This is a genomic window from Phyllobacterium sp. CL33Tsu, assembly GCF_900113985.1.
Classification (GTDB): domain Bacteria; phylum Pseudomonadota; class Alphaproteobacteria; order Rhizobiales; family Rhizobiaceae; genus Phyllobacterium; species Phyllobacterium pellucidum.
In genome coordinates this window covers 282,933-340,603 of record NZ_FORJ01000002.1, presented here as the reverse complement: position 1 = coordinate 340,603, position 57,671 = coordinate 282,933, and the positions used below count along the sequence as shown (strand labels likewise).

Below are 57,671 nucleotides of genomic sequence, written 5' to 3'. Positions count from 1 at the left end.
TGAGGTCGGCGAAGCCCGCGGTATCGGCGTTGCTGTTGAGGGCGATCGTTTCGACCTGGCGCGACAAGCGCTCGTGAACATGGTCGATGAGCCGGCGATCGCCGAATGGCAGCATGGCCTTATCCCGGCCATTCATGCGGCGCGACTGGCCCCCGGCGAGAATGATGCCTGCAATGCGCACCGCTAAACTCCATCCGGCGATGTTCTTGCCGCGGCCGCCGCAATTTCGACTGGCTTCATACGGCCGACGATCTGCTCACGGTAGAGCGTGTAGAGTCCGCTGCCAATGACAATGAGCGACCCGACAATCATCGGGACATCGGGCAGGTCGTCAAAGAACAGGAAGCCGAGGAGGATCGCCCAGAGCAGGCTGGTATATCGAAACGGGGCGATGAACGAGATCTCGCCTTCACGCATGGCGAGGATGAGAAAATGATAGGCGACGATGACACAGCAGGCCGCAAGCGTCAGCAGCATCGTATTCATCAATGACATCGGCTTCCAGCCGCCGAGCGGCCCGATCATGGCAACGCCGGCAAGCGATACGCCGATGGATGTCAGCGCCGAAATCATGAGCACCGGGATGGTCTTCGGCACCTTGCGCGTGGCAAGGTCGCGCAGCGCCGCGAAAATGACGGTGACGACGATGAGCAGGATATAGGGGCTGACGCCTTCGCCGCCTGGACGCACAATGATCAGCACCCCACAGAAACCGACAGCGATGGCGACCCAGCGGCGCCAGCCCACCGGCTCGCCGAAGAAAATCGCCGCGCCCATGGTAACGGCAAGCGGCAGCGCCTGCAGGATTGCGGAGGTCAGCGCCAGCGGAACATGAACAAGCGCGACGAGGAAGCTCACGGTTCCAACGACTTCGCCGATCACCCTGACAATGGTCATCCTGTGCAGCGCCTCGCGGAGCGGAATGAGCATGCCCTTGTGCCATGCGAGCGCCAGGATGAGCACGGTGGCGATCGAGCCGCGCACCAGCATGACCTGGCCCATATTCATATGTTCGCCGACATATTTCACCGTCGCGTCGTTGAAGGTGAAGCTGGCCATGCCGATGGCCATGTAAATCGCGCCGCGCAGATTGGGAGATAATGCCAAGACTTCTATCCGAAATTGCAGCGATCCTCCTCCGGAATCGCAAGGATTGATATATCAGCCTATATCAATCCGCGCATTCGGAATTATCAGCCGCCGGTAACGCTCATATGGCGGGAGACAGCAGGGCGGTTGTGGCGGCGATCGATGATGAAGTCGTGACCCTTGGGCTTGCGGCCGATGGCCTCGTCGATGACATCGTCGAGAAGGCCGTTGCCTTCGGATGCCCGCAGCGGCGCACGCAAATCCGCGGCGTCTTCCTGTCCGAGGCACATATAGAGCGTGCCGGTACAGGTGAGGCGGACACGATTGCAGCTCTCGCAGAAATTGTGGGTCATCGGCGTGATGAAGCCTATGCGGCCGCCGGTTTCCTCGACCTGCGCATAGCGCGCCGGACCGCCGGTCTTGTAGGCGATGTCATGCAGCGTGAATTCTTCGGCAAGTTTCGAACGCACCAGCGACAGTGGCAGATATTGGTCCGTTCGGTCGAGATCGATCTCGCCCATAGGCATCGTCTCGATCAATGTCAGATCCATGCCGCGGCCATGGGCCCAGCGGATCATCTCAGGTATTTCGTGATCGTTGAAACCTTTGAGTGCAACCGCGTTCAGCTTGATCTTGATGCCGGCAGCCTGTGCCGCATCGATACCCTCCATGACGCGGCCCAAATCGCCCCAGCGGGTGATTTGACGAAACTTGTCCGGATGGAGTGTATCGAGCGATACGTTGATGCGCCTGACGCCGTGATCGGCGAGCTCGGCGGCAAAGCGTGCCAGCTGCGAGCCGTTCGTCGTCAGGGTTAACTCCTCCAGCGCGCCGGAGCGAAGGTGGCGCGACAATTCGCCGATCAAATGCATGATGTTCTTGCGGACAAGCGGCTCGCCGCCGGTCAGCCGCAGCTTCCTGACGCCGCGCTCGATGAAGGCCGTGCACAAGCGATCGAGTTCCTCGAGCGTCAGCAGATCCCGCTTCGGCAGGAATGTCATGTGCTCGGACATGCAATAAGTGCAGCGAAAATCGCAGCGGTCCGTCACCGAAACCCGCAAATAGCTGATCGTTCGACCGAATGGGTCGACCATTGGTGCCTGAATGCCGGGTCTTTCGAGCAGTGAAACGTGATCCACGAGCTTCCTCCTGAAGGAGAGATAAGGTGCGGCCGCTTGCTTGTCCAGTCATCGCCGCTAGCATGCTGTTTCAATGAAAACTATACGCCGACTTGCAGGCCGCCTTGCGCATGCTACACAAGGGTGGCGAATGTTGAGGATTATACACCATGACGAGTGCCTGGCCGAAAGAATTGCGTGTTGCCAAGGACCGCCGGTCGCTGACGGTCAGCTTCGACAATGGCGAGACTTACATTCTTTCCGCCGAATTTCTGCGGGTTGCTTCGCCGTCGGCCGAAGTGCAGGGGCACTCGGCTGAGCAGCGCGTTACGGTGCCCGGCAAGATCAATGTCGCGATCATGAAAATGGAGCCCGTCGGCAATTATGCCGTCCGAATCATTTTCGATGACATGCATGACACAGGTTTATTTAGCTGGGATTACCTGATTGAACTCGGGCGCAACAAGGACGACCGCTGGCAGTCCTATCTAGACGAACTTGCTGAAAAGGGCTTGAGGCGCGAGCCGGCAATTCGGCCGCACTGACACCACCATACGCCGTGTCGGCGGGTTATTTCTGCTTCGCCACCGTGAAAAATCGCCTGTGTCGAAATCGGCACACGGGGCAAAATTGTGCCGTCCAAGAATAATCAAACGATCGATGGGCATTGTTAAAAGATTCTAAATAGGATGCGATGAAACTGGCCGAACACCAAATCAGAGGCCGGCCCATGATACACCCGTGGGCAAGTACCATCCGGGCGGACATCATGAATTCCTATTCCAAAAAACGTGCGATCTTTTTGGCTGCGATGCTTTCGGCAACAACCATTCCGCTGTCGCCGGCATCTGCCGCAAACAATCTGATGGAGCTGTTGTTCGGCCAGCGCCGCGTCGAGTCGCAGCCAGTCGTCCAGCCACGCGCGCTTCGGCCGGGCGAGGCGCCAGGAGAGGCAAGGCGCCCATCCGTACCGATCAAGCGCGTGACTGTCACCGCACCGACAAATTACGATTATAAGCCGGAGCAGGTAACTCAGATCGACTTCTCTAAGGTTGATCCGCAACTGACGGCGTCCGCGGATCACGGCATTGTGTCGCCACCGCAGATGGAGCGTTTCGGGCTAAAGCTCGACCACTTCAAGGAAGCGCATGTCCTGGCGGAAAAGAACATTGCTGATGCTGTCGTCTCCTATTATTCCGCCAAGCAGCAGCCGATCTGGACCGCTTCCTATGATGTCAGCCCCAAGGCAAAGGCCGTCATGGCGCTGTTTGCCAAGGCGGGCGAAGAGGGGCTCGATCCGGCCGACTATGCCGTCAAGATGCCCTCAGACGACTATGACCGCAGCGATATCCCGGCCCGGCTGAAAGAACTCGCGGATTTCGAGCTGACGCTGTCGGCGCGCGCACTTCGCTATGCGATGGATCAGGGCGACGGCCGCATCAATCCGAACCGCCTCAGCGGCTTTCATGATTTTGCTGTGGACCGCGTGCAACCCCGCGACGTGATGAATCAGCTTGCCACCGCCAGCGATCCGGCCGTGGTGCTCGCCGGCTTTGCACCACAGAGCAAATGGTACGCCGAACTGAAACAGAGCCTCGCCGCGCTTGGCGATGCGTCGGAGCCGACCGTCCGCGTCGCACCCGGCACCAAGATCCGTCCGGGCGACGACAATCCGGAATTGCGCAATGTGGTGACGTTGATCAAGGCGAAGGCGCCGAAATCTTATCTTCTCACGCACGAGGCCGTCCTCGATGCCCACGAGAATGCCAGCGTCTACGACGAGAGCCTCGTCGAGGCCATCAAGGATTTCCAGCGTGATCAGGGACGCAAGCCGGATGGCGTGATCGGCACCAGCACGATCGGAGCGCTTCAGGCTGAATCGAACACGTCGAAGCGCGACCGCATCGTCTATTCCATGGAGAGGTTGCGCTGGCTGCCGCATGATTTCGGCCACCGTTATGTATTCGTCAATCAGCCGGCCTTTCGCGCCCAGTATTTCGATGGCGGCACCGAGAAGCTGGCGATGAATATCGTCGTCGGATCGCCGACCAACCAGACCTACTTCTTCAACGACACCATCGAAACCGTTGTTTTCAATCCTTCCTGGGGCGTGCCGCGCTCGATCATCCTCAACGAGATGATGCCGAAAATCCTCAACAATCCGTCCTATCTCGAAAGCAGCGGCTACGAGGTCTACGACAAGTCGGGACGCGTCATTCCGTCAAGTGCGGTGAACTGGTCGCAGGTTGCCGCCAACGGTGGCGGCGTCGGCATTCGCCAGAAGCCGAGCCTCGACAATGCTCTCGGCGAACTCAAGATCCTGTTCCCCAATAGCCACGATATCTACATGCACGACACGCCGGCGAAGTCCTATTTCAAGCGGGACATGCGCGCGCTCAGCCATGGCTGCATCCGTCTTGAACACCCGCGCGACATGGCTGCAGCCGTGCTTGGCATGTCGGTCGCGGACCTGACGCCGTATTTCGGCAAGAACGAGCGCAGCGTAAAGGTCGCCAACCCGCTGCCGGTCTATGTCTCGTACTTCACCGCCTGGCCGGATGCGGCAACGGGCGAAATCAAGTTTTACGACGATGTCTATGAGCGCGACGCCTATCTACAGAAGGCGATCGACAAGACGCGGGCGGTGCGTGAGTCAAGTCCGGTCACCGCGCAGACGGCGAAGCTCTGACCTAATGTCCCCTGGGCTCGATTTCGAAGGGCGGCAGGCTTTGCAGCGCAAGCTTCAAGGCCTGCGACCAGCCATCTGAAATCATTTCATAATAGGGATCGTGACGTTCCACGCGTCGTTCGAAACCAAGCCTGAAACTGTCGGCCTGGTAGAATTGCAGATCGAGCGGCAGGCCAACGGAAAGATTGGATTTCAGCGTGGAATCGAATGAAACCAAAAGCAGCTTGGTCGCTTCCTCGAAGGTCATGGCCGGATCATAGGAGCGGACGATGATCGGCTTGCCGTATTTGTGCTCGCCGATCTGGAAAAATGGCGTATCCGGCGTCGATTCGATGAAGTTTCCTTCGGGGTAGATCAGAAACAGGCGCGGATCGCCGCCCTTGATCTGGCCGCCGAGGATAATCGAGGCGCCGAACGAATCGGCGCGCTGCCCACTGGCGCCCACCTCGTCGATGACGTGGCGGATTGTATCGCCGACGAGGCGGGCGGTCTGGAACATTGACGGCATGTCGTAGATGCTGGGCGCCCGTTCGGACGGCATCTTGGTACGTTCGTTGAGAATGCTGATGACGGCCTGCGTGGTGGCAAGATTGCCGGCCGATAGCAAGGTGATGACCCGATCGCCAGTCTTGGCCCAGGTGTACATTTTCTTGAATGTCGAAATATTGTCGACACCCGCATTGGTTCTCGTGTCGGACATGAACACGAGGCCGCGGTCTAGTTTGAGCCCCACGCAATAGGTCATAATCAATCCCAGATTCTAAAAGCCAGAGCCGATTACTGCTCCACATTAACCTCGACGGCAAGTGATTCAATGCCGGGCCCCATGCGTATACCTGAAATCGGCGCCGCCTCGCGATAATCCAGCCCGCAGGCGATGCGCACATAGGTCTCATTCGGGCACAGATCGTTGGCGGCGTCGAAACCGACCCAGCCAAGCCCGTCGATATGCACCTCCGCCCAAGCGTGGCTCGCCGTCTGTTCAATCGTGTGATTGAGCATCAGGTAGCCAGAGACGTAGCGGGCGGGGATGCCGAGCAGGCGCGCCGTCGCAAGAAAGATGTGCGTATGATCCTGGCATACGCCCTTGCCGTTAAGCAGCGCCTCTTCTGCCGTCGTCGTGATCGTCGTCGAACCCGGCGTGTAGGCGACCCGTTGGTTCAGCACACCCATGAGTTGATGCATGAGAGGCAGCCGCTCGAGGCTGCTGTCGAGATCGGCGGCGAGAGCGCGGATCGCATCTCCGGCCTTGGTCAGAGCGGTATCGCGTTCGTAGAGCCAGATCGGCATGAAGTTATAGACCTTGCCGAGCACGCCAGCTTTATCTTCGGTCTCGACCTGGCCCATGGCACGGATGACGAGGCGTTCTGTATCGCGCTGCAGGCGGATCAGCATGGTGCGGTTGCCGTAACCGTCGCGGTAATTTGCCTCTTGTGTCGCTCCCTCCACTTGCACAGACCAGTCGATGACTTTCTGGCCCGGTCCGCTTTGTGGATGCATGCGCAGCCGCAGAACCGAATAATGTACGGGAGCGTCATAATGATAGCTGGAAATGTGCTGGATGTTGAGAAGCATGATCTTCAATCGAAGTTGTAGGCTTCAGCAATTTTCGTGCTCAAGCTGTTCGTTTGATAGATGAGGTCGCTCAGGAACTCGTGCAGGCCGCTGTCGAATATGGTCCGGATATCATTGTCCTGCAACAGGGTCATGATGCCTTCCGCCATGTCATGGCAGGCGTGGCGGCGGCCGTAGTCGTTGGCCAGAAATCTCAGATTGTCGACGATGTTTGAATAGCAGAAGTTGAGCGAGCGCGGCATGCGCGAGTTGAGGATCAGGTAATCGGCAATGTTCACGGGGTTGTATTCGACATCATAGACCCAGCGGTAGGAACGGTGCGCCGAGACCGAGCGCAGGATCGATTCCCACTGAAAATTGTCGAGGGTCGTGCCGACATAGGAGATCGAAGGCAGGAGCACGTAATATTTGACGTCAAGGATGCGGGCGGTGTTGTCGCCGCGCTCTATGAACGTTCCGATACGGGCGAAATTGAAGATTTCGTTGCGCAGCATCGTCCCATGAAACGCGCCGCGGATGATCGCTGTCTCGCGCTTGATCTGGTCGAGGACGCGCGGCAGGTCGGTTTCCGGTATCGGGTTGGCGAGCGTGGATTTCAGGATCATCCACGTCTCGTTGACGCTCTCCCAGGCTTCGCGCGTCAGGGCGGTGCGCACCATGCGGGCATTAAGCCGCGCCGTCTCCACGCAAGACATCACGCTCGACGGGTTGTTGAGGTCACGCAGCAGGAAGTCCGACACCTGGCCGGCATTGTATTCGGTGTACTTGCTGTCGTAGCCGATCTTGACGCCAGCGCTCATCAGTACGGAGGACCATTCTTCAGGGGCATCGGAGGTCTTGGTCAGGGCCATGCGCAAACCGGCGTCGATCAGCCGAGCCATGTTTTCCGCCCGCTCGATATAGCGGAACATCCAGTAAAGACCATTTGCGGTTCGGCCGAGCAGCATTTTCCAGTATCATCCCTCGTTCTTGTGGAACCGTCTTCGGCGGCTCTTGATCAAAATGCTAGTCGTCGAGCACCCATGTGTCTTTCGTGCCCCCGCCCTGGCTGGAGTTGACGACGAGCGAACCTTCCTTGAGCGCGACCCGTGTCAAGCCTCCGGGTGTGATCCTTATGCGGTCGGAGACCAGGACGAAGGGGCGCAAATCCACGTGGCGCGGGGCGAGGCCCTTTTCGGTCATGATCGGCGTCGTCGAAAGCGCCAGCGTCGGCTGGGCGATGTAGTTCTTCGGATTGGCGCTGAGCTTGGCGGCGAAGACCTCACGTTCCTTCTTCGTGGAAGCCGGACCGACCAGCATGCCGTAACCGCCCGAACCGTGCACTTCCTTGACGACGAGATCGGCAAGATTCTCGAGCACATATTTAAGGGTGTCGGGCTCGGAGCACCGATGCGTCGGCACGTTTTCGAGAATTGCCTTGCGGCCCGTATAAAACTCGACGATCTCCGGCATATAGGAATAGAGCGCCTTGTCGTCAGCGATCCCGGTGCCGGGCGCGTTTGCAATCGTGATGTTTCCCGAACGGTAGACATCCATGATGCCGGGCACGCCAAGCGCGGAATCCCTGCGGAAGGTGAGGGGATCGAGGAAGGAATCGTCCACCCGCCGGTAAAGCACGTCGATGGCGCGATTGCCTTCGGTGGTCCGCATGACAACCTTGCCGTCTTCCACCTTGAGATCGCTGCCTTCGACGAGTTCAACACCCATCTGATCGGCTAGGAATGCATGTTCGAAATAGGCGGAATTAAAAATACCAGGAGTGAGGACTGCGATCGTGGGCGGGCCCTTGCATCCGGGCGGCGCTACTGCGGCCAGCGATTGCCTGAGCAGCTTTGGGTAGGTTTCGACGGGGCGAACCTTGATTTGCTGGAAGAGCTCCGGGAAGAGCTGCATCATGGTTTCGCGGTTTTCCAGCATGTAGGAAACGCCGGAAGGCGTGCGGGCATTGTCTTCGAGAACGTAGAACTGGTTCTCCTGTGTCCTGACGATGTCAACGCCGATAATGTGCGTGTAGACGTTGCCAGGCGGACGAAATCCGACCATTTCCGGAAGGTAGGCATCGTTGTGCGTGAAGAGTTCGCGCGGGATGCGTCCGGCACGGATAATCTCCTGGCGATGATAAATATCGTCGAGGAAGGCGTTGAGCGCCATCACACGCTGTTCGATGCCCTGCGACAGGCGACGCCATTCATTGCCGGTGATGATGCGCGGGATGATATCGAAGGGTATGATGCGCTCGGCTGCCTCTTCGTCGCCGTAGACGGCGAATGTGATACCCGTTTTGCGGAAAACGTTTTCAGCATCAAGGGCTTTTTGCGCCAACCGCTCGGGGTTCTGGGTGTCGAGCCAGCATTTCAGTTGTTCATAGGGCGGTCGAACGTCGCCGCCTATTTTGATCATCTCGTCAAATGGCTTCACTCAAAATCCCCTTCATATAAGGGACATTCAAGCGGGTTCATCGAAAAAAGCAAGCACAATCCATCGTTTAAGGCTGTGGCCGGGCGGCCGGATTAAAAATTAGGCAACTGCATCACGGCAGAGGCAAGCGCAAGACTACTTTCGTCTAATCCATGGGCTGCAGATGGGATAACCGAAAGAAAGCCCGGGATTTTGGTCCCGGGCTCTGATGAATCACCCCGATTCCTTTGATCAGTAAGGCGAATGATCAGTAAGGCGAAACACACTGGCGGCGCGGCCCGGAATAGGGCTGAAAACTATTGTCGTAGGCGCGATATGAGCGGTAGCGGTCATAGCACCACCGCACGTGAGATCCGCCAGTCCTATAGACAGGTCCACCGTAGCGATAGACAGGCGGCGCGCTGAAAGCATTGCCTATGATCAGGCCGGTTCCAAAGGCTGCAAGCGGGAACCATGCCCCGTTATAATATCTGTAGCCCGGGCGATAGTAGTCGTAGCCGCGATAGCCGCCCCAATAGCCGCCGCCACCGCGCCAATATGGGCGTCCGCTCCAGCCGCGGTCACGATACCAACCACGGTTGCCGTTCCAGCCACCGCCGCGCCAATGGCGCCGGTACTGGACCTGATCGATGTTGGCGTTGCCGGTTTCAATCGTCACCGGCGCAAGTGGTGCAGAGTAGGCAGGAACGTTTGTGGCAGTCGCCATGCCCCCAACCATTGCCAAGGCAGAAAGTACTGAGGTCAGTTTCTTCAATTTCTCCTCCTTGCGAGACGCAGTGCCTCGCACACGTTTCATAGAAGTAAGAAATACGCAGATTTCGGCCAAAACGGCCTTTTATCTCGGAAACTTAAACGTGCCTGGTCTTCATTTGTTCCGGCAGGCTGCTTGCGTCATGCATCCACCGACCCGATCAACTCATTTGCGAGTTCCACCTTCAATTCGCGAAAATGCGAAATGATGCGGCTAGGATCATAAGCAGAAACTGGCAAGTCCGAATAGCCGAAGTCGACGGCAACGACAGGAATGCCTGCCGCCTTGGCCGTATCGATGTCGGTGCGGCTGTCGCCGATCATGACGGCGCGCTCCGGATCGCCGCCCGCCTTGCGGATGGTCTCGATAAGATGACGCGGATCAGGCTTGCGGAAGGAGAATGAATCCCCGCCGCAGATAGCGCCGAAGCGCGAGGTCTGGCCAAGCCCATCCAGAAGCTTGACCGACAACCCCTCGAACTTGTTGGTGCAGACGGCGAGGAGATAGCCGGCTTCGGCCAACTGTTCCATCGCCTGTTCGGCACCTTCATAAAGCGCGGAACGACCCGGCATGTGCATACCGTAGTGCTCGATGAAGATATCGACCAGCCGGTCGAGTTCTTCCGTGCTTAAATGCTTCTGCTGCGCCTCGAAGGCGCGCTCGATCATGACGCGGCCGCCATGGCCGACATAGCGGCGCAGCGCGACGGGATCGATTTTCTCCATATCCTTGGCTTCAAGGCAATGATTGAGGCTGTCGAGTAGATCAGGGGCCGTATCCACCAGGGTTCCGTCTAGGTCGAAAACAACGATTGGCTGAGGCATATTTTTTCCTGTGGCATTCGCGGTTCGGAGCGAAGGTTGCGATAAATTGTGTGTTCGGTGCCCTGATGCATGCATGTACGATAATCAGGCCGGGATAAATCCGGCAATGAGCCTTGACCCGATCGTCTGACGTGTTAGGGAGCCCAGTGTCAAGGCAAAGCCATATCAAGTCAAAGCTACAAGAAGGCGCACCACCGATGGATGCCAAAACATTGAAGATCAAGGCCGCGGCCGAGGCGCTGACCTATGTCGAGGACGGCATGCGGCTCGGCATCGGCACGGGCTCGACCGCGGAGGAATTCGTGCGGCTGCTCGCGGTGCGGGTCAAGGACGGTCTTGATGTCATTGGCGTGCCGACGTCGGAGCGCACGGCCGCGCTTTGCCGCGAACTTGGCGTCAGGCTCACGACGCTCGAAGAGACGCCAGAACTTGACCTGACGATAGACGGCGCGGACGAGGTTGATCCCGAGCTGACCCTCATCAAGGGCGGCGGCGGGGCCCTGCTGCGTGAGAAGATCGTTGCTGCCGCCTCCAAGCGGATGGTGGTTATTGCCGACGAAACCAAGCTTGTCGAAGCACTCGGCGCGTTTCCTCTGCCTGTCGAGGTCAATCGTTTCGGGCTAGCGGCGACGAAGATTGCCATCGAGCGCGCTGCATCCTCACTCGATCTGTCGGGGCCACTTACATTGAGGATGACGGGAGCCGAACCATTTGTTACAGACGGCGGGCATTTGATCCTGGATGCATCTTTTGGCCGCATTCCGGATACAAGAGCCTTATCACTCGCTTTGCACGCCATTCCCGGCGTGGTGGAGCATGGACTTTTTCTGGATCTGGCGCGCGTGGCCATTCTAGCTGGCGCTGACGGCATCCGCACACTGACAACGAAAACGGAGCGATAAACTCATGAACCTTGCATCTGGCTTTCGCCGCTTGATTGCACCCTTGTCTGTTGCGATCGTGCTGGGCGGTCTCTGCTCGGCACAAGCTCAGGAAATCACCCCTTCGCATCTCGCAGCTGCCCGTGCAGCGGTGGCCGCCATCAAGGCGACTGACATGTTCGACTCGATCCTTCCCGATGCCGCGCGCGGCCTCAAGGCCGAGCTTATCCAGAAAGATCCCAATCTCGAATCGGTGATCAGTTCTGCCGTCGACGAGCAGGCGATCAAGCTCGCAGCGCGCCGTGCCGACCTTGAGAACGAAGCCGCCCGTGCCTATGCGGTCTCCTTCACTGAAGAGGAACTTAACGCCATCACCGGTTTCTACACGTCCCCGGCCGGCCTCAAGCTCCTTTCGGAAGGGCCGATCGTGACGCGTGAGGTGAACAAGGCCGCCTCGATCTGGCAGCGCGGCGTCGCCCGCGACCTCGCGCAGGCTGTCGCCGAGAAGATTGCGGCAACCGCTGCGACGATGGCGCCAGCCAATGCGCCGGCGCCTGCCAAGGCCGAGACGCCGGCAAAGCCGAAGCAGTAACGGCGTCGCCCCGTTTGAAACTTTCCACAGAGCCCGGCCCCAGCGCCGGGCTTTGTTCTTTCAAGACACCGCGATAGAACCCATATGCAATGAACCTCAGCAGATTCGGAGTGCCTTGCCATGACAGGCTTTGATTATGACCTCTTCGTTATCGGAGGCGGATCGGGCGGCGTGCGCGCCGGTAGGCTTGCGGGCGCCATGGGCAAAAAAGTCGGCCTTGCCGAAGAATACCGGATGGGCGGCACCTGCGTCATCCGCGGCTGCGTGCCGAAAAAGCTCTTCGTCTACGCGTCACAATTTCCGGAACATTTCGAGGCGTCGGCCGGCTATGGCTGGAGCGTCGGGGAGGCGAGCTTCGACTGGCCGACGTTCATTGCCAATAAGGACCGCGAAATTGCCCGCCTCGAAGGCCTTTACCGGCTGGGGCTCGACAATTCCAACGTCGAGATCCATGACAGCCGGGCTGTACTGATCGATGACCACACGATCGAGATCCTCAAGACCGGCAAGCGGGTGACAGCGGATCAAATTCTTGTGGCCACGGGCGGTCATCCCAATCCGCATGCGGCGTTGCCGGGACATGATCTCTGCATCAATTCCAACGAGGCGTTCCATCTTGCCGAACTGCCGAAAGCCATCGTCATCGAAGGCGGCGGCTATATTGCCGTCGAGTTTGCCAATATTTTCCATGGCCTCGGCGTTGAAACGACCCTCATCTACCGCGGCAAGGAAATCCTTTCGCGCTTCGACCATGATTTGCGGCAATTGCTGCATGCATCGATGACCGAGAAGGGTATTCGCATTCGCTGCGTCGAGATGATCAAGGAGGTCAGGCGTTCGGGTGACGGAAGGCTCGCCGTGCAGCTCGGCTCGGGCGACAGCATCGAAGCCGACCAGGTGATGCTCGCCATCGGGCGCGTGCCGAACACAAAGTCGCTTGGCCTTGAAGCAGCCGGCGTCGAGGTCGACGAACTCGGCGCGATCAAGGTCGATGCCTATTCGCGCACGACCAAAGACAATATCTGGGCGGTGGGCGACGTGACCAACCGCGTGCAGCTTACGCCGGTCGCCATTCACGAGGCGATGTGCTTCCTCGAAACGGCCTTCAAGAACAATCCAACCAAACCTGACCATAAATACATTGCGACTGCCGTCTTCTCGCAGCCCGAGATCGGCACGGTCGGGCTTTGCGAAGCGGACGCTGCAAGGGAATACAAAGAGCTCGAAGTCTATCGCGCCCTGTTCCGCCCGATGCGCAACACGCTATCCGGCGCCAAGGACAAGATGCTGACCAAGCTGATCGTCGATGCAGCGACACGCCGGGTTATCGGCGCGCACATACTCGGGCCGGACGCCGGTGAAATGGCGCAGCTCCTCGCCATTCCGATCAAGGCAGGCTGCACCAAGGATGATTTCGACAGGACGATGGCGGTGCATCCGACAGCTTCCGAAGAACTGGTGACGATGTACAGGCCGAGCTACCGCGTGGTCGATGGGAAACGTGTCGATTGACCGCACTCGGGCTGCGGCGGCTCGCGTCAAAAGGCAGGCCTAGGCGGCGCGCATTTCCGGCCGCAACGCCGCCCCATCCGGAACCTTGGCGTTAAGCAGCCAATCCGTCACGGCCGGCCACAGTTTATTGGCCTGGTGTTTGCGGAAGAAACCGAGATGACCGATCGGCGCGCCGTCCGAACTTGCCGGGGAATACCACATCTCGTGCAGAACGGAGGCATTGTCGAAGCGGCGCAGCAGGCTTTCGACCGCGCGGGGCGTTCCCCAGACATCGTCGGTGATGCCAACCGAGAGGAGGGGGATCGTCACCTTCTGAAAGTTTTGCGCTTCTGGAACCGCAGGGTCGGAGAACAGGAAGTTCGGATTGCGGCACCAGCGGGCCCAGTCACGGAATATCGTGCCCGGCACGGCTTCGCCGAGCCCGCCCCATTTGGGCAATTTGCCGAAGGGAATTGTAAGCGGCACTCCGACAAGGTTCATCTTGGCGTACATGGCGCAGGGCTGCGCCGTATTGCGATAGTAGCCGGACAAGGACGCCAGCAGTGCATATCGCTCGAAGCTCGCAGACCGGTTGCTGAGACCGAGGGCAACGCCGCCATAGGAATGGCCGATACCGACCATGGGGCGCGATCCCGAGAGGCGCCTGAGTTCATCAACAGCGGCGGGAAAGTCGAGAACGCCCCAATCCTTGAGGTTGAGGCGCGATTTCCAGCGGCTGGGAGCCTCGGAGCGGGCGACGCCGCGGTAGTCGTAGGTAAGAACCTTGGATGCGCCGAGATCGATGAGATGGGCGGCAAAATGCCGGTAGATTGCGTCAGGGACGGCGGCTGCAGACGAAATCAGGACGGCCGGCTCTTCGCCGCCGCCTTCATACAGATGACCGTGCAGCGGAAAGCCGTCCGCCGCCAGAAAACGTATATCCTTCATCGATCCTCCCAGATCTTACCTTGACGTTAACGTAAATCAAAACGGCGCTGCCGACAATGGTGATTTTCGCAACTGGCAACACGCGAACTTAAAAACTAATGTCTCTCGGCTCTAGAGCCACGCCGCACTCATTGATGTAAAAGCGAAAATCAAACGGTACGCTGACGTTGGTACACTCAAGACCTGTTTGACCTTGAAACCGGCTGGCTAAGGGCAGCAGCACGATGAAATCGCTGCCGTAAATGGATGGAATATTATGGATAACAGAACAGACGCGGTTAGACTTTCTGGCTTCCTGCGATGCGCATCGATGCACGATGTTGCGCTTGTCATCGATTATCTTCCCGACCACCTTCGACTTACCAGGGCCGAGCCAGGCTGCATCTCTTTTGATGTGTTGCAGACCGATGATGCTCTGGTGTGGCGGGTGGAGGAGCTTTTTGTAGATCGCGCTGCCTTTGATTTTCATCAGCAACGAACCCGCGCGTCGGAGTGGTTTACTGCGACGTCCACCATTCCCCGAGAATACACAATCGAGGTACTTGAGTAGAGATTGCAGGAACCGCTTCATCGTGTAATCGATCGCGTCTTCCCTTGCCCATAGGCCATAATCAACACGTTATGGCAGACGCTATAATGACCCTCCGAACGCTCAAATGTCGGTTCCTGAGAGGGGCGTCCCGTATGTCCATGGGCATGTTCGCTTGATATTGTCCGCTGTTGCCGACGGGACTGGTATATCTGCAGCAATTGGACTATATGAGCGCCTCCGGCAAAGCCCGGGAAAACACAATCAATTACAACCGATATCGAAGGTCATAACAGGGTGCAATAATGACGAAGAACTGGACACCGACTTCCTGGAGAGGCAAACCGGTAAAGCAGATGCCTTTTTATCCGGACGCTCAGGCTTTGAGCGATGTCGAGGCCCGTCTTCGTACCTATCCGCCGCTCGTTTTTGCAGGTGAAGCGCGCAAGCTGAAAAAGCAGCTGGCCGCAGTCTCGCGCGGAGAGGGATTTTTGCTCCAGGGCGGCGATTGCGCCGAAAGCTTTGCCGAGCATGGCGCCGACAATATTCGCGACTTCTTCCGCGTCTTCCTGCAGATGGCCGTTGTCCTGACCTTCGGAGCGTCGCAGCCGGTGGTGAAGATCGGCCGTATCGCCGGCCAGTTCGCCAAGCCGCGCTCGGCCGACACGGAGACGAAGGATGGCATTGAGCTGCCCGTTTACCGCGGCGATATCATCAACGGCACCGAATTCACCGAGCAGGCCCGTATCCCGGACCCGGCGCGTCAGGAGATGGCTTATCGCCAGTCTGCCGCTACGCTGAACCTGCTGCGCGCTTTCGCGCAGGGCGGCTATGCCAATCTCGAAAACGTCAACCAGTGGATGCTCGGCTTCGTTTCCGACAGCCCGCAGGGCGAGCGTTATGGCAAGCTGGCCCGCCGCATTGCCGATACGATGGACTTCATGCGCGCCGTCGGGATCACCTCGGAAACCAACGCCCAACTGCGCGAGACGGATTTCTATACCAGCCACGAGGCCTTGCTGCTCGGCTATGAAGAAGCGCTGACCCGCGTCGATTCCACCTCCGGTGACTGGTACGGCACGTCCGGCCACATGATCTGGATCGGTGATCGCACACGTCAGGCAGACCACGCGCATGTCGAGTACTGCCGGGGCATCAAGAACCCGCTTGGCCTGAAATGCGGCCCGACGCTTGAGCCAGACGATCTGATCCGCCTGATCGACCTGCTCAATCCGGCCAACGAAGCAGGGCGCCTTACCCTCATCGCCCGGTTCGGCCATGACAAGGTAGGCGACCATCTGCCCAAGCTGATCCGCGCGGTACAAAAGGAAGGTCGCAATGTCGTCTGGTCCTGCGATCCGATGCATGGCAACACGATCACCGCCAATGGCTACAAGACGCGGCCCTTCGACCGTATCCTCAAGGAAGTCGAGAGCTTTTTTGCAGTTCATCATGCCGAAGGGACCTATCCCGGAGGCATCCATATCGAGATGACCGGCAAGAACGTCACGGAGTGCACTGGCGGCGCCCGCGCCATATCGGCGGACGACCTCTCGGATCGGTACCACACGCACTGCGATCCGCGTCTCAATGCCGACCAGGCATTGGAACTGGCATTCCTCGTCGCCGAGCTTCTGAAGAAGGAGCGCGACAGCCACCCGCAGAAGCTGGCAGTCAACGCCTGAGCGACGCACTGTCTGCCACTATTCCCGAAGGGGCGGTCTTTATGGCCGCCCTTTGTTTATATAACGTACGTCACGGCAGGCTGACGATTTTGGCTTGGCCAATACTGACGATTTCAATTTGAAATATTTCCAGAAAAGGAATTCAGCCATGAACAACTATATTGTTGTTGCCTTCGCTGCATTGACGATCGGACTGCCAGCTCAAGCATATGCAGAAGATCCCGCAAAGGCTGCGGAAAAGGCTCTTCCCGCCCTCATGGAAGAACTCGCCAAATATCAGAATGCCGAGAAGACGACGGACACCAATCTGAAAACATTCGATACGCTCGACTTCGATGTCTATACGAACCAGAAATGGGATCGCCTGGGCGAAAGCCACGCTGCCGATATTCTCGTCCACTATCCCGATGGTCACACGACGAAGGGGCTTCACGATCACGTCGAGGAATTGAAGGCGATATTCGTCTATGCGCCGGATACGCATATCAATGTGCACCCGGTGCGGTTCGGCCAAGGCCAGTGGACCGGCGTGATTGGAGTGATGGAAGGCACGTTCACCAAACCGATGCCGACACCCGATGGCAAGTCCATCGCGCCCACCGGCAAGCCGTTCAAGCTGACGATGGCGACGCTTGGCCATTGGACGCCCGCCGCCGTGATGGACGAGGAATATCTTTTCTGGGACAATTTGAGTTTCATGAAGCAGATCGGGCTGGCGCAGTAGCCCGCCACGCAACCAACGCGGGAAAGGCGGATTTCGGGACTGGAGTTTTCCGTTTCAGGATTCTATCAAGTCTGCATGGACATAAAACCCACGCGCCGAATCCGCCTGACTGCGTCGTTCCGTTCGTTCATGGAGAATGAGGCTGCTGGCGGCATCATTCTGATGGCGGTTGCGGCTCTTGCCCTGATCATCGCCAATTCACCGCTCAGCGAAGATTATTTCGGTTTTCTCAAGACTTACGTCGGCGGGCTCAGCATCCTCCATTGGATCAATGACGCCCTGATGGCGATTTTCTTCCTGCTTGTCGGGCTTGAAATAAAGCGCGAAATGATCAGCGGACAATTGTCCACCTGGTCGCGGCGCGCTTTGCCAGGCTTTGCGGCAGTCGGCGGGATGATGGTCCCCGCGCTGATCTTTCTGTTCTTCAATGAGGGCGCCACCATTCGCGGCTGGGCAATTCCTTCGGCGACGGATATCGCCTTTTCGCTCGGCGTTCTCTCGCTGCTCGGCGCGCGCGTGCCGCTCTCGCTCAAGGTTTTCCTGACCGCCCTTGCCATCATCGATGATCTCGGTGCGGTCATCATCATCGCGCTGTTCTACTCCGAAGGCCTGAATGTTCCGGCGCTCGCCGGCATGGCGGCGGTATTCGCCATTCTCGTCGCCATGAATTATCTCGGCATGGTGCGGCTCTGGGCCTATCTCGTTCTCGGCGTCATCCTCTGGATTCTGGTGTTCAAGTCCGGCATCCACGCAACGATCGCCGGTGTTCTCCTCGCGCTGACAATTCCGATGAAAGGCAAGCGCGGCGAGGCTGATTCGCCGCTCGTCGAACTCGAACATGCCATCCAGCCCTGGGTAGGCTTCATCATCGTGCCGATCTTCGGTTTCGCCAATGCCGGTGTGTCCTTCAGCGGTGTATCGCTGTCAAACCTTGCCGATCCCGTGCCGATCGGCGTTGCGGCTGGCCTCTTCATCGGCAAGCAGCTTGGCGTCTTCGCCTTTGCCTGGCTGGCGATCAAGCTTCGTCTTGCCGAACGCCCGCCTGGAGCGACATGGGTGCAGATCTATGGCGTCGCGATCCTGTGCGGCATCGGCTTCACCATGAGCCTGTTCATCGGCCTTCTCGCCTATGACAAGTCGCCGCTGCTGCAGGACGAGACGAAGCTCGGCGTGCTCCTTGGCTCGCTCTTGTCGGCGGTGTTCGGCGCCTTCGTACTTGCTGTGGCGGCTGCCCGCTCAAAGAAGCCCGAGCCGAAAAAATAACTGGAATCCGCCAATCATTGGGAGGTATGGGCATGAGGGAAACGCATAAAGGATCGTGCCTTTGCGGCAGGGTCCATTTTGAGGCGAGGGGGGAACTGCGCGGGGTCGTCTATTGCCATTGCTCGCAATGCCGCAAGCAGTCGGGACATTTTTATGCTGCGACCAATGTTGAGAACGATGCGATCAGCATTTCGGGCGAAGAGAACGTCAGCTGGTACGAGGCGAGCGCTTTCGCGCGGCGGGGCTTTTGCAGGAATTGCGGTTCGGCGCTGTTCTGGAAGCATCGCGATCTCGATCATATTTCCGTCATGGCCGGCGCATTCGAGGAGCCAACCAGTCTGCGAGGCGCATGCCATATCTTCGTCGCCGATAAGGGCGATTACTATGCCATCGAGGATCATCTGCCCCAATACGAGAAGAGCGGCGGGGGCGTTGTCGTAGCCGTCAATGAAACGCCCGGGGATTGACCTTAGCCGAACTCGCTCTAAAGCTTGTGCAGACAAATGAGGGTGGGCATGCATCGGCTGGTACTGGCATTCATCAATTCCATGCGGGCTTTGAAACATTTGGCCATGCATGAAAAGGCGGTTCAACAGGAACTCGCTCTCTTCTTCATCTCGATACCGGTTGCCGCCTTCATTGCGCCTTCGGGACTTGCCTTTCTGCTATTGACCGGATCGGTGCTGTTCCTGATCCTGATCGAGGTGCTCAATACCGGCATCGAGGCTGCCTGCGATGCCGTTTCGCTTGATTTTCACAGGGAGATCCAGATCGCCAAGGATTGTGGATCGCTCGCCGTGCTCATCTCGGTTATCCTTGTGGCCGCCGTCTGGCTCTATACGCTCTGGAGCGTGTTTTTTGCCTAGGAAGAGCGCGCTCGCCTTGTTTTGCCTGCAACGAAACGATATATGTTCACTATGAGCAAAAATACTGACGTTCTCCGCATCGCTATCGCTCAGCTCAACCCCGTGCTCGGCGATATCAAAGGGAATCTTGCCAAAGCCCGTGAGGCGCGGGCCGATGCAGCGCGGCAGAGCGCCGATCTGATCCTCTTCACCGAGCTATTTATCTCAGGCTATCCGCCGGAAGACCTTGTTCTGAAGCGTTCGTTCATTGATGCCTGCGAGAAGGCGGTGAACGAATTTGCCGCCGATACGGCGGATGGCGGTCCGGGTGTGATTATGGGGATTCCGTTGAAACGACCATCGGGCCTGCACAATGCCGTCATGGTGCTGGATGAGGGCAGGGTCATCGCCGAGCGTTTCAAGGTGGACCTGCCGAATTATGGCGAGTTCGACGAGAAGCGCGTGTTCCAGGCCGGTCCGATGCCGGGGCCGGTGAACTTCCGCGGCGTGCGGATCGGCGTTCCGATCTGCGAGGATATCTGGGGTGATCTCGGTGTCTGCGAAACGCTGGCGGAGAGCGGCGCGGAGATACTCTGCGTTCCCAATGGCTCGCCCTATTATCGCGGCAAGGTCGACGTTCGCTATCAGGTGGCGCTGCGCCAGGTGATCGAGACGGGGTTGCCCCTTATCTTCGCCAATCAGCTCGGCGGCCAGGATGATCTCATTTTCGACGGCGCCTCCTTTGCCTTCAATTCCGACAAGAATCTGGCCTTCCAGATGTCGCAGTTCGAAGAGCAACTGATGGTGACGACCTGGAAGCGTGGCGCAGATGGCTGGTCGTGCGGCGAAGGTCCGATGTCGCGTATCCCAGAAGGCGAGGAGGCCAATTACCGCGCCTGCATGCTTGGCCTGCGCGACTACGTCAACAAGAACGGTTTCAAGGATGTCGTGCTCGGGCTTTCCGGCGGCATCGATTCGGCGATCTGCGCCGCGCTTGCCGTCGATGCCTTGGGCGAAGAACGCTTGCGCGCGGTGATGATGCCTTATGCCTATACGTCGAAGGATTCGCTGAAGGATGCCGAGGATTGCGCCCGCATGCTCGGCTGCCGCTACGACATTGTGCCGATCTTCGAGCCGGTAGAAGGGTTTCTCAAAGCGCTGGGCCCGATTTTCGCAGGCACCAAGGAAGGGATCACCGAGGAAAACCTGCAAAGCCGCGCCCGCGGTACAATCCTGATGGCGATCTCCAACAAGTTCGGTTCGATGGTAGTGACGACGGGCAACAAGTCGGAGATGTCGGTCGGCTATGCCACACTCTATGGCGACATGAACGGCGGGTATAATCCAATCAAGGACCTCTACAAGATGCAGGTCTACGCCATGTCCGAGTGGCGCAACAAGAACGTTCCGGCCGGTGGACTCGGGCCATCGGGCGAGGTCATTCCGGTCAACATCATCAGCAAGGCGCCGTCGGCCGAACTGCGTGAAAACCAGACCGACCAGGACTCGCTGCCGCCCTATCCGGTTCTCGACGATATTCTGGAATCCCTCGTGGAGAACGAGATGAGCGTCGATGAAATCGTGGAGCGCGGTCACGATCGGGCGACAGTCGAGCGGATCGAGCACCTTCTCTACATCGCCGAATACAAGCGCCGGCAATCGGCTCCGGGTGTGAAGGTCACCAGGAAGAATTTCGGCCGGGACCGCCGCTATCCGATCACCAATCGATTCCGGGATCGCTGAGGCAACTGTTGCAGGCGCGCCTCACCCATGTCGCAAACACGCGAAGTTGAAAAAATTGGTGCTTGGCGCGCGAAAGCGATTCACCTATAAGCCCAAGTCCGGCAATGAAGACCGGGAGGTTTTCGAATGACAGTTTTCCATATGTCCCCGCGGGGCGGCGTTCGTTCCTGACACGTGATGCGGAAAAGCCCACGAGGCTTTTCAATTACCTTCACATGTCAAGGTAACCCATCGCCGACATTGGCCTTTCCCGTATTCGGGCAAGTCGCCAAATCACTTCTGCCGTACTGATTCCTATCCACAACACGGCAAGCTCGTTCCTGATTATCTGTGAGGCCGGTGCAATTGGGCGCCGGACATTGTCATGAAATTTTTGCGTTTCAACCTGCGCGGGGGAGCATTCCGCGCCGTTCTCGGATTCACCTTGCGCCACTGGCAGAAGCAGCCGGTGCGCGTGGGCATTATCGCCGGGGCGGTCATGCTTTCGACCCTTGCCGACGTATTGACGCCGCTCTATTCTGGCCGGCTCGTCGATGCCGTCGTCAATGGGCACGCCCGTGAGGAAATTGTCTGGAATGCCGCAATGGCGGCGTTCGGGGCGCTTCTTGCCCTGTCGCTCGGCGCGATCATTCTCAGGCATGTCACCTTCGTTGCCGTGACGCACCTGACCTTGAAGATGATGACCGACATCGCTTCCGGCGCATTCTTTCGCATCCAGCGTTTCTCGACCGACTGGCACGCGAACAGCTTTGCCGGATCGACCGTGCGCAAGGTAACGCGCGGCATGTGGGCGCTCGACCTGCTTAACGATACGCTACTGCTGGCCTTGTTCCCATCGATCATAATGCTCGCAGGATCGACGATCCTGATGGCCTGGTACTGGCCGCTGATGGGCGTCATTATCGGCATAGGTTCGCTGGTTTTCGTCACTGTTACGGTGATGATGTCGCTCGGCTTCGTCGCGCCAATGGCAAGCCTTGCCAATCGCTGGGATACGAAGCTCGGCGGTTCGCTTGCGGACGCCGTCAGCTGCAACATGGTGGTGAAGGGCTTTGGCGCGGAAAGCCGCGAGGATGCGCGTCTCGTCAAGGTTCTGGACAAGTGGAAGGACCGGACGGCGCGCACCTGGATCAGGGGGACGTGGAACGGCACGACACAAGGAACGATGCTGCTCTTCCTGCGGGCGGCGGTGATCGGTTTTGCGCTTATCCTCTGGGCAGACGGAAATGCCAGCGCCGGTGACATCACTTTCGTGCTGACGTCGTTCTTCATCCTGCAGGGATATTTGCGCGAAGTCGGGATGCACATCCGCAACTTGCAGCGCTCGATCAACGACATGGAGGAACTGGTTGATATTCAGAGTCAACGCCTCGGCATCGAGGATCGTCCAGGTGCAAAGCCGATTGTCATCACCGAAGGCAGGATTGAATTCGACAACGTCACCTTCCTCTACGGTGCGCACCGCCTGCCGCTCTATGACCGGTTCTCGGTGACGATCCGGGCGGGCGAGCGGGTGGGACTCGTCGGTCATTCGGGGTCAGGCAAGACGACATTCGTCAAGCTGATCCAGCGGCTGCACGACGTGAAGGCGGGCCGGATTCTGATCGACGGTCAGGATATCGCCGAGGTGCGGCAGGCGTCGCTGCGCCAGCAGATCGCCATCGTGCAGCAGGAGCCGATCCTGTTTCACCGGACGCTGGCGGAGAACATCGCCTATGCCCGTCCCGGCGCCTCACAGGAGGAGATCGAGGAAGCGGCGCGGCAGGCAAGCGCGCACGAGTTCATCTCGGCGTTGCCCAAGGGCTACAGCACGCTCGTCGGCGAACGTGGTGTCAAGCTTTCGGGCGGTGAGCGGCAACGTGTGGCGATCGCCAGGGCGTTCCTTGCGGATGCACCGATCCTCATTCTGGACGAGGCGACATCGAGCCTCGATTCAGAATCCGAAGTGCTGATCCAGCAGGCGATGGAGCGGCTGATGCAAGGACGGACGACGCTCGTGATTGCGCATCGTCTTTCCACGGTGCGCTCGCTTGACCGGCTGCTGGTCTTCGACCACGGCAAGATCGTCGAGGAGGGCAACCATGAGGCGCTGATCCGGCTCGGGGGCGGTATTTACCGCAGTCTGTTCGAACGGCAGGCGCTGGAGTTGACGAAGGGCCTCGTCCTCAACGACGACTAAAGAAATATGGGCCGCGCGCAATCGCGGCCCATATTGCCATTGCAGGCGCCATCCGATATGCCCCACCAATGACCACCATCGTCCGTTTTGCACCGTCTCCGACCGGCTTCATCCATATCGGCAACACACGCATAGCCTTGTTCAACTGGCTGTTCGCGCTGCAGAACAAGGGGCAGTTCATCCTGCGCTTCGACGATACGGATACCGTGCGTTCGAAGACGGAATATGCCGAGGCAACGATCGCCGATCTTGATTGGCTCGGCATCGAGCCAGTGCGCATCGAATATCAGTCGAAGCGCATTCCGCTCTATGACGCTGCTGCCGAAAAACTCAAGGCCGCGGGCGTCCTTTATCCGTGCTACGAGACCGCCGAGGAACTCGAGCGCAAGCGCAAGCTGCGCCTGGCGCGCCGGCTGCCGCCGATCTATGGCCGCGAGGCGTTGAAGCTGACCGCGGCCGATCGGGAGAAGCTCGAGGCCGAGGGTCGCCGGCCGCACTGGCGCTTTCTGCTGCCGAATTTCAAGGACGATCCATTTGCGATAGCGCGCACTGAGGTTCATTGGGACGATCTGGTGCGCGGCCGCGAAACCGTCGATCTCTCCTCGCTGTCCGATCCGGTCCTGGTGCGCGAAGACGGGACCTATCTTTATACCTTCACTTCAGTGGTCGACGATATCGACATGGACATTACCCATATCATCCGCGGCAATGACCACATCACCAATAGCGGCGTCCAGATCTCGATTATCGAGGCGCTGGGCGCGAAGGTTCCGGCGCTCGGCCATATCAATCTCCTGACGACGGCATCTGGCGAAGGAATTTCCAAGCGCACCGGCGCATTGTCGATCGGCAGCCTGCGCGGCGATGGCTACGAGCCGATGGCGGTGGCGAGCCTTGCCATGCTGATCGGCACATCGGAAAATGTTACCGCAGTGCCGGACATGGCTTCGCTGGCCGCCATATTCGATCCGGCCGCGACATCGAAATCGGCGTCGAAATTCGATCCTGCCGATCTCGATGCGCTCAACCGTGCCCTGATCCATGCGATGCCTTTCGAGGAAGTCAGTGACCGGCTCGCAGCGCTTGGTGTTAAGGGCGTCCGGGCGGGAGCCTTTTGGCTCGCCGTGCGCGGCAACCTTTCGAAGGTTTCAGATGCCGCCGCCTGGTGGACGATCGTGAACGAGGGGCCCGCAACGGATGTGGCTGTGGCCGCGGAGGATATTGATTTCGTGCGCGCCGCTTTCGACCTGCTGCCGGCCGAGCCCTGGAGCCGGGAGACCTGGAAACAGTGGACCGATGCGGTCAAGGATCAGAGCGGGCGCAAGGGCAAGAGCCTGTTCATGCCGCTGCGCATCGCGCTTACCGGGCTGACTTCTGGTCCGGAGCTTGCGGATCTGCTGCCCCTTCTTGGTCGGGAAGGAACGTTGGCCCGACGACCCTGACCTTGCGGTTGGGATCGATCGGCTTGTCTTCGGTAAGCGGCTTCGGCTTCTCCACCTCGGCCTTCTTCGCCTCTGGTTCTCCGAGTTGAATGATCGAGGAGGCCTGCGTCGCAGGCTGGCCGGCAGGAACGGCAGGCTCGGTCTTCGCCTCTTGTGGTTGGGCTGATGGCTTTGCAGCCTCGGCAGGCGTCGCGGTCTCGATCGTTGGTGCGGCCGGTTTGGTTGGCTCGGCTATAGCGGGTTTGGGCGTTGGCGCTGCCACTTTCCTCGGATCGCCGAGTGCCTTGAAGTCGCCGGCCGTCTTTTGACAGCTGCATTGCGGCGTTCCATTGGCGCCGACCTTGCGGAATTTGAAGGCGTTCGGCGTGTTCCGGTAGGCATCGCCGCGCAGCGAAATCATCGCGGCGGGGTCCTGATTCTCGGTCGGCCGATAAAACAGTTTCGCGCCGGTACATTGAGACTGGCATTGCGCTTGATCGCGCGCGAAATTCTCCGCACCCGTATCGTAGGAGATCGGGAAATAATAGCCGTCGCAGCTGCGCACGCACAGCGTCTGGTAACGTCCGCCGGAAACGGGAGCCGTGCTCATTTCCGGCTCGACAGGTTCCGGCTCGGTTCCATAAATCTCATAGGAAGGCGCGGCAGTCGCACGCCGCGGCGTGTCACGCAGCGGGTAATCGCGCTGGGGTGCCTCGTGTACCGGATAGTCGGGTATTGGTTGATCGCGCAGCGGCACGTCGTAATGCGGCTCATCGTGAATGGGCGAGTCAACGATGGGGCAGTCATTGGCATCGAGCGCAGCCACCACGCGGTCGCGGCGGAGTTGCAACTCGTAGTCGTCGACATCGGCATTGCTGTTCAATTGGTCGAGACGTTCCTGCATCCGCACGCAATTGTCGGAATTGGCATAAGCAAGCGGGGCCGTCGCGAGAATTGCGGCCGCGGCGATGATGGCAGATTGGAGTGTCCGATGCATGAGGCGGTCCGGAAAGTTCAGGGGCATTCGACGGGTGCGAATGCGCCTGAACCATCCACGGCCATGCGGCAGCAATAAGACGGTCCCTGTCTCAATCAACGCGCTGTGATGCCTCCACCACGGCAAGCGCAGTCATGTTGACGATGCCGCGCGATGTCACGGAAGGCGTCAGGATATGGGCCGGCTTGGCAGCGCCGAGCAGGATCGGCCCGACATGGAGCGCGTCGGTAACGCTCTTGACCACATTGAGCGTGATGTTCGCAGCATCGAGATTGGGGAAGACGAGGAGATTGGCCTCGCCGTTCAGCCGCGAATGCGGCAGCACGCGTTCGCGAAGCACCTGCGACAGCGCCGAATCGCCATGCATTTCGCCGTCCTGCTCGAGATGCGGTGCCTTGGCACGGAGCAGTTCGGATGCATGGCGCATCTTTGCTGCGCTTTCGGAATCGCGCGATCCGAAATTCGAATGCGACAGCAAGGCCGCCTTGGGCTCGATGCCGAAGCGACTGATTTCGCTCGCCGCGAGCACAGTCTTTTCGGCGATCTCCTCGGCGGTCGGATCGATGCTCACATAGGTGTCGGTGAGGAAGAGAACGCCGCGCTGCGAAATAAGCAGGCTGAGCGCCGAGAAATTGCGGATGCCTTCAAGCTTGCCGATGATCTGGTCGACATTGCGCAAATGCCGCTCGAAACGTCCTTCAAGCCCGCAGATCATGGCGTCGGCCTCGCCGCGCACGATGGCGAGCGCCGCAATGACGGTGCTGCTGGCGCGAACCATGGTGCGCGCCACTTCCGGGGTGGTGCCGCGCCGCCCGGTGAGCTTGACAAGAAGATCGACGTAATCGCGGTAGCGCGGATCGTCCTCGGGATTGATGATATCGAAGTCCTTGCCGACCTTGATCTTCAGGCCGTAGCGCTTGAGGCGCGTCTCGATAACCTGCGGGCGTCCGATCAGCGTCGGAAGCGCAATCCCTTCCTCGAGCACGACCTGCGCGGCGCGCAGGACGCGTTCGTCCTCGCCATCGGCATAGATCACGCGCTTCTTCTCAGCCGTTTTCGCCGTCGTGAAGATCGGCTTCATGATCAGCCCGGAACGGAAGACGAAGCGGTTCAAGCGGTCAAGATAGGCATCGAAGTCGTCGATCGGACGCTCGGCGACGCCGGTATCCATGGCTGCCTTGGCAACAGCCGGGGCGATGCGCAAGATGAGGCGGGGGTCGAAGGGCGAGGGAATGAGATAGTTCGGCCCGAAGGTCGGGGTCTCGCCTGAATAGGCGCGGGCAGCAACATCTGATGGTTCTTCACGGGCGAGCGCCGCGATGGCCTGAACGGCGGCCATCTTCATCTCTTCGTTGATCGCTCTCGCGCCGCAATCGAGCGCGCCGCGGAAGATATAGGGGAAGCAAAGGACGTTGTTGACCTGGTTGGGGAAATCGGAGCGGCCGGTGCAAATCATAGCGTCGGCGCGCGCGGCGCGGGCTTCCTCCGGCATGATCTCCGGTGTCGGATTGGCGAGCGCCATGATCAGCGGGTTCGGCGCCATCTGCTTGAGAAGCTCTGGCTTGAGCACGCCGGCGGCAGAAAGGCCGAGGAAGACGTCGGCCCCGCCAATGACGTCGGCAAGGACGCGCGCATCGGTTTTCTGCACATAGACCGATTTCCAGCGGTCCATCAGCGTATTGCGGCCCTCGTAAACAACGCCGTCAATGTCGCAGACCCAGATGTTGTTGCGGTCCGCACCAAGCTTGACGAGAAGATTGAGGCACGCGAGGGCGGCAGCGCCGGCGCCAGAGGCAACGATCTTGATCTTGGAAAGGTCCTTGCCGGCAAGCTCCATGCCGTTGAGGATTGCAGCGGCGACGATGATGGCGGTGCCGTGCTGGTCGTCATGGAAGACGGGGATGTTCATCTTGGCGCGCAGCTGTTCCTCGACCTCGAAACATTCCGGCGCCTTGATGTCTTCGAGATTGATGCCGCCGAAGGTCGGTTCGAGCGCGGAGACGACGTCGACAATGCGGGTGATTTCCTTGGCGTCGATCTCGATGTCGAAGACGTCGATATTGGCGAACTTCTTGAAGAGCACCGCCTTGCCTTCCATGACCGGCTTGGAGGCGAGGGGGCCGATATTGCCAAGGCCAAGCACTGCCGTTCCGTTGGAAACCACGGCTACGAGGTTGGCGCGGCTCGTATAGTCAGCGGCGGTCGCCGGGTCTTCGTGAATGGCAAGGCACGGGGCGGCAACACCGGGGGAATAGGCTAGCGCGAGATCGCGCTGGTTGCCGAGCGTCTTTGTGGCCTGGATTTCCAGCTTACCCGGCTGAGGAAAGCGGTGGTAGAACAGCGCGCTTTCATCGAGGTCAGAGCTGCTGGGCGTTTTGTCGTTGGCCATGGAGCGGGTCCTTCCGGAAAATTGGTGCGGCGCGTTCACAAATCATCAGTTCAGGCATTTCTAGCATGCTTGAATAACATCCAGACGCATAAATGAAGTCCATTTTGTTACAAGTGTTTATCATCCGAAAACATGCAGTTTTCCGCACCGTCATATGATTGTGACATGAATCGGGTTTGTGTCAGCGCAACCGGACGCCCCCGCGTCAGCGCTGAACGGAGATCAGCATCATGGTCGAGAACGAGGCCCGCAAATTCCGCACACTTTTTCTTTCCGATGTCCATCTCGGTTCGAAAGGTGCGAAAGCCAGTTTTCTTCTGGATTTCCTGAAGTATCACGATGCCGATACGATCTATCTCGTCGGGGATATCGTCGATGGCTGGCGCCTGCGCCGCAGCTGGCACTGGCCGCAGGAGCACAATGATATCGTGCAGAAGCTGCTGCGCAAGAGCCGCAAGGGCGCGCGCATCCTCTACATCGCCGGCAACCATGACGAGTTCCTGCGCGATTTCCAGGGCACCCATTTCGGTGGCATCGAGGTCATGGACCGGACGATGCACGAGACCGCGGATGGACGAAAGTTCCTCGTCATTCATGGCGACCAGTTCGATGTAGTGGTGCGCAACGCCCGCCACATCGCCTATCTCGGCGACTGGGCCTATGACGCGGCCCTCGCGATCAACACCATCATGAACAAGGTGCGGCGCATGCTCGGCCTGCGCTACTGGTCGTTCTCGGCCTGGGCGAAATTCCGGGTCAAGAAGGCGGTCAATTTCATCGGCTCGTTCCAGACCGTCGTTTCCGATGAAGCGCGCCGCATTGGCGCCGATGGTGTCATCTGCGGGCACATTCACCACGCAACGATCGAGCAGATCGACGGCATCGAATATATCAATACCGGCGACTGGGTGGAAAGCTGCACGGCCATCGTCGAGCATTTTGACGGCCGCATGGAACTCCTGTCGTGGACGCACCTGATCGGTGAACAGGCTGGATTTGCACCGGTCATCCGCCTCGATGACAAGCGCCCCAAGGCGGCGAATGCGGCCTGAGCCAAGCGTTCAGCCCAAACGGCTCGTTATCGTTTCGGACGCCTGGCATCCCCAGGTCAATGGGGTCGTACGTACCCTGACCAAGCTGCGCGAGCAAATGGAGGCGCGCGACTTCGACGTAACGATCATCTCGCCGGCCGACTATCGTTCGGCTCCGTGCCCGACCTACCCGGAAATTCGCCTGGCGCTGACGCTTCCGCATGCCGTGAAAGCGCGCATCGAGGCGCTGCAGCCGGCTTTCGTCCATATCGCGACCGAAGGTCCACTGGGCATCATGGCGCGACGTGCCTGCCTCAGGAATAATTGGCGGTTCACGACCAGCTTCCACACGCGCTTTCCCGAATATCTGCGCGAGCGCCTGCCGGTGCCGCTGGCCTGGACCTATGCCTTCCTGCGCCGCTTTCACAATGCTGCCGAAACCTGTCTCGTGCCGACGCAATCGATCAACGACGAACTTTCCGCGCGCGGTTTCAAGACGCTGAAGGTCTGGACCCGCGGCGTCGATCGCAAGCTCTTCCGTCCCCAGCCGGTCGATCTCAAACTTAACCGGCCGATCTTCCTGTGCGTCGGGCGGGTCGCGCCGGAGAAGAACCTCGAAGCCTTTCTGACGCTCGAACTGCCAGGGACGAAGCTCGTCGTCGGTGACGGGCCGAGTTTGCCGGAGCTCAAACGCAAATATCCGGATGCGGTTTTTGCCGGCAAGAAGGAGGGTGAGGAACTGGCGCGCTACTATGCGGGTTCGGACGTGTTCGTCTTCCCGAGCCGCACTGACACGTTCGGGCTCGTGCTGCTCGAAGCGATCGCCTGTGGCGTGCCCGTGGCCGGCTATCCCGTCCCAGGTCCGAAGGATGTGATTGGCGTCTCGGGCGCAGGCGTCCTTTCCGATGATCTCAACGAAGCCGCGCTTGGCGCGCTGGCGATGGGCAAGGTCGATCCCGATGCCAGGCTCAGGAGCTTCCGTTGGGAAGCTTGCGCCGATATCTTCGAAAGCGCGCTGACGGAGATCGTTCCTTCGCGCGAAACAGTCGCGAGGTGGATTAGCCGCAAGCGCGCGGTCCCGGCGCGGCAACCGTCGGACCTATAGAACTCCCACAATTATCGCGAGCATTTCTAGGCGGGTGCAGTATTTCGTGATAGGTGCGTGGCGCGGGCGGATCATGATTGCGATTCTCCCCGGCCGTCTTCGTTCTTCCGAAAGTCCTGCAATGATCACCGCCTCTGCGGATCCGGGTCTCGACAAGCCGCCTCGCTTCGAGCTGCGGGTAGCTCTCGCCTATTTCGCCATCTTCGCCTCAAGCGGTTTGCACCTGCCGTATTTTCCCTTGTGGCTCGAGTACCGGGCGCTGACCCCGACCGAGATTTCGATCGTGCTTTCCATGCCGCTTTTCGTGCGCGTCATCGCCGCGCCGCTTGTTTCAATGCTCGCCGACCGGTCCAACGACCGGGCGCATATCCTGACGACAGCAACCGTCCTTGCGGTCATCGTCGCCGCCTTCTATTTCGTTCCCTTCGGCTTTGCCGGCATATTGATCGTATCGCTGATGCTGGCGCCGCCATGGACATCGCAAGTGCCGCTCGCTGATACGATTGCGCTCTCCGGCGTGCGCCGTTATGGAGCGGATTTTGCGAAAATGCGGGTTTGGGGATCGATTTCCTTTCTGCTTGCCTCCTTCGCCGGCGGCGTCTTCATCCAGTATTTCGGCGAGTGGATCATCCCATCGGCTCTGCTGGCCACACTCGTTGCCGCATGCGCCATGAGCTTCGTCGTCCCGCGCATCGGCAAGCCGCGCCGGCTCTCGCCGCTTTCGGATGTCGATATTGCCGATGCGGGTAGGGCGCTGCGTCGTCCCGCCTTCGTTACCTTCTTGATCGCAACCGGTATCACGCAGGCGAGCCATGCCTATGGCTACAGTTTTTCGGCAATCTACTGGAAGTCGATCGGAATAGGCGAAACGGTGATCGGCGCATTATGGTCGATCTCGGTTGTTGCCGAAGTGATCATGTTCACGATGTTTCGACGCCTTTTCGGAAAGCTTCACCCTGCGCGGGTGCTGATGGTCGGCTCGGCCTTTGCCATGTTTCGATGGGCCGCGTTTCCGCTGGTCGCCCCTTCGGGATTGGGTGTCGCGGGCTTCTTTCTCATCCAGAGCCTCCACGCTTTCTCATTCGCGCTCTCATTTCTCGGCATGCAGAAGATGATTGCGCTGACGATCCCCGAGGAACGCGGCGGCACCGCCCAAGGCCTTTCGACATTCTTCATCGGAACCTCGCTGGCCATCGCCACGATGGTTTCGGGGCCGCTCTATGCCAGGACGGAAATTTACGGCTTCTATGTGATGGTTGCGCTTGCCGCCTGCGGCCTTGTGCTTGCGGGCGTGTCGCTACGGCTGGAACAGAGGCAAAATTAGCCCCAGAGATTACGGCTCGGCGGAAAAATCCGGCTGCCCTCGAACACCAGGCCCGGCGCTCGATCCTCCTTGAGAATCAATGGACCGTCCAGATCGACAAAATCCGCATCCTGGGCGACCAGGATCGCTGGTGCCATTGCGAGCGAGGTTCCGACCATGCAGCCGACCATGACGCCAAATCCAAGCGCGCGGGCGGACCTTTGCATGTGCAGCGCTTCCGTCAGGCCGCCGGTCTTGTCGAGCTTGATGTTGATGCTGTCATAACGGCCGATCAGGGCCGGAAGATCGTCGGTGCCGTGCGCGCTTTCATCGGCGCAGATCGGAACCGGGTGCGGTATCCTGGAAAGGATCGCATCCTTTCCAGCGGGCAGCGGTTGCTCGATCAGCACGGCGCCGGCCTTCGCCGCCGCCAGCATGTTTTCGATGATATTTGCATCGGTCCAGCCCTCGTTGGCGTCGAGGATAATGCGGCTTGCCGGCGCTGCCGCCGCCACCGCCGCAATGCGCGCCGCATCGTTCTCGCCGCCGACTTTGACCTTGATCACGGGCCTGTCGGCGAAATTCCTGGCCGAGGCTGCCATCGCCTCGGCTTCGCCGAACGACACCGTAACCGCCGTGGTCAATTCGCGGAGAGGAGCGAGACCGGCAAGGGCCACAACGGAGGTTCCGCTACGCTTGGCTTCGAGGTCCCACAATGCGCAATCGACCGCGTTGCGGGCGGCGCCGGCCTTGAGCAGGGCCGGCAGGTCATCGCGTGTCGCGCCGTTTGTCAGTGCGCCGCGCAGGGCCTCGATCTCGGCGCAAACCGATTCGAGGCTCTCGCCATAGCGCGCATAGGGCACGCATTCGCCTCTTCCAATGAATGGGCCATCGATCAATGTGCAGATGACCACGGCTGCCTCGGTCTTCGATCCACGCGAGATCGTGAAGGTTCCGGCAATGGGCCAGCGTTCAACCGAAATCGAAATTTCCAGCGCCATTGTTTGGGCCCTATCCGAAACTATTGTTCAAGTGACATCGGTCGAGAGACTCGATATGTGTGTGTGATGTTGACCGATAGAGCAAACAATTCAAGTGCTTCTACCGCCGCGCCGCCCCACGTCGAATTCCAGAAGGAAGGCGACGGCGCGACTGTTGCGCTATCGGGTGCTTGGACAACCCGCAATGTCAGGCGTGTTGACGAGCGCATGCGCGAAATCGAGCGCGATACCAGCATTTCCAAGCTTGTGATCGACCTTTCCGGCATTGAACTCCTCGATACGGCAGGAACGTGGCTGATCGAGCGCCTGCGCACGACGCTGCAGGAGGCCGGCAAGGACGTCAAGATCGAGGGTCAATCGGAAAGCTGGGGCGCGCTCTTCGATGCTGTCGGCGAAGTTGCGACCACGCCTGATGATTCGCCGCCGCCCGAGCATGTATCCCTTACGGTGCGTTTCTTTGCCGCAATCGGACGCAACGTCTACGCGTTTGGCGACGACTTCGTCAAATCCATGCACATACTCGGCGCTACCGTTCGCGGCGCGCAGATGAAGGGCAGCCGCCGGGGCAGCATTCGCCCTGCGGCGATCGTGCACCAGATCGACAGCATGGGCATTGGGGCCATTCCGGTGGTCGTGCTGATGTCGACGATCATCGGGGCGATCATCGCACAGCAGGGTGCATTCCAGCTCCGCTATTTCGGCGCGGAGATTTTCGTCGTCGATCTCGTCGGCATCCTGGTTTTGCGCGAGATCGGCGTGCTTCTGACCGCGATCATGATCGCCGGCCGCTCCGGCAGCGCGATCACCGCCGAAATCGGCTCGATGAAAATGCGCGAGGAGACCGATGCGCTGACGGTTATCGGCCTCAATCCGGTCGGGGTGCTGGTATTTCCCCGCTTGGTCGCGCTCGTCATTTCGCTGCCGCTTTTGACCATCATCGCCGATTTTGCAGCGCTTGGCGGCGCCATGACCATTACCTGGGCCTATTCGGGAATTCCGCCGGATGCCTTTATTCAGCGTCTGCGCGATGCCATTGATATTTCGAGCTATCTTGCGGGCTTGATCAAGGCGCCGTTCATGGCCATGATCATCGGCGTCATGGCCTCTGTCGAGGGCATGAAGGTCGGTGGCAGCGCCGAGTCGCTCGGCCAGCGCGTGACCGCATCTGTTGTTAAATCCATTTTCGTCGTGATCGTGGTCGATGGCATTTTTGCCGTATTCTACGCATCGATCAATTTTTAAAGCCGGAGATTTAAGAAGACCCAATGACGCCGACAGCGCAGCAGGAAAACGGCAGCACCGAAGAACGAGACATCATCCTGTCGGTCAAGGATGTGAGCGTTTCCTTTGGTCGGTCCAAAGTGCTCGATAATCTCTCGCTCGATGTCTATCGCGGCGAAATTCTGGGCTTCGTCGGCGCGTCCGGCACGGGGAAGTCCGTGCTCATGCGCACGATCCTGGGGCTCAACCAGAAGCAATCGGGCACGATCAGCATTTTCGGCCACGACATCGACAGCGCAAATGATCAGGAGAAACTCAGCGTTGACATGCGCATGGGCGTCCTGTTCCAGCACGGCGCGTTGTTCTCGTCCCTGACTGTGCTTGAAAACATCCAGGTGCCCATGCGCGAATATCTCGATATTCCCGAAAGGCTGATGGACGAACTCGCGCGGCTCAAGATCGAACTCGTCGGGTTGAAGCCCGATACAGCCGAGAAATTTCCATCCGAACTTTCCGGCGGCATGATCAAGCGCGCGGCGCTGGCTCGGGCGCTGTCGCTCGACCCCGAGATCGTCTTCCTCGACGAACCGACGTCTGGCCTTGATCCCATCGGCGCTGCCGATTTCGACGAACTCATCGCCAACCTGCGCGATACGATGGGTCTTACCGTCTACATGGTGACCCACGATCTCGACAGCCTGTTCGCGGTGTGCGACCGAATCGCTGTATTGGGAAAGAAGAAGGTTCTTGTCGAAGGAACCATCGAAGACATGTTGGCGTTTGACGATCCGTGGGTTCAGGAATATTTCCGCGGCAAGCGTGCGCGCCAGATCGTCAATGACGGCAAGACAAAGCGCAGATCAGAAGGCGTCCGTGCGGCGGCGGTATCTGAGCAAGGGCAAAAGGGTCAGGTAAGCTAACGCATGGAAACGAAAGCCAACTATGTTCTGGTCGGTGTTTTCACGCTTGTGATCTGCGCCCTTGCGTTCGCGTTCGTATACTGGATTGCGCGCTATGGCGATCGCAGCGAGACAGCGACGCTCGAAATCCGTATTCTCGGCTCGGTTACCGGTCTTTCCGAGGGCAGCCAGGTGCTGTTCAACGGCATCAAGGTCGGTACGGTCAAGAAGCTCTCGATCGACGACAATAATCCCGACGCCGTGATTGCGCAGACGGAAGTCAATGCGACAACGCCGATAACACGGTCCACGCAGGCGACGCTCGGCTTTGCCGGCTTGACCGGCCAGGCCTTCATCGAACTCAAGGGCGGCAAGCTCAACGAGCCGAACCTCCTCGAGGAGGCGGCCAAGGACGAGCAGATTGCCCGCATGGACGCCGACCCCTCCGTGGTCAACAACCTTCTGCAAAAGGCGCAAACCATTCTCGAGCGCGTAGACGGGGCGGTCAGTTCGATCGAAAGCTTCATCACCGAGGTCAAGGGGCCGCTGGTCGACACGGTCAACAACACCAAGAAGTTCACCGATGCGCTCGCCAAGAATTCCGAGGTCATCGACAAGTTCAGCCAGAGCGCCGAGGATGTGCAGGCGGTCGTCAAGGAAGCGCGCGAGATGATGGCCAAGCTCAACACCGCTTCGACGCGCGTCGATGGCGTGCTTGCCAAGCTCGACACGCAATTGTCCGATCAGGATGGCAGCGTGGTCCGCGAGGCGCGTGAAACGATGAAGTCATATCGCGCGGTTGCCGACAATTTGAATGCCCGGCTCGGACCGATCACCGACAATATCAACCGCTTTTCGGGGCAGGGCCTGCGTGACGTTCAGTCCCTCGTCAATGAGAGCCGCCAGTCGGTGCAGCGTATCGAGCGGGCGATCACCGATCTTGAGAAAAATCCGCAGCGGGTCATTTTCGGCGGCAGCGGTAGTGTTCCTGAGTATGACGGACGCACACGCCGTTGACTTTGGTCGATTCGCAAAGCATGAAGGTTAATAGATATTTACAGTTCGTTTTGCTTCGTTGGGGGGCATTGGTGAGTTTCAGGACCGTTCCCGCGTTACTTATTGCCTTGTCCGTTTCTGGCTGCGCCAGCAGCAAGAAACTTGACACGTTCGATCTCTCCAGCCCGTCGCCTGCCGTATCGGCCTCGCGCAAGCAAGGCAGGCAGATTCTCATCGCTGCGCCATCGGCGCTGAAAGCGCTTGATGGCGAAAACGTCGTCGTGCGCTCAGGTCCGCATTCGATTTCCTATTTGAAGGGTGCGCAATGGGCGGACCGACTCCCGAGCATCGTCCAGTCGCGCTTTGTCCAGGCTTTTGAAAGCACGCACCGTCTAGGCGGCGTCGGGCGTCCGGGCGATGGCCTTGCCATCGACTATCAGGTGCTCAGCGAAGTCCGCACCTTCGATATCGATGTCGAGCGCGGCAACAATGCCGTGGTCGAAATCGCCATCAGAATCCTGAACGACAAGAACGGCACTGTGCGCGCATCACGGGTTTTCCGATCGTCCTCGCCCGTCAGCGGACCGGGCAACGATGCCTACATTTCTGCCCTCGACCGCGCCTTTGATAATGTGACGTCCGATGTTGTCTCATGGACGCTGTCGGTCATTTAATTTTTCGAACTTACGAATGCATTTGAGCCCAGCAGTGTTTTTAAATTGGATTGCCGATGTATCGCCAGCAATCGTTTTTACAAATTGTCAGGCATCTATCCGTAACGCAGATGGTATTTCTGGCGGTTGCGGGATCGACGGCGATAACCTGCTCGTTCTTCGCGGGCCGTACCGCCGGCAAGACAAAATACACGCCGAAAGCCGCGAACTGATTGCCGGCTTTGAACGGAAGGTTGCCGACCTGCAGCACAGTCTCGATAGCGAGCGAGAGCGGGTGGGGCGGTTCTCCGATGCGAACCGCAGGCTCTCGGGCGACGCAGATGCCTTGCGCGAAAAGCTTGGTTCAGTAGTGCAGAAATTGCAGAATAAAGATCGGACGATCCAATAAAAACGCGGCCCGAGAGCCGCGTTTTTATTGTTTCCACTTTATCCGCCACTTTAGCGCAGGCGGTTACTCGCATGCGCCAGCATCGTATAGACCTTGCCGGTATCGGACGTCAGGTAATTCTGCGTCGTGACATTGTCGCGGTCGTTGCGGCTGACATCTTCGAGCAGGCGCTCGAAATCGTCCATGTAACGATCGACGGCACGGCGGAACTCGCTGTCGGCCTGATACTTGCGCTTGATCTCGTCAAAGGTCTGCTGGCCCTTCAGCGTATAGAGACGGCGGGTAAAGACGTTGCGCTCGCCAGCACGGTAACGCTGCCAGAGTTCAACGGACGCCTCGTGGTCGATGGCGCGGGTGATATCGATGGACAACGAGTTCAGCGATTCCACGACCTGGCCGGGGGAACGCGTTTCCGTTGCCTTGGCCTTTGGCTCGGACGGGCCTTCATCGCTCGAAGCGCGGCGAAGGAGATCCGAAACCCAGCCATTGCCGGCAGGGCGGGGAGCAGCAGCGCGCGCGTCGAGGCTGCCGCGCAGAGGCGGTGCAGCAGGAGCAGGTGCCGCCGGCTGGGCCGCCGGTGCCGGAGGCGTACGCTGCGGCTGCGGGGCGACGGTTGCCGTTGTCCGGCCAGCGGTGGCCGTGCGTGCGGCGCGGCCTTCACCAACATCGGTCAGGCGACCCGACTTCTGAACGATTTCAGAGAGTTCCTTGAGCGCGTTGATCTGTTCGGAAACGGCCTTGCGCATCTGGGCGGTCGATTGCTTGGCCTCTTCCGGCATATCCATGACGCCGCGCTGCAGTTCGGAGCGGGTCTCTTCGAGTTCCGCGCGGATTGCCGCGGAGGAGCGGCGGATTTCGTCCGTTGCAGTCGCAAACTTCTGCGATGCCTGTTCCACCACTTCGGAAATCGAATTGCGGATTTGCTCGGTGGTCTGCGAGGCGCGGCCTTCGGCGCGGTCGAAGGCCGAGGAGACGAGCGTTTCGAACGAACGCATGGTCTTCTCGATGCTTTCCGACTTGGAGATGAGGCCGGCGGCAAGCTTCTGCAATGCGTCCTGGCGCTCGTCGAAGGTCGAGGCGAGGTTTGACTGCGACGCATTGATCAAGTCGGAAGCCGAGTTCAGCATCTTGCCATGTTCGTCAAAGCGCTTGGCGATCGAGGCGATGTCGGTGAGCGTCGACTCCGAAAGGTTCGAGAGCTTGCCGAGATTTCCGTCGATAAGGCGCGTGGACGTCTGGAAGGACTCTGCCGCCTTGGTCGCATTTTCGGCAAAGGCCGTGGTCGTGTCGAGCAAGCGGCCATCGATATCGCCCAGGTTCTTGGTGGCCATGTCGATGAGTTCGCCAAGCTTCGCATTGGAAGCGGATAGACGGTCGATGAGGTTGCTTACGTCGTCGGTAAGGCCGGCCTTGGCGGCCTGTACCGCCGTGATCGTTTCGGCCGTGCGGCTGGCGATCGCATTGATAAGCGCGGCATTCTCGACGCGCAGGCGTTCCGTTGCCGCAGTTGTCGCTTCGACAAGCTGCGAGGCAAGGGTGCGGCCATTGTCGGCAAGGCTGTCGACGAGCGGCTGAGCCGTATTGTCGAGGATGCCAAGGATCTCCTGCGAACGGGCGGCGAGAACCTCGTTGAGTTCGCGGGTGCTTTCGGCGAGCTTCGACGCGGTCGAATCCGTTGCTGCCGAGAAGCGGGCTTCCAGAGCTTCAAGATTGGCCGCAGCTTCGCGGGCCCGCTCACCCAGACGACGCTCGGTTTCTGCAAGGCTCTCGTTCATGCGCTGGCTGAAGGCCTCGCCATGACCGTCGAGAGCCTCTCCAGCCTTCTGGGCCTCGCCGGTGAGCGATGCAGCGGCGTCGGTGATCTTGTCACGCAGCGTGCGTGCCACGACCGAGGCACTCTGTTCGAGCGACTTGCGAACGTTCTCCACACCCATGGAAAGTGCGTTCTCCATGGTGTTGGTGCGCTCGTCGATGGTTCCGCCGTGCGTTTCGAAGGCCTTGGCGAGAACGTCCGCGCTGTCCTGCAAGACAGCCTGCAGCGCAACCGTGCGGTCACTGATCGTGCTCGCCTTATCGTCCAGGGTCTGGCCGAGCAGCGAATTGCCCTGTTCCATGGCTGCCCGGATTGAGGCGATGCGGTCATCGAGCATGCCTGCATGTGCATTCAACGTATCGCCAATGCGCGAGTCGCTGTCGGCGAGAAGCGCGCGGATCGCTGCCGCCCGCTCTTCAAGCGCGCCGACATGCGAAGCAAGCGTTTCGTTGATCTGGCCGTTGCTGCCATCGAGCACGGAACGGATATCGGCCGTACGTGCCTCGAGGGCGCCGATATGCGACGAGAGCGTGTTGCCGATTGCGTTGTTGCTGTTGTCCAGCACCGAGCGGATATCGGAGGTACGCGCCTCGAGAGCGCCGATATGCGAGGCAAGCGTATCGCCGATCGCATTGTTGCTGTTGTCGAGGAGCGAGCGGATATCCGATGCACGTTCTTCGAGCGAGGCGATGTGCGAGGAGAGGGTGTTGCCGATGGCATTGTTGCTGCCGTCGAGCACCGAACGGATACGGACGGTACGCTCTTCGATATCGCTGGCATGATTGGCAAGCGTATCGCCAATGCGCGAATGCGTGCTGTCCAGCGCGGCCTGGATGTCCGCGGCGCGGGCATCGAGGGACGAGGCGTGGGAGGCAAGCGTGCGGTTGATGCGCTCGTCGCTATGGCTCAGAGCCTGCTCGATACCGGACGTGCGGTCCTCGATCGCGCTCGCATGGGTATTGAGCACATCGCTGATCCGCGCATCGCTGTTGACGAGGGCAGATTCGATACGATTGGTGCGATCGTCGACAGAGTCGATGAAGCCGCCGAGCGTATCGTCGATGCGTGCACCGCTATTGAGCAGGGTGGTCTGGATCTCGGCATTGCGTGCATCGATCGCCTGGGTATGCGCTGCCAGCGTATCGCCGAGCTTGATATCGCTGCTCGATAGGGCGATCTGGATTTCCCGGTTGCGCTCATCGAGGCTCTTGGCGTGATGGTCGAGGGTCTGCGCGATCTTCGAATGCGTGTCGACGAAGGCAGCGCGCATGCCGGATGTGCGATCGTCGATGATCTTGGCATGGGCGTCGAGCGTCTGGCCGATACGGGAATCGTTGGCGTTGATCGCGGCCTCGATGGTTGAACTGCGCAGGTCGATGGTGCGTGCGTGTTCTTCGAGGGTCTCCCGGATCTTGGCATCCGTATCCGAGAAGGCGGCATGCATGCCAGACGTGCGGTCCTCGATCGCCTTGGCGTGCTGTTCGAGCGTTGCGCCGATACGGGCGTCATTGTCGTCGAGGGCCGCGCGCAGGCCGGAGGTGCGCTCTTCGAGGGAGCCAGCGTGACTGTCGATGATCTGGCCGATGGCGGCGGTGCTCGTTTCGAGGATCGAACGTAGATTGGACGTGTGGTCGCCGATCTGGCCCGCCTGTTCGCGGATGATCGAAGCTGCGCGTTCGGTTTCGCCCGAAAGCGTGGCAGCGAGCGCTTCGCGATTTTCCGCGAGGCGGTCCGCAAAGGCATTTGCATTGGTCGAGAGCAGGCTGCCGACCGATTCCGAAAGGCTCGACAGGTCGTTGCCGATCTTCGCCTTGGTTTCGTCGACGATGCCGTCGATGGAGGCGCGCCCATCCGTGAAGGTCTTGGCGATGTCGCGCGTGCGCTCGATCAATTGTTCGTTGATCTGGCGGGCACGCGCCTCGAGCGCGGAATTGAGGCGTTCGGTGCTCGTATCGAGCGACTGGGCGCGGGTTTCGAACTCAGCCAACAGCGAGCGGCCGCGTTCGTTGATGGTCGCGTCGAGACCGGCAAGGCGATTGTCGAATTCGCCGACCAGCGTCTGCGTTGCGTCGCCGAGCAGCGACAACATGCTGCTGGTCCGTCCATCCAGGGTGTCGGCGAGCTTGAGACTTACCGCGTCGGTCTGCTCCGAAAGCGCAGCGATGCGCATTTCCAGAAGATTCGCAAAGGCTTCGCCCGATGTGCTAATCTTGTGCGAGATATCGTCGGAGCGCGAAACGATGGACTCCGTGATCGCCTGGCCGCTCTGGGTAAGCCGATCGATAAGGCCTTCGCCGGACTGGCTGATCGACATTGTGAGGTTTGTCGAAGCATTGGCGATGTTGTCGCGCAGCGCATCGCCGGCCAGCGACAATTCTTCCTTGAGCTGTTCGTGCGCGCTCGAAATCGAGGCGCGTACGCGCTCGGCATGGCCGATGACGGATTCGCGTTCGCCGCCGAGACGGTCGACGAGGGTGCGGATGCGATATTCATTGTCCGTATAGACGCGTTCGAGCTGGTTAACCTCGGTCTGGACCAGCGTCTCAAGTTCGACGGCGCGTGCCAAGGTGCGCTCGACGCCTTCGCTCATCGCGGCAACTTCGCGGCGTACAGCCTGACCGAGTGACGCGACGCGATCGGATGAGAGCATTTCCGGCTCTGACAGGCGCATGGCGGCTTCTGCCATCGAGCGCGCTGCATACTGCATCTCCTGCGCGCGGCGCACCATGAGGGCAAAGGCCCAGAACAGCATGATCGGTACGATGATCGCGACGGCAAGGCCGATTGCATATGGAGCAGCGGCAAAGTCGGACAATGAGCGGATCGAGCGCAGCCCCGGGAAGAACGCATTGCCTACGGCGAGCACGCCTGCAGCCCACAATACGCTGACGATTGTGGTTGGCAGCGCATAGGAGCGCGGCATCTGTGCGGCGGGCGTGGAAGCGCGGGCAGCTGTTGCCTTTTGCAACAGGTCGTCGTTTGCCGGCTTGAAAGTCTGCGACGGCACGGCAGGCGCCTTGGGCGGGGCCGGCGGCGCTGCGGGAATGGGGTTCGCGGCCTTGATCTGCGGCTTTGGTGCAGGAAGCGGTGCAACATTTGCGGCAGGGGCAACGGGAGCAGGGGCAGGTTTGGTTTCAGCCACCAGCACGGGTTCGGCTTCCGGCGTCAAATTGTGCTTTTCAGCCGCCAATTCCTGCGCCGCCTGCGAAATCTGGGCTTCGAGGTCGCTCAAGGACAAAAGATCATCGTCGATCGGCGACAGATCCATATCCATGCCGAGCGTCGATTCGTCGAAATCGATTTCTAGCGCCTTTTCAAGAGCTTGGCCGAGTTCGTCTTCGGTCTTGGCTGCTTTGCTTCTAGGGGCTGTGGCCATGTTTACCTCACAATATTGGGCGGTTGACCACATGCGAAGTCCCCCGCGCCATACTCATTACGCCGCTACTTTATCGTACTGACACATGGATTGGAAAGAAACAACGGATTCGGCAAATGCTTAAAAGTTTAAACACAAGGTTAACGGGAGGCGGCATCGCCAAAATTTATGGTGCAGGTGCTCCCGGCGGAGCCAGTCCGCCTCTCTGTGTCATGCCTTTGTTTCGATAGACTCGAGAAGGCGCAACACGGGTTGATTTATCGTTGCAAGCGTTCGTCCCAATTAAAAACGGCGCGCCCCGTTCTGGCACGAAAATTGCTGACTATGGATACACGGAAAAGAGTCTGCTGCCGGATGCTTTATCGGCAAACTACGTGTTTTGAGTCATTTTTAAGCGCAAACGCCACATATTGGGTGAAACTGGATGATTTATAGAACAAAGCATATTGCACACAGAACATGCATGGCTGGCATGATGATGATATTTTTATCGGCGTGCGATCAAAGTTATACGGAAGGGCGGGTAACGGCGGCGCCAACGGTCGAACCCGCAGCGGTGGCTTCAACATTCGAAACACTGAACGATTTGAAGGAAACGGCGCCTGCAAATCCCAGCCCGACGGAAGGACCTGTTGTAGGAACGGTCACCGTCGTTCCCGGAACAGGGTCGCCTGATCCACAACTGGGCGGCGGCGAGGCGATCCCGCTCACCGGGCCCACCGACACACAAATCGTAATGCCCGCTGCGGAAGAAAAAGTGGTGCGATTCACCGAAATCGCCCCCGACACGGTCGGCGGCGCAACATTTAAACCTTCGCCCGCCCTTGACTACGACCTGGGCAACCTCGTGGCATCGACGGCCGGACAGTACGGCATTTATGAGACCGCTACACCCAGCGACGATGAGGTTTTCATCACTCCTATCAGGGGCCAAATACGCTATCCCCAACCTTTGAAATCAGCCGCAACGGCAGAACGGTTTCCAATTATCATCTTTCTGCACGGGAATCATTGGAACACTGATCCGAGCTATAGAGGGTATGATTATATTGCTCAGGATCTGGCGGCGCATGGCTATGTCGTGGCCTCGATCGACGCCAACGGGATCAATAGCGGCAGCGCGATTGATGGAGACGAGTCCAGCCAGTCGCGGGCGCAACTCATATTGGGCACGCTGGATCGGCTGCGCCAGGTCGATGCATCCGGCCAGGTTAATTCAGACAATGAACCCGGGCCGCTCGACGTACTGAACGACAAGCTCGATTTCGACCGTATCGGCATCATGGGTCATTCGCGCGGCGGACAGGGCGTCTCCTATGCCATCAAATTCAACCAGACACGGCTCGGGGTGACCGAGGAAAATCTGCGGGCGTCATTGAAAGCAAATCCCTATTTCTTCGAGGAGGATTATCCTGACTTGCTTGAGGCGGTCAAACCGGGAATCGAATCCATCCCGGGGACTTCGAGAAGCCCTGCGGTCGCCGCGGCCCCGGCCAGTATTGACGACGATAAATTTGCGGAAGCCGCCAAGGGATATAATCTCTTCTACGCCGCCGGGCGCGAGAGCGTGAAGCCCTATGACTTCAAGGGCGCTTTCATGCTGGCCCCGACTGATTTCGATGGCAATCTCGGTATCAACAATGTGCCGCTTGCCGTCCTGCTGCCCGACTGCGATGGAGATATGTTCAATCTTCAAGGAGCGGTTGCCTATGATCACAATCGCTTCGGCCCGATAAGCGATATGGCGCCGCGCTATCAGATCATGGTCAAGGGCGCCAACCATAATTACTACAACACGGAATGGGGACGCGACGACTTCGGCCCCAAACCGGATGAATATTGCGGTGCAGCCAGGCTGGACGGCATCCGGCTAGGCGAGAGCGATCAGCGCCGCAGCGGCAATTTCCTTATCAGCTCGTTCATGCGTTACCATGTCGGCGGCGAGCAGAAGTTTGCTCCCTACTGGAATGCGGCCGCGCATTTGCCGAATGCCGCCTGCCCCTCCACCGACGGTCCGTGCGACGAATGGGTTGCCCTGAGCGTGCAGAAGGGCGCCGACAAGCGCAAGCTCATCCAGCGTTTCGAGAACAGCAGCATGGAGCGCAACGAACTTGGCGGCAGCTTCAGCATGAGCGGTTTTGACGCGGCTGCCTTTTGCCCAATGGAGTTGGGCGGCTGGGGGCCCAAGAGCTGCACGTCAAACCGGCTGCAGGGCTTTGAATATTCCACCTGGCAAGGGCTGCTTTCAATTGCCGATCATCTCGAGCTTGCCTGGACAAAGCCCGATGCTTCGATCGTGACGGAGCTGAAGGGTCTTTCCGCCAAACCGTACGATACGCTGACATTCCGCATTGGGGTCGTGCGTCCCACAGGACAGGAAGTCAACGTGACGCTGACCGACAAGAGCGGCAAGTCGGCCACCATTGCCGCAAGCGCCTTTACCGATGCGCTTTACAATGCCCCGCGCAAAATGGAAAACGGGCTGCCAATGACCGACGATCCCCGCGATACGCGGTTCGCCAATGGCCAGATGAAAGTGCTGCTCAACATGGTTGCAATCCCGCTCAAGGCGTTCGGCGGCATTGATATGACCGGGCTGAAGGAGCTGAAGCTCAGCTTCCCCAGCGGCAAGGTGGCGGTCACCGGTATCGAGTTGCAAAACTTCAGCCGGGAAGCACCGCTCTCAACCGTTGCCCGCAAGTAGCGCATATTAAAATCCCGCATCCCGCTTCAGCATAGTCCGAGGCGGGATGCGCATCTTCAATCGCATATCTATAAGACTAGGCGCGGGCAGCCGCATCAAGCCGAAGAACTAAAGCGGCCCAAATTTCAGCAAAAACTCAAAATTTACCGAACGTTCACCATAATCCTTAAAACGCCCGGCGATTGCCAAGTTTTAACCTTGAATCAGCGCAATTTGATGAAACTTGTTCGTTCATTCGTAAACGTGTTCTGGAGAGTAGCAATGGCACAACAGGCGGCATCGATGGCATTCGCATTGCCGGGCGGAGAGCAATCGCTCCCTTCGCGCAAACGACCGATCGACCTCGTTCACCTGACCCGCGAGACTTTCGGCGACCGCACGCTCGAAACTGAAATTCTCGGCCTCTTTTCCCGCCAGACCAGCAGCATTGTCGATCGGCTCGCCCATGCGACACCGGACGAGCGTGCACGGCTTGCAAAGTCGCTCAAGGGTTCGGCCCGCATCATCGGCGCTTTCGGCGTTGCCGACGTGGCTGAAGCCATCGAATATGCGCCGGCCGACCTAAGCAAGCTCAAGGAATTGCGGCCCATCATCGACGACGTGCGCGACTATATCGCTGCCATTACCCGTTGAGGCGTAGCTTCCGACATAACGTTGCCCGGTGCCGCGCGTGCTCGGGCTGCGTCAGGGAGTGCAATTGACTTCCCGCCCCAAATCCCTATGTCAGCGATAAAATTTCCTGCTTGGGGCATGCTATGGCGAAAATCACGTTTGTCACTTTTGATGGCGCACGGTTCGAAACGGACGCAGAAAACGGCTCGACCGTGATGGAGAATGCGATCCGCAATGCGGTGCCGGGCATCGATGCGGAATGCGGTGGCGCCTGTGCCTGCGCCACGTGCCACGTCTATGTCGATGAAGAGTGGACGGCCGTTGTGGGCGAACCGGAAGCCATGGAAGAAGACATGCTCGACTTCGCCTATGACGTGCGTCCCAATTCGCGCCTGTCCTGCCAGATCCGCGTATCCGACGATCTCGACGGTCTCGTGGTGCATGTTCCCGAGCGGCAGGCCTGATATTTTCTCATCGATGGATTAAAATCGCCGATCGGCGCGCCATTTTACGGGTGGGCGAGGATGCACTCACTTGACCTTGGTGAATGCAGTCGCTACGCGCTGTGCAGCCCGTGCGTCCCGTATGCACCAGCCAAGATCCCAATTTCGTCTGCACGGCATACAGACCTTCTGGCATGAGGAATTTTCGATGAGCGAAGTTATCAAAACCGATATTGTCATCATTGGCGCCGGCCCCGTCGGTCTTTTCGCGGTGTTCGAGCTTGGCCTTTATGACCTGAAATGCCACCTCATCGACATTCTCGATCGTCCGGGCGGCCAGTGCGCCGAGCTCTATCCGGAAAAGCCGATCTATGACATCCCGGCCTGGCCTGTCATCAGCGGCCATGATCTCACCGAAAAGCTCATGGAGCAGATCAAGCCCTTCTCGCCGCAATTCCATTTCAACCGGATGGTTACGAAGCTGGAGCGTCAGGCCGACGGCGGTTTTCATGTCGAAACCGACGAGGGCGAGGTCTTCGAGGCCAAGGTGGTCGTGATCGCGGCCGGTGGTGGCTCATTCCAGCCCAAGCGCCCGCCAGTTCCCGGTATCGAAGCCTATGAGGGCAAGAGCGTGTTCTATTCGGTGCGCCGGATGGAGGAGTTCCGCGACCAGGATATCCTGATCGTCGGCGGCGGCGACTCCGCGCTCGACTGGGCGCTCAACCTGCAGCCGATCGCGCGCAGCCTGACCGTCGTGCATCGCCGCGCGGAATTTCGCGCAGCGCCCGACAGCGTCAAGAAGATGTTCGAACTCGTCGAAAGCGGCAGCGTCCGCTTTGAGCTTGGGCAGGTATCAGGGCTCAAAGGCGAGGACGGGCAACTCAGTCATGCGACGATCAAGGGCAGCGAAGGCGAAATCGACATTCCGGTCACGCGCATGCTGCCGTTCTTCGGACTGACGATGAAACTCGGACCGATTGCCGACTGGGGGCTTAATCTGCATGAGAACCTCATTCCGGTGAATGTCGAGAACTTTGAGACGTCGGAACCCGGCATCTTCGCCATCGGCGATATCAACTGGTATCCGGGCAAGCTGAAGCTCATCCTGTCCGGCTTCCACGAAGCCGCCCTGATGACACAGGCGGCAAAGCACATCGTCAGCCCGGGCGAGCGGATCGTCTTCCAGTACACGACATCATCGACAAGTCTGCAAAAGAAACTCGGCGTCGCCAACTAGGCCCGGTTACGGCGTCTTGCCGAACTCGCGGATCAGGCGGTAGCTTAATAGCCGCCCGAAGCGGTCCTCGAAATTGAGGGCCTCGACCTTGTCGAACTGCACCTGGGCAAGGTCGTGCTGCTTCATAAGTTTCGCGGTCAGCGTGCTGATATCATTCTTCAATGTCGCGCAGTCGCTGCGCCAGGGCAGCGCTTCGATCTGGCGTTCCATATTGCCTGCCGCGGTGCGGGCAATGGAGATGTGGCTTTCCTCGTGCCGCTTGATATCGGCTGACAGTGTGTCCCAGATCATCGCAAGATCGGCCGGCGCGGTGCGCCGCTGCGCCCAGCGGGGCAGGTAGACATGCGCGTGGACGATGATCGTCGCATCGACCACACGACAGGTCTTGCCATTGGAGCCGTACTTGATGCGGCTTTCGAAGCGCATCTTGGTCATGCCCGGATGGCGCTGCCCGGTTTTCTGCAGGACCGGCCCGCGGCGGTATAACTCGCGGTCGAGATCCGCCGCCGTCTTGCCGTTTAGGTTGAAGTATTCATAGCTGCGCAGGACGGTCGCTGCGTTGGCAGGCTGTGCTGCAAGGACGATCGCTGTGGCAAACGCTGCAGCTTTAGCAAAAATACGCATGATCTGTTCCTGTGTTCCGGCCAAGTCTGCCCGATCCAGACCCTATCGTCAAAAACATTGCGGATGAATTGACGCCGTGCGCGTTCTGTTCAAAAACAGGGGAATGTGAAGGGAGTAAGGCGATGGATTGGAATTGGAAGCTCGGGCATGGCCGCACGTTAACGCTTGGGAACCGCGCGCTGATCATGGGCGTCCTCAACGTTACGCCGGATTCCTTTTCCGATGGCGGCCAGCACTATTCCCTGGACCAGGCGCTGGCCGGAGCCCGGCAGATGATTGCCGAAGGCGCCGATATCATCGATGTCGGCGGCGAATCGACCCGCCCGGGCGCAACGCGAGTAGAACCTCACGTGGAACAGTCGCGGGTTCTGCCCGTCATCGAGGCCCTCGTGAAGGAGAGCGAAGTCATCATCTCCGTCGATACCTATCGCGAAGAGACGGCGCGGCTTGCCGTTCGCGCCGGCGCCCATATTGTCAACGATGTATGGGGCGTCCAGCGGGAGCCTGCCATCGCCGACCTTGCCGCCGAGACGGGCGCGGGTCTCGTCATCATGCATACAGGGCGCGAACGCGAGCGCGATCCGGACGTCATCGTCGACCAGTTCGCGTTTCTCAACCGCTCGCTCGAAATCGCCAAGCTTGCCGGCGTTGCCCGCGAGCAGATCGTCCTTGATCCCGGTTTCGGCTTTGCCAAGGACACCGCGGAAAACATCGCGCTTATGGACCGGTTCGCCGAACTTGCGGCATTCGGCTATCCGTTCCTTGCCGGAACGTCGCGCAAGCGTTTCCTCGGCGCAACGTCCGGCGGCGAGGGGGAGCAGCGCGACGTCGCGACGGCCGCATCTTCGGCTCTGCTTCGCCTCGCCGGCGCCGATATTTTCCGCGTGCACAATGTGGCAATGAATCGTAGCGCCCTCGCGCTTGCCGATGCGATGCTTGCTGCCCGGCGGGAACGCCGATGAAGCAACCCATGCACAAGGCCTGGCTTGGCCTCGGCGGCAATATCGGCGACCCTGTGGCTGCCATGGTGCAGGCACTGCGTGCGCTTGATGGACGCGAGGATACGAATGTCGTCGCTGTTTCGCCGGTTTACAAAACCCCGCCCTGGGGCAAGACCGACCAGGCCTGGTTCCATAATGCCTGCGCCGAGGTTTTGACCGCGCTGGAGCCCGAGGCGCTGCTTGCGACCTGCCTCGACATCGAGAAAGAGATGAAGCGCGAACGCATAGAACGCTGGGGACCGCGTATCATCGATATCGACGTGCTTGCCTATGCCGGATTCGAGACTTTCGCGAGTCCGACCCTGGTTCTGCCGCATCCGCGCATGACCGAGCGGGCCTTCGTGCTTGTCCCGCTCGCCGAAATTGCACCGGATCTGGTGGTTGACGGCAAGCCCGTGTCGCATTGGCTAGCCTGTTGCGACAAGGCCGGGGTGGAGGAAGCGCTGGGCGATTCCGGCTGGTGGCGGGAAGGAGCTTGAGGCACCACCGTTGATTCCGGGCCACTCCGGCAAACGCGAGGTGATGGAGAAGGGAAGGTACTGCGTACGCGAAAGAGAGCCGAAGGCTCAGTTCTTTGCGATACTTCCGACAGCCACCGAATCGACGCGCTTCAAGGAAACCCCGACAACGGGGATAAGCTGGTCTTCAAGGCGAACGGATATCGTCACGTTCATCGTGTTGTCGCTGGTGAATTTTGCCTGCATCGCGCCGGTGAGCTGCTTTCGGCTGATCGAAAGGACGACGCGGTCGCCGGCGACATTGCCGCCGGTGATATCGAGGCCTTTGCCGGCGGAGCCGTCAAGGAAGGTGCCCTTATAGCTATTGCCGGAGCGGATGACCGTCGCCTTCATCGGCTGGTTGAAGATGCCGACGCGGCAGCTGCCGTCGAGCGTCATGCCCGGCTTCTCTGCCGGCGTTGTTCCGTCAAGGGTGCAGGTGAATTTCGTGCCCTTGTATTTACCGGCGACGATCTCGCCCGGTCCGGTCCATTGACCCTCGACCGTGCGGAAGAACTCGGCATCGTTGTCCCTTGCATGCGCCGGCGGCGCGAGAAGCGCGCAGGCGAACAGGGACAGGGCAGCGGCTGTTGCGCTTCTCTTCATCGGCGGGACTCAACACAAATCATTGGAATAGGTACGTGGGGCGATCATGGTCCGGAATGGTTAACGGAAAGTTGCCGTCCACAGAAAACGTGTCGCGACGAAGATTGCAACCAATAATTGGCGAACGCGGCACTATTCCTTTTTCGTTCCGCTGATACGGGCCAAATCTCCGATAAAATCGCCTATATTCGGGCGCCGTTCGGCATTGAAAGGAAACGGCCGTACCAGATCCATTGCCGAAATGCCGATGCGCGCCGTCATCAACCCGTTGATCACACCTTCGCCGAGGCGTGCGGAAAGTTTAGCGGCAAGCCCATGGCCGACCAATTGCTGGATGATCGAATCGCCCATGGCAACGGTACCGGTGACGGCAAGATGCGCGATCACATTGCGCGTCAGTCGCAGAAAGCCGAGCGTGCCGGGCCTGCCGCCATAAAGTTCCGACAGGCGCCGGATCAACCTCGCGGATTCGAACACGACGTAGCCGATATCGACCAGAGCGCGCGGACTGACCGCGGTGACGATGGAGACGCGCTTGGCGGCAGCAAGGATCATGTCACGTGCCTGGCGGTCGAGCGGGCGCAGCAACTCGGTTTCGCTGAGGCGGATCAGGTCGCGACCATCGATGACCTCGTCGCGCAGATCGTGGAGCAGCGCGCGGCCCTTGGCCGTGGGCGGCAATGTCTCGGCGATCGCGACGAGCTTGCCGACGACGGCCTTTGCTGCGCGCCTATCATTGCCCTCGGCGGCTTTCGCTGCCTCTTCGCGCAAATGCTGCACGGACGCCAGCCGGCGCAGGGCGAGACCTTCGCGCAGGACGATTGCCACAAGTGCAAATGCCGCAAGGAAAGCAACGGCAAGCGCCAGCCAGCCGAGCCAGGGCGCCCGTTCAAACAAGGTGCGGATAAGATTGTCGGCCCATAACCCCAGAGCAAGCGATACCAGGATGCCGAGTGCGCCGGTGAAGAGCGATGCGAAAGAAAAGCGTGACTTGCGGGCAAGGGCGGGCGGCGGCGTCAGCGCGTCGAGCTCATTGGCAACGGCGTCATCGGCGTCGAAGACGTCGACGGCAGCCGGCGTAATTACCGCAACATCCTTGATCGCTGTCGGGCGGCGCACCTGTGATTTCGGCGCACTGGCAGCGTGCCGTGTTTCCGCTGCAGGTGCTGGGTCGAGGCGAAAGGCTGCGGGCTTGCGCGAGTTCTGGTCCGTCATGCGAGGCGATCTCCGATGAGGAACTGTAGGGCGCGATCGAGCCGGATATGCGGCAGTGATAGTGTTATACCCTCGGCGGTGCGCTCGAGCTTGGGTGGCCGGAAGCGAACGAAGCGAATGGCCGGATCGTCGGTGGGGCGGTCCGGAGCTTCAAAGATTGAATCCGGTTTTGCCGGCAAGTCACCGGGAAATATGGCAGTTTCAGTCTTGCCGTCGAATGTCTCGCCATTGATCGTCTCGCCCTTCAAGGGCGTACCAACGATCACGGGCAATACCTCCCTGCCTTGCGTCACGGTTGCCTCGCGCGTCGTGCGAACGGCGGCCATGGCGAGCACATCGACGCTTGCACCCGAAAAATCGGCCCGGCTCACCGCGCGGTCGACGAGGCGGCGCACGATGGCCTGAAGCCGGTCGTGGCTTTCATGGTGGAGATGGTCGGCCTTGGTTGCGGCAACCAGGATGCGGCTGATGCGCCGCTGCACCAGTCCCGTCAGGAAGTTTGTGCTGCCAGGGCGAAAGCATGAGAGAATTTCCGTCAACGCCCTTTCGAGATCCGCGACCGCGGCCGCACCGGCATTCATGGCCTGCATGGCATCGACGAGAACGATCTGGCGGTCGAGGCGGGCGATATGCTCGCGGAAGAACGGCTTGACGACATGGGTCTTGTAGGCCTCGTAGCGGCGCTCCATCATGGCGGCGAGTGTCCCGGGTCGATGCTTGCCATCGGAAAGGCCGAGAAGCGGCGCGAAGGTAAGTGCAGGCGAACCGTCGAGATCGCCCGGCATCAGGAAACGGCCGGGCGGCAGGGTCGAAAGCGCCCGTTCGTCCGCCTTGCCGGCCTTTAGATAGGCGGTGAAGCTTTTCGCCAGCTTCTGCGCCAGCATTTCGTCGGCCGGGCCATCGGTCTCGGCGCCGGCTGCCTCCTGAAGCCAGTCGGTCGCGACATCGCGGTGGCTGGCGAGCTGAGCCAACTCAAAGGAGTCCCTCGAAAACTCGCTGTAGGACTTGCCGAGAAGCGGCAGGTCAAGCAGCCACTCGCCCGGGTAGTCGACGATATCAACGGAGAGCTTGCCGCCGGAAAACATGCGATTCCACATCGAGGCGGATTCATATTCAATCGTCAAACGGAGTTCAGAAATGGCTCGCGTCGATTCCGGCCAGATGCGGTCGTCGATCAGCGCCTTCAAGTGTTCTTCATATTGGAAGCGCGGCACGGCATCATCCGGCTGCTCCTCGAGATAGGCGCGGGCGATGCGGCCGGATTTCTGCGCTTCGAACAGCGGCAACCGGCCGCCATGGACAAGATTGTGGACGAGGGCGGTGATGAACACTGTCTTGCCGGCACGCGAAAGGCCGGTCACGCCGAGGCGCAGCGACGGCGAAACGAGCCCACTGGTCCGGTCGGCCAATGTATCAAGCGCAATTTTGGCTTCGTCGGTAAATGTCGTCAATGTTCCCAATTCTATCGTCCCATGGCGCGGTCACAGTTTCAGCCATATGGGACGAAGCCCGGTCGATGGCAAGGAATTGACGTCTCAGAGGTGATGTTCGGCGGGTGAGAAGAACGCCTGAAGCATACCGGTTCCCGGGTTAATTTCGGCGAGAGGGGCCTCGAAACTGATGACGGCGAGGCCGGCGGTGGGGAAACCCGATACGAGGTCAGGGTGTGCCGGTGACTTTGCCTGGTCTATGAGCGCGATCGCAAGCTCCTCCATCATGGGATTGTGGCCGACAAGCATGACGGAATTGGCGGTTTCGTGTTCGAGGCCGGCCATGCGCACGCTCAAAAGGTAGCCATCGGCGCCGCCCGAGTAGAGCTTTTCGGCGTCTTCAACGATAAAGGGTGGTTCGAGAGCGATATATTCCAGGGTTTGCCGTGCCCGGATTGCAGGTGAACACAGGACGATTTCGGGCCGAAATCCAGACCTCTTCAGCTCCTCGCCGACGACCTTGGCAGCTTCGATGCCGGCAATATCGAGGGCACGGTCAAAATCCTTCTGACCGGCCGAAGGCCAGAGCGCTTTTGCATGCCGCAACAAAAAGACCTGACTCATCTATCGATTTCCCAGCGCTATGATGCCCTTTAGAAGTGGTTGCACGCTTCTTCAAAAGACGCAATTGCTGGATTCAGCTGTGGCGCAAATGTCAAAATAATCAAATAATTGTGCAAAAGGCGCCTGCGGAAATTCTGTGCTGCATGCGTTCTGGGAGTGCAAGCTACAACTCCCAGTAGAGTGTAAGAGCTATAAAAGGCCGCGTTTGGCCCCGAAAACCAATCATTTCGGTGCAGAAAATTCGAACATCCTGCCAATTTTGCCAATAAATTGAGCAAATTCCTGCCATTTGTTTCTGCGATTTACATGTCTTTTTGTAGTTGTGTGCCCATGTGACACGACCTATATAGGCCTCCTCGCGTCTCATAGGTGCAGGGTGATTCAAAGATGAATGAACTGATCGATCTTGACTACAAGCCCACGGATGACGAGCCCTTCATGAGTGATCGGCAGAAATCCTATTTTCGTGAAAAACTCATCAACTGGAAAAACGACATTCTGCGGGAGGCGCGCGAAACGCTTGAGATCCTGCAGCAGGAAAACGCCAACCTGCCGGACATAGCCGATCGCGCCTCGTCCGAAACTGACCGCGCCATCGAGTTGCGCGCCCGTGACCGCCAGCGCAAACTCATCTCGAAGATCGACGCCGCTTTGCAGCGTATCGACGACGGAACCTACGGCTTTTGCGAGGAGACCGGGGATCCGATCAGCCTGAAGCGTCTTGATGCACGGCCGATCGCAACGCTTTCTATCGAAGCCCAGGAACGTCACGAACGACGCGAGAAAGTTTACCGCGACGACTGAGCGGAGAAGATCAAAGCACCAGAGAAAGGCCCGGTTTTCCGGGCCTTTCGTTTTTTTACGGTCTATCGTTTTTCGGGCTTCGAGAGTTCGCCCAGAAGGCGCTCCATCTCGTCCTCGATATTGTCGGCTTTCCTGGGCGCCTCGTCCTTGCCGGGTGCAATGTTGAGCTCGCTTTCAAGATCCGCCTCGAAGGCCTCGGAGAAGTCGATCTCGCCGAGGGTCACGTCGGGCTCCACCGTCTCGGCAGGGACGACGTTTTCGAGCGTCGGTTCCTTATAGGCCGAAGGTGCAGGCGCAGCCGAGGCGGGTTCATTGCGCACGGCAAAGGGAAAAGCTGCGGCGGTGGTCGTGCGCGGTTCCGAAGGGCGCTCGCTTGCGGGTGCGGGCGAAGGCGATTCCATCTTCGGCGCTGGCGGTTGCGGGGCGGATGCCTGCCGCATGACGCGGGGCCAGACACCGTTTTCGGCCGCAGGCTCACTAACGACTGGCGTCTCGACGGCTGGTGCGCCGAAGGAAGGGGCCTCTACGGCCGTCGCAACCGTTGCGACGCGAGCGGCTCCAGCTGCTGCGGGCAGCGGAGGAACGGGAACGGCGGCCGGCGCATGCTTCGGTGGTTCGGCGAGACGCAAATCCCGCTGCGGCGCGACCGGACGCTGTTGGGGCGGTGCCGGGCGCAAGGGGATCTGCGGCGCGGCCTGGGCGGTTTGCGCAGGACGTGACGGGGCGGGTGCCGCGACGGGCGCGACCGGTTCCGGGGCGGCGATCGGAGCAATCGGCTCCGGCTGCGGTTCATCCACCGCCGCTGGGCGCTTAACCTCGGCCGCGGGCGCGGAAACCGGCGGTGCTATTGTTTCGTTGCGCGAGGGCTGCTTTGCGAACTGGCGGATATTCTGCTCGATGACAACGTCGCTCGGGCCGCCGATCAGGATGAGATGTTCCACATCGTCGCGCCGTACGAGCACGAGACGCCGGCGATTGTCGACGGCTGCTGCGTCAGTGACGGAGAGGCGCACCTGCCTGTTGCGGCCGCCGGCGACGAAGGTTCCGCCGGTTGCGCGCCGCAAGATGGCGAAAACGATCAGCAACAGCAGGATCACCAGGAGGAACAGCAGAACAAAACCGACAATGGGGGCGGCTGTGTCACCGACGATAGGGGCGAGCCAAGCGTTCATGACGAACTCTCCTTTAAGGTCTCCGAGCCCAAAACCTGTTCCCCGACATGGGCTTCCACGCAATACTTTGCGTGACACTAGTGCGAGCCAATGCCCGCCGCAACCCTGATGCCGTCAGTCTACCCTGGGATAAATCATTAGCCGGAAGCATTCGCCCGGCGACGATATGGAATCGGCAGTCAGCCAACGAGTAGTGGACGAACGCCCTGCATTTGAAAGATAGGGTTTATAGCGCCGAAAAGATATGATCCAAACGATTCGAAGCGAGACAGCGCAGCCAGGGTTGTGGCGGCGATTGTGAGGTAAAAAGGGGTTTGAGACGCATGTCTCAAGAAACGAACAGCGATCTTTATCCAGAACCGATCATTGCGAATACCAAGTCGAACAAGGCGGGTCTGCGCCTCGTCATCCTCGGTGTGCTGCTCGTCGGCGTTTCGATCCTCTACTTCATTTACCGGGACCAGTTGGGGCAACAGTTCCTTCTTGGACTGCTCGGCACGCTGGCCATGACCGGCGTATTCTATCTTTTCGGCTCGGCGATCAACGTCATCCAGTTTACCCCGCGTGGCACGAGCGACGAGCTGACACGCGCCTTTGTCGATACGCTGCCCGAAGGCACCGTCGTTTGCGACCAGAAGGGGCGCATCGTCTACGCAAACCGCGCCTATGCGCAATTGACGGGTGTCACCAACTCCAATGATGTTCGCCCCATCGAGCATATTCTTTCCGGTGAAGCTGCCGCCTCAGATCCCATCTACCGTCTCGCCAATGCCGTGCGCGACGGGATTTCCGGGCAGGAAGAACTCAGGCTGTCGCGTCCGCTCGATCCGTCGCGCGAACCGGTCCCGACCTGGTACCGCATCAAGGCGCGCCCCGTCGCCGGCATTCCTGACCAGACCGCTCCGGTCTATGCCTGGCAGATCGCCGATATTTCGGCCGAGCGCGCCGAGCAGGAACGCTATTTCCAGGACATTCAGGAAGCGATCGACCATCTCGATCATGCGCCTGCCGGTTTCTTCTCGGCCGATCCTGACGGGCGCATCATCTACATCAACGCGACGCTCGCCGAATGGCTCGGCGTCGATCTGACGCGGTTCACACCGGGATCGATGATGGTTCGCGAGATCGTCGCCGGCAATGGCATGGCGCTGATCAATGCGGTCAAGACCGAGCCCGGCACCAGCCGCAATACAGTGATCGACCTAGACCTTGCCAAGGCCAACGGCCAGAGTCTCGCCGTGCGTTTTTACCATCGCGTGCAGGTGCAGCGCGACGGAAGGCGGGGCCCGAGCCGCACAATCGTTCTCAATCGCGCCGAGGGCGAGGACAACTCGGCCGCGTTGCGCGCAGCGGAAGTGAGGTTCACGCGCTTCTTCAATTCCGCCTCGATGGCAATTGCCGCCGTCGATGCCACAGGCAAGATCCTGCGTACCAATGCGCGGTTCCTCGGTCTTTTCGCGCCCATCGTCGACCGTGACGACATCGACCGGCGCATCCCGCTGGAAACTGTGGTGCACGAGCGCGACCGCGAAGCCTTTGACCGGGCACTTGCGGCTGCATTTGCCGGTCAGGCCGAGATTTCGCCTGTCGATACGGTCGTTCCAGGCAATGAGGAACGCCATTTGCGTTTCTACATCAGCCCGGTGTTCGATGCGGGATCGGAGGACGGCGCCGAGGAAGCCGCTATCGTTTCGGTGGTGGAGACGACGGAACAAAAGGCACTCGAGGCCACGATGGCCCAGAGCCAGAAAATGCAGGCCGTGGGCCAGTTGGCAGGCGGCATCGCCCACGATTTCAACAATGTGCTGACCGCCATCATCATGTCGTCGGACCTGCTCCTGTCCAATCACCGCGCGTCCGATCCGTCCTTCGCCGACATCATGAACATCAAGCAGAATGCCAACCGTGCCGCATCGCTGGTGCGCCAGCTTCTCGCTTTCTCGCGCCGTCAGACCCTGCGGCCGGAGGTTCTCAACCTTACCGACGTGATTGCCGATGTGCGCATGCTGCTGACGCGGCTTGCCGGCACGCAAGTAAACCTCAAGATCGAGCATGGCCGCGACCTTTGGCCGGTAAGGGCCGATCTCGGCCAGTTCGAGCAGGTGGTCGTCAACCTGACGGTCAATGCACGCGATGCGATGCCGGATGGCGGCGACCTCATCATCCGCACCCGCAATGTCGGCGAGGCCGAATCTACCGAGCTCAATTACCGTGATCTCATTCCTGGGGACTACGTGCTGGTCGAGGTTGCCGACAGCGGCACCGGCATGCCGCCGGAGGTGATCGCCAAGATCTTCGAGCCGTTTTTCACGACAAAAGAGGTGGGCAAGGGGACGGGCCTCGGCCTTTCCATGGTCTACGGCATCATCAAGCAGACCGGCGGTTCGATCCACTGCGAATCCGAACCCGGCAAGGGCACGATCTTCCGCATATTCCTGCCGCGCTATGTGGAGGAGAAGCAGGCGGCGACCGTCAATGCCGATGGCGAGGTGATCGCCGCCGAAGCGCCGAAGCGCGAGAAGAAGGCGGAGAAGGCGACCGACCTTTCAGGCTCTGCCACGGTTCTCCTCGTCGAGGACGAGGATGCGGTGCGCATGGGCGGGCTGCGTGCGCTGCAGTCGCGCGGCTATACGGTGCACGAGGCTTCCAGCGGCGTCGAGGCGCTGGAGGTAATGAAGGAACTGGGCGGCAAGGTCGATATTATCGTGTCGGACGTGGTGATGCCGGAAATGGACGGGCCGACG

At 59.6% G+C, this 57,671-nt stretch carries 50 protein-coding genes (2 of these 50 cut by a window edge); 30 read left to right on the top strand and 20 right to left on the bottom strand.

The genetic code is table 11. The annotated features are described in order from the left end of the window. The 3 genes from mobA to moaA all read right to left on the bottom strand — a co-directional run. A protein-coding gene (mobA, locus tag BM074_RS11260; protein ID WP_244532818.1) for a molybdenum cofactor guanylyltransferase MobA crosses the window boundary here: on the bottom strand, window positions 1-181 show its beginning. 449 nt of this gene lie to the left of the window's left edge; the window shows 181 of its 630 coding nt (coding positions 1-181); its start codon is at window positions 179-181; the stop codon falls past the left edge of the window. A 2-nt stretch (window positions 182-183) separates the two neighbouring features. Further along, window positions 184-1,107, bottom strand: coding sequence for a DMT family transporter (locus tag BM074_RS11255; RefSeq protein WP_162737169.1), 924 nt, complete (start codon window positions 1,105-1,107; stop codon window positions 184-186). A gap of 86 nt (window positions 1,108-1,193) precedes the next feature. After that, window positions 1,194-2,183: a GTP 3',8-cyclase MoaA gene (moaA, locus tag BM074_RS11250; protein WP_091922437.1), complete on the bottom strand. Its 990-nt coding sequence runs from the start codon at window positions 2,181-2,183 to the stop codon at window positions 1,194-1,196. A gap of 194 nt (window positions 2,184-2,377) precedes the next feature. Here moaA and BM074_RS11245 point away from each other — a divergent pair, with 194 nt between their 5' ends. Beyond that, window positions 2,378-2,752, top strand: a complete 375-nt coding sequence (locus BM074_RS11245) for a gamma-butyrobetaine hydroxylase family protein (RefSeq protein WP_091922018.1) — start codon at window positions 2,378-2,380, stop codon at window positions 2,750-2,752. A 224-nt stretch (window positions 2,753-2,976) separates the two neighbouring features. After that, window positions 2,977-4,896 carry a L,D-transpeptidase family protein gene (locus tag BM074_RS11240; protein ID WP_091922016.1) on the top strand — a complete coding sequence of 640 codons (1,920 nt, stop codon included), beginning with the start codon at window positions 2,977-2,979 and terminating at the stop codon, window positions 4,894-4,896. A gap of 1 nt (window position 4,897) precedes the next feature. Here BM074_RS11240 and BM074_RS11235 read toward each other — a convergent pair whose 3' ends face one another. The 6 genes from BM074_RS11235 to BM074_RS11210 all read right to left on the bottom strand — a co-directional run bounded on the left by BM074_RS11235 (window position 4,898) and on the right by BM074_RS11210 (window position 10,464). Beyond that, window positions 4,898-5,641, bottom strand: a complete 744-nt coding sequence (locus tag BM074_RS11235) for a proteasome-type protease (protein ID WP_027231702.1) — start codon at window positions 5,639-5,641, stop codon at window positions 4,898-4,900. Between the two features lie 32 nt (window positions 5,642-5,673). Continuing rightward, window positions 5,674-6,471 carry a transglutaminase family protein gene (locus tag BM074_RS11230; RefSeq protein WP_091922436.1) on the bottom strand — a complete coding sequence of 266 codons (798 nt, stop codon included), beginning with the start codon at window positions 6,469-6,471 and terminating at the stop codon, window positions 5,674-5,676. 5 nt (window positions 6,472-6,476) lie between these two features. Continuing rightward, window positions 6,477-7,418, bottom strand: coding sequence for an alpha-E domain-containing protein (locus BM074_RS11225; RefSeq protein WP_091922014.1), 942 nt, complete (start codon window positions 7,416-7,418; stop codon window positions 6,477-6,479). 58 nt (window positions 7,419-7,476) lie between these two features. Then, entirely contained in the window at window positions 7,477-8,889 is a 1,413-nt protein-coding gene (locus BM074_RS11220; protein ID WP_091922012.1) for a circularly permuted type 2 ATP-grasp protein, read from the bottom strand. Between the two features lie 247 nt (window positions 8,890-9,136). Then, entirely contained in the window at window positions 9,137-9,607 is a 471-nt protein-coding gene (locus BM074_RS11215) for a BA14K family protein (RefSeq protein ID WP_091922010.1), read from the bottom strand. Between the two features lie 173 nt (window positions 9,608-9,780). Next, the gene (locus BM074_RS11210) at window positions 9,781-10,464 is read right to left on the bottom strand and encodes an HAD family hydrolase (RefSeq protein ID WP_091922008.1); all 684 of its coding nucleotides are present in this window, start codon (window positions 10,462-10,464) and stop codon (window positions 9,781-9,783) included. 197 nt (window positions 10,465-10,661) lie between these two features. Here BM074_RS11210 and rpiA point away from each other — a divergent pair, with 197 nt between their 5' ends. The 3 genes from rpiA (at window position 10,662) to gor (ending at window position 13,449) form a co-directional block, all read left to right on the top strand. Next, entirely contained in the window at window positions 10,662-11,366 is a 705-nt protein-coding gene (gene rpiA / locus BM074_RS11205) for a ribose-5-phosphate isomerase RpiA (RefSeq protein WP_027231696.1), read from the top strand. A 4-nt stretch (window positions 11,367-11,370) separates the two neighbouring features. Next, a complete protein-coding gene (locus BM074_RS11200) occupies window positions 11,371-11,937 on the top strand; it encodes a DUF2059 domain-containing protein (protein ID WP_091922006.1) in 567 nt (188 codons plus the stop codon). A 120-nt stretch (window positions 11,938-12,057) separates the two neighbouring features. Beyond that, complete coding sequence (gor, locus tag BM074_RS11195) at window positions 12,058-13,449, top strand: glutathione-disulfide reductase (protein WP_091922004.1); 1,392 nt, start codon at window positions 12,058-12,060, stop codon at window positions 13,447-13,449. 39 nt (window positions 13,450-13,488) lie between these two features. Here gor and BM074_RS11190 read toward each other — a convergent pair whose 3' ends face one another. After that, window positions 13,489-14,376 (bottom strand): alpha/beta hydrolase family protein, encoded by an 888-nt coding sequence (locus BM074_RS11190; RefSeq protein WP_091922002.1) that lies wholly within the window; start codon window positions 14,374-14,376, stop codon window positions 13,489-13,491. A gap of 256 nt (window positions 14,377-14,632) precedes the next feature. Here BM074_RS11190 and BM074_RS11185 point away from each other — a divergent pair, with 256 nt between their 5' ends. The 9 genes from BM074_RS11185 to gltX all read left to right on the top strand — a co-directional run bounded on the left by BM074_RS11185 (window position 14,633) and on the right by gltX (window position 24,786). Next, window positions 14,633-14,926 (top strand): putative quinol monooxygenase, encoded by a 294-nt coding sequence (locus BM074_RS11185; RefSeq protein WP_091922000.1) that lies wholly within the window; start codon window positions 14,633-14,635, stop codon window positions 14,924-14,926. A 284-nt stretch (window positions 14,927-15,210) separates the two neighbouring features. Further along, complete coding sequence (locus BM074_RS11180) at window positions 15,211-16,590, top strand: class II 3-deoxy-7-phosphoheptulonate synthase (RefSeq protein ID WP_027231691.1); 1,380 nt, start codon at window positions 15,211-15,213, stop codon at window positions 16,588-16,590. A gap of 148 nt (window positions 16,591-16,738) precedes the next feature. Further along, on the top strand, window positions 16,739-17,314 hold the full coding sequence (locus tag BM074_RS11175) for an ester cyclase (protein WP_091921998.1): 576 nt from the start codon (window positions 16,739-16,741) through the stop codon (window positions 17,312-17,314). Window positions 17,315-17,389: 75 nt separating this feature from the next. Beyond that, on the top strand, window positions 17,390-18,577 hold the full coding sequence (gene nhaA, locus BM074_RS11170; RefSeq protein ID WP_027231689.1) for a Na+/H+ antiporter NhaA: 1,188 nt from the start codon (window positions 17,390-17,392) through the stop codon (window positions 18,575-18,577). Between the two features lie 32 nt (window positions 18,578-18,609). After that, window positions 18,610-19,044 carry a GFA family protein gene (locus BM074_RS11165; RefSeq protein WP_091922434.1) on the top strand — a complete coding sequence of 145 codons (435 nt, stop codon included), beginning with the start codon at window positions 18,610-18,612 and terminating at the stop codon, window positions 19,042-19,044. A 48-nt stretch (window positions 19,045-19,092) separates the two neighbouring features. Beyond that, the gene (locus tag BM074_RS11160) at window positions 19,093-19,443 is read left to right on the top strand and encodes a diacylglycerol kinase (protein WP_091921996.1); all 351 of its coding nucleotides are present in this window, start codon (window positions 19,093-19,095) and stop codon (window positions 19,441-19,443) included. A gap of 51 nt (window positions 19,444-19,494) precedes the next feature. After that, window positions 19,495-21,165, top strand: a complete 1,671-nt coding sequence (locus BM074_RS11155; protein ID WP_091922433.1) for an NAD+ synthase — start codon at window positions 19,495-19,497, stop codon at window positions 21,163-21,165. A 364-nt stretch (window positions 21,166-21,529) separates the two neighbouring features. Continuing rightward, a complete protein-coding gene (locus BM074_RS11145; protein ID WP_091921991.1) occupies window positions 21,530-23,344 on the top strand; it encodes an ABC transporter ATP-binding protein in 1,815 nt (604 codons plus the stop codon). Between the two features lie 68 nt (window positions 23,345-23,412). Then, complete coding sequence (gltX, locus tag BM074_RS11140) at window positions 23,413-24,786, top strand: glutamate--tRNA ligase (protein ID WP_091921990.1); 1,374 nt, start codon at window positions 23,413-23,415, stop codon at window positions 24,784-24,786. Here gltX and BM074_RS11135 read toward each other — a convergent pair. Both BM074_RS11135 and BM074_RS11130 read right to left on the bottom strand, forming a co-directional pair. After that, window positions 24,704-25,762 (bottom strand): DUF2865 domain-containing protein, encoded by a 1,059-nt coding sequence (locus BM074_RS11135; RefSeq protein WP_175498991.1) that lies wholly within the window; start codon window positions 25,760-25,762, stop codon window positions 24,704-24,706. The two genes, gltX and BM074_RS11135, sit on opposite strands and share 83 nt — an antisense overlap. Window positions 25,763-25,853: 91 nt before the next feature. Next, window positions 25,854-28,151: an NADP-dependent malic enzyme gene (locus BM074_RS11130; protein ID WP_091921986.1), complete on the bottom strand. Its 2,298-nt coding sequence runs from the start codon at window positions 28,149-28,151 to the stop codon at window positions 25,854-25,856. A 230-nt stretch (window positions 28,152-28,381) separates the two neighbouring features. On the opposite strand from BM074_RS11130, the gene BM074_RS11125 reads away from it, so the two are divergent. The 3 genes from BM074_RS11125 (at window position 28,382) to BM074_RS11115 (ending at window position 31,611) form a co-directional block, all read left to right on the top strand. Continuing rightward, the gene (locus tag BM074_RS11125) at window positions 28,382-29,203 is read left to right on the top strand and encodes a UDP-2,3-diacylglucosamine diphosphatase (RefSeq protein WP_027231681.1); all 822 of its coding nucleotides are present in this window, start codon (window positions 28,382-28,384) and stop codon (window positions 29,201-29,203) included. Continuing rightward, window positions 29,193-30,287, top strand: coding sequence for a glycosyltransferase family 4 protein (locus BM074_RS11120; RefSeq protein ID WP_091921984.1), 1,095 nt, complete (start codon window positions 29,193-29,195; stop codon window positions 30,285-30,287). The genes BM074_RS11125 and BM074_RS11120 overlap by 11 nt, the downstream gene beginning before the upstream one ends. Before the next feature lie 121 nt (window positions 30,288-30,408). Beyond that, window positions 30,409-31,611 (top strand): MFS transporter, encoded by a 1,203-nt coding sequence (locus tag BM074_RS11115; protein WP_175498989.1) that lies wholly within the window; start codon window positions 30,409-30,411, stop codon window positions 31,609-31,611. Here the strand turns inward: BM074_RS11115 and dgcA are convergent. Next, window positions 31,608-32,591: an N-acetyl-D-Glu racemase DgcA gene (dgcA, locus tag BM074_RS11110; RefSeq protein ID WP_091921981.1), complete on the bottom strand. Its 984-nt coding sequence runs from the start codon at window positions 32,589-32,591 to the stop codon at window positions 31,608-31,610. The two genes, BM074_RS11115 and dgcA, sit on opposite strands and share 4 nt — an antisense overlap. 66 nt (window positions 32,592-32,657) lie before the next feature. Between dgcA and BM074_RS11105 the strand changes: the two genes are divergently transcribed. The 5 genes from BM074_RS11105 to BM074_RS22710 all read left to right on the top strand — a co-directional run bounded on the left by BM074_RS11105 (window position 32,658) and on the right by BM074_RS22710 (window position 36,769). Continuing rightward, on the top strand, window positions 32,658-33,833 hold the full coding sequence (locus BM074_RS11105; RefSeq protein ID WP_091921979.1) for an ABC transporter permease: 1,176 nt from the start codon (window positions 32,658-32,660) through the stop codon (window positions 33,831-33,833). A gap of 23 nt (window positions 33,834-33,856) precedes the next feature. Next, window positions 33,857-34,732, top strand: a complete 876-nt coding sequence (locus tag BM074_RS11100; protein WP_091921977.1) for an ABC transporter ATP-binding protein — start codon at window positions 33,857-33,859, stop codon at window positions 34,730-34,732. Window positions 34,733-34,735: 3 nt separating this feature from the next. Next, window positions 34,736-35,728 (top strand): MlaD family protein, encoded by a 993-nt coding sequence (locus BM074_RS11095; protein ID WP_027231677.1) that lies wholly within the window; start codon window positions 34,736-34,738, stop codon window positions 35,726-35,728. Window positions 35,729-35,799: 71 nt separating this feature from the next. After that, window positions 35,800-36,381, top strand: coding sequence for an ABC-type transport auxiliary lipoprotein family protein (locus BM074_RS11090; protein WP_228018108.1), 582 nt, complete (start codon window positions 35,800-35,802; stop codon window positions 36,379-36,381). 16 nt (window positions 36,382-36,397) lie between these two features. Beyond that, a complete protein-coding gene (locus BM074_RS22710) occupies window positions 36,398-36,769 on the top strand; it encodes a hypothetical protein (protein ID WP_139217654.1) in 372 nt (123 codons plus the stop codon). 50 nt (window positions 36,770-36,819) lie between these two features. On the opposite strand, the gene BM074_RS11080 is transcribed toward BM074_RS22710, so the two are convergent. After that, entirely contained in the window at window positions 36,820-41,958 is a 5,139-nt protein-coding gene (locus BM074_RS11080; protein WP_139217653.1) for an apolipoprotein A-IV repeat region-like domain-containing protein, read from the bottom strand. A 472-nt stretch (window positions 41,959-42,430) separates the two neighbouring features. Here BM074_RS11080 and BM074_RS11075 point away from each other — a divergent pair, with 472 nt between their 5' ends. The 4 genes from BM074_RS11075 (at window position 42,431) to BM074_RS11060 (ending at window position 46,954) form a co-directional block, all read left to right on the top strand. Next, a complete protein-coding gene (locus tag BM074_RS11075) occupies window positions 42,431-44,662 on the top strand; it encodes an alpha/beta hydrolase family protein (protein ID WP_139217652.1) in 2,232 nt (743 codons plus the stop codon). 261 nt (window positions 44,663-44,923) lie between these two features. Continuing rightward, window positions 44,924-45,295, top strand: a complete 372-nt coding sequence (locus BM074_RS11070; protein WP_091921969.1) for an Hpt domain-containing protein — start codon at window positions 44,924-44,926, stop codon at window positions 45,293-45,295. Window positions 45,296-45,417: 122 nt separating this feature from the next. Further along, window positions 45,418-45,738: a 2Fe-2S iron-sulfur cluster-binding protein gene (locus tag BM074_RS11065; RefSeq protein ID WP_091921967.1), complete on the top strand. Its 321-nt coding sequence runs from the start codon at window positions 45,418-45,420 to the stop codon at window positions 45,736-45,738. Between the two features lie 187 nt (window positions 45,739-45,925). Next, complete coding sequence (locus BM074_RS11060) at window positions 45,926-46,954, top strand: NAD(P)/FAD-dependent oxidoreductase (protein WP_091921965.1); 1,029 nt, start codon at window positions 45,926-45,928, stop codon at window positions 46,952-46,954. A 6-nt stretch (window positions 46,955-46,960) separates the two neighbouring features. Here the strand turns inward: BM074_RS11060 and BM074_RS11055 are convergent, their stop codons facing one another. Further along, window positions 46,961-47,578, bottom strand: a complete 618-nt coding sequence (locus BM074_RS11055; RefSeq protein WP_027231671.1) for a DUF922 domain-containing Zn-dependent protease — start codon at window positions 47,576-47,578, stop codon at window positions 46,961-46,963. A 122-nt stretch (window positions 47,579-47,700) separates the two neighbouring features. Between BM074_RS11055 and folP the strand changes: the two genes are divergently transcribed. Further along, window positions 47,701-48,540, top strand: coding sequence for a dihydropteroate synthase (folP, locus tag BM074_RS11050; RefSeq protein WP_091921963.1), 840 nt, complete (start codon window positions 47,701-47,703; stop codon window positions 48,538-48,540). Next, window positions 48,537-49,058, top strand: coding sequence for a 2-amino-4-hydroxy-6-hydroxymethyldihydropteridine diphosphokinase (folK, locus tag BM074_RS11045; protein ID WP_091921961.1), 522 nt, complete (start codon window positions 48,537-48,539; stop codon window positions 49,056-49,058). Before folP ends, folK begins: the two co-directional genes overlap by 4 nt. 87 nt (window positions 49,059-49,145) lie before the next feature. On the opposite strand, the gene BM074_RS11040 is transcribed toward folK, so the two are convergent. The 4 genes from BM074_RS11040 to BM074_RS11025 all read right to left on the bottom strand — a co-directional run bounded on the left by BM074_RS11040 (window position 49,146) and on the right by BM074_RS11025 (window position 52,951). Further along, on the bottom strand, window positions 49,146-49,682 hold the full coding sequence (locus BM074_RS11040) for a hypothetical protein (protein ID WP_091921960.1): 537 nt from the start codon (window positions 49,680-49,682) through the stop codon (window positions 49,146-49,148). A gap of 132 nt (window positions 49,683-49,814) precedes the next feature. Continuing rightward, window positions 49,815-50,897: a YcjF family protein gene (locus tag BM074_RS11035; RefSeq protein WP_091921958.1), complete on the bottom strand. Its 1,083-nt coding sequence runs from the start codon at window positions 50,895-50,897 to the stop codon at window positions 49,815-49,817. Then, entirely contained in the window at window positions 50,894-52,357 is a 1,464-nt protein-coding gene (locus BM074_RS11030) for a YcjX family GTP-binding protein (protein ID WP_091921956.1), read from the bottom strand. The genes BM074_RS11035 and BM074_RS11030 overlap by 4 nt, the downstream gene beginning before the upstream one ends. Before the next feature lie 75 nt (window positions 52,358-52,432). Next, the gene (locus BM074_RS11025; RefSeq protein WP_091921954.1) at window positions 52,433-52,951 is read right to left on the bottom strand and encodes a SixA phosphatase family protein; all 519 of its coding nucleotides are present in this window, start codon (window positions 52,949-52,951) and stop codon (window positions 52,433-52,435) included. A 387-nt stretch (window positions 52,952-53,338) separates the two neighbouring features. Between BM074_RS11025 and dksA the strand changes: the two genes are divergently transcribed. Continuing rightward, window positions 53,339-53,755: an RNA polymerase-binding protein DksA gene (gene dksA / locus BM074_RS11020; RefSeq protein ID WP_027231664.1), complete on the top strand. Its 417-nt coding sequence runs from the start codon at window positions 53,339-53,341 to the stop codon at window positions 53,753-53,755. Between the two features lie 62 nt (window positions 53,756-53,817). On the opposite strand, the gene BM074_RS11015 is transcribed toward dksA, so the two are convergent. Further along, complete coding sequence (locus BM074_RS11015; RefSeq protein WP_091921952.1) at window positions 53,818-54,927, bottom strand: flagellar biosynthetic protein FliO; 1,110 nt, start codon at window positions 54,925-54,927, stop codon at window positions 53,818-53,820. Window positions 54,928-55,250: 323 nt separating this feature from the next. Between BM074_RS11015 and BM074_RS11010 the strand changes: the two genes are divergently transcribed. Next, window positions 55,251-57,671: the 5' portion of a cell cycle histidine kinase CckA gene (locus BM074_RS11010; protein WP_091921950.1), read on the top strand. Its footprint extends 177 nt past the window's final position; only the first 2,421 of its 2,598 coding nucleotides appear in the window; it begins with the start codon at window positions 55,251-55,253; its stop codon lies off the right edge, out of view.

Bases quoted from the DNA above. Each gene is read 5' to 3' on its own strand.
- BM074_RS11210 (WP_091922008.1), bottom strand. From the start codon at position 10,464: ATGCCTCAGCCAATCGTTGTTTTCGACCTAGACGGAACCCTGGTGGAT.
- BM074_RS11135 (WP_175498991.1), bottom strand. From the start codon at position 25,762: ATGCATCGGACACTCCAATCTGCCATCATCGCCGCGGCCGCAATTCTC.
- BM074_RS11230 (WP_091922436.1), bottom strand. From the start codon at position 6,471: ATGCTTCTCAACATCCAGCACATTTCCAGCTATCATTATGACGCTCCC.
- BM074_RS11235 (WP_027231702.1), bottom strand. From the start codon at position 5,641: ATGACCTATTGCGTGGGGCTCAAACTAGACCGCGGCCTCGTGTTCATG.
- BM074_RS11060 (WP_091921965.1), top strand. From the start codon at position 45,926: ATGAGCGAAGTTATCAAAACCGATATTGTCATCATTGGCGCCGGCCCC.
- BM074_RS22710 (WP_139217654.1), top strand. From the start codon at position 36,398: ATGCATTTGAGCCCAGCAGTGTTTTTAAATTGGATTGCCGATGTATCG.
- BM074_RS11065 (WP_091921967.1), top strand. From the start codon at position 45,418: ATGGCGAAAATCACGTTTGTCACTTTTGATGGCGCACGGTTCGAAACG.
- BM074_RS11125 (WP_027231681.1), top strand. From the start codon at position 28,382: ATGGTCGAGAACGAGGCCCGCAAATTCCGCACACTTTTTCTTTCCGAT.
- BM074_RS11180 (WP_027231691.1), top strand. From the start codon at position 15,211: ATGACGAAGAACTGGACACCGACTTCCTGGAGAGGCAAACCGGTAAAG.
- folP (WP_091921963.1), top strand. From the start codon at position 47,701: ATGGATTGGAATTGGAAGCTCGGGCATGGCCGCACGTTAACGCTTGGG.
- BM074_RS11225 (WP_091922014.1), bottom strand. From the start codon at position 7,418: ATGCTGCTCGGCCGAACCGCAAATGGTCTTTACTGGATGTTCCGCTAT.
- BM074_RS11200 (WP_091922006.1), top strand. From the start codon at position 11,371: ATGAACCTTGCATCTGGCTTTCGCCGCTTGATTGCACCCTTGTCTGTT.
- BM074_RS11240 (WP_091922016.1), top strand. From the start codon at position 2,977: ATGAATTCCTATTCCAAAAAACGTGCGATCTTTTTGGCTGCGATGCTT.
- dgcA (WP_091921981.1), bottom strand. From the start codon at position 32,591: ATGGCGCTGGAAATTTCGATTTCGGTTGAACGCTGGCCCATTGCCGGA.
- BM074_RS11100 (WP_091921977.1), top strand. From the start codon at position 33,857: ATGACGCCGACAGCGCAGCAGGAAAACGGCAGCACCGAAGAACGAGAC.
- BM074_RS11115 (WP_175498989.1), top strand. From the start codon at position 30,409: ATGATCACCGCCTCTGCGGATCCGGGTCTCGACAAGCCGCCTCGCTTC.
- BM074_RS11035 (WP_091921958.1), bottom strand. From the start codon at position 50,897: ATGACGGACCAGAACTCGCGCAAGCCCGCAGCCTTTCGCCTCGACCCA.
- dksA (WP_027231664.1), top strand. From the start codon at position 53,339: ATGAATGAACTGATCGATCTTGACTACAAGCCCACGGATGACGAGCCC.
- BM074_RS11185 (WP_091922000.1), top strand. From the start codon at position 14,633: ATGGATAACAGAACAGACGCGGTTAGACTTTCTGGCTTCCTGCGATGC.
- moaA (WP_091922437.1), bottom strand. From the start codon at position 2,183: ATGGTCGACCCATTCGGTCGAACGATCAGCTATTTGCGGGTTTCGGTG.
- BM074_RS11075 (WP_139217652.1), top strand. From the start codon at position 42,431: ATGATGATGATATTTTTATCGGCGTGCGATCAAAGTTATACGGAAGGG.
- BM074_RS11080 (WP_139217653.1), bottom strand. From the start codon at position 41,958: ATGGCCACAGCCCCTAGAAGCAAAGCAGCCAAGACCGAAGACGAACTC.
- rpiA (WP_027231696.1), top strand. From the start codon at position 10,662: ATGGATGCCAAAACATTGAAGATCAAGGCCGCGGCCGAGGCGCTGACC.
- BM074_RS11120 (WP_091921984.1), top strand. From the start codon at position 29,193: ATGCGGCCTGAGCCAAGCGTTCAGCCCAAACGGCTCGTTATCGTTTCG.
- BM074_RS11130 (WP_091921986.1), bottom strand. From the start codon at position 28,151: ATGGCCAACGACAAAACGCCCAGCAGCTCTGACCTCGATGAAAGCGCG.
- BM074_RS11175 (WP_091921998.1), top strand. From the start codon at position 16,739: ATGAACAACTATATTGTTGTTGCCTTCGCTGCATTGACGATCGGACTG.
- gor (WP_091922004.1), top strand. From the start codon at position 12,058: ATGACAGGCTTTGATTATGACCTCTTCGTTATCGGAGGCGGATCGGGC.
- BM074_RS11145 (WP_091921991.1), top strand. From the start codon at position 21,530: ATGAAATTTTTGCGTTTCAACCTGCGCGGGGGAGCATTCCGCGCCGTT.
- BM074_RS11055 (WP_027231671.1), bottom strand. From the start codon at position 47,578: ATGCGTATTTTTGCTAAAGCTGCAGCGTTTGCCACAGCGATCGTCCTT.
- BM074_RS11015 (WP_091921952.1), bottom strand. From the start codon at position 54,927: ATGAACGCTTGGCTCGCCCCTATCGTCGGTGACACAGCCGCCCCCATT.
- nhaA (WP_027231689.1), top strand. From the start codon at position 17,390: ATGGACATAAAACCCACGCGCCGAATCCGCCTGACTGCGTCGTTCCGT.
- BM074_RS11215 (WP_091922010.1), bottom strand. From the start codon at position 9,607: ATGGTTGGGGGCATGGCGACTGCCACAAACGTTCCTGCCTACTCTGCA.
- BM074_RS11160 (WP_091921996.1), top strand. From the start codon at position 19,093: ATGCATCGGCTGGTACTGGCATTCATCAATTCCATGCGGGCTTTGAAA.
- BM074_RS11155 (WP_091922433.1), top strand. From the start codon at position 19,495: ATGAGCAAAAATACTGACGTTCTCCGCATCGCTATCGCTCAGCTCAAC.
- gltX (WP_091921990.1), top strand. From the start codon at position 23,413: ATGACCACCATCGTCCGTTTTGCACCGTCTCCGACCGGCTTCATCCAT.
- BM074_RS11190 (WP_091922002.1), bottom strand. From the start codon at position 14,376: ATGAAGGATATACGTTTTCTGGCGGCGGACGGCTTTCCGCTGCACGGT.
- BM074_RS11245 (WP_091922018.1), top strand. From the start codon at position 2,378: ATGACGAGTGCCTGGCCGAAAGAATTGCGTGTTGCCAAGGACCGCCGG.
- BM074_RS11165 (WP_091922434.1), top strand. From the start codon at position 18,610: ATGAGGGAAACGCATAAAGGATCGTGCCTTTGCGGCAGGGTCCATTTT.
- folK (WP_091921961.1), top strand. From the start codon at position 48,537: ATGAAGCAACCCATGCACAAGGCCTGGCTTGGCCTCGGCGGCAATATC.
- BM074_RS11040 (WP_091921960.1), bottom strand. From the start codon at position 49,682: ATGAAGAGAAGCGCAACAGCCGCTGCCCTGTCCCTGTTCGCCTGCGCG.
- BM074_RS11025 (WP_091921954.1), bottom strand. From the start codon at position 52,951: ATGAGTCAGGTCTTTTTGTTGCGGCATGCAAAAGCGCTCTGGCCTTCG.
- BM074_RS11105 (WP_091921979.1), top strand. From the start codon at position 32,658: ATGTTGACCGATAGAGCAAACAATTCAAGTGCTTCTACCGCCGCGCCG.
- BM074_RS11095 (WP_027231677.1), top strand. From the start codon at position 34,736: ATGGAAACGAAAGCCAACTATGTTCTGGTCGGTGTTTTCACGCTTGTG.
- BM074_RS11070 (WP_091921969.1), top strand. From the start codon at position 44,924: ATGGCACAACAGGCGGCATCGATGGCATTCGCATTGCCGGGCGGAGAG.